Genomic DNA, 57,671 nt, shown 5'->3' with positions numbered 1-57,671 from the left:
GATTTCTGCGCGCAGGCGGTTGCTGCCGGGGCCTCTGCCCTGCTGGTCGAACGGGAATTGCCACTGGCCATTCCCCAGCTGGTTGTCACCGACAGTCTCAAGGGGCTGGGTCGCCTCGGCAAGCTGGTGCGCGAGCGCATCAACCCGAAAGTGCTGGCCATCACCGGCAGCTGTGGCAAGACCACTGTGAAAGAGATGGCGACCGCCATCCTGCGTCATGAAGGCGAGGTGCTGGCTACCGCCGGCAACTTCAACAACGAAGTGGGCGTGCCGCTGACCCTGCTGCGGCTCGAGCCGCAACACAAGTTTGCGGTGATGGAGCTGGGTGCCAACCATCCGGGCGAGATCGCCTGGACCACCTCACTGGCCCAGCCCGATGCCGCCCTCATCAACAACGTGGCGGCGGCTCATCTGGAAGGCTTCGGTTCTCTGGAAGGGGTCTTCCACGCCAAGAGCGAGATTTTTGAGGGGCTGGGCGAGGGCGGCACCGCCATCGTCAATGCCGACAATGAATTTTGGCCGAAGTGGCGTGAACTGGGCATCCAGTGTGCCTTCTCCCTCGCAGATCAGAACCAACCCTTCCATGCCCGCAACATAGTGCTCAACGGGCAGGGCTGCGCCGAATTCGTGATGGTGACGCCGCAGGGTGAAATAAGCCTGACCCTGGCCATTCCAGGTCGCCACAACGTGGCCAATGCCCTGGCGGCCGCCGCCGGTTGTCTGGCGCTCGGTGCCTCGCTCGCCTCCGTCAAGGCGGGGCTGGAGCAGATGGCGCCGGTCAAGGGCCGCTTCTGCGTCCAGCGCTGGGGTGGTCTCACCCTGGTGGATGACACCTACAACGCCAGCGTGGAATCCGTGTTGGCGGGCATCGATGCCCTGACCGCCATGGGCGGCTACAAGGTGCTGGTATTCGGTGACATGAAGGAGTTGGGTGAGGAGTCTGCCGAGCAACACGCCCGGGTTGGACGCCATGCCCGTGAGCGCGGTCTGGATGCCGTGCTGACAGTAGGGGAACAGAGTCGCCATACCGCAGATGCCGCGGCTGGTCGACATTTCGATAACAAGGCGTCGTTGTTTGAAGTGCTTGCGCAAATGATAAATACACATCAAGAAATTTCGATTCTGGTCAAGGGTGCCCGTGGCTCCCGCATGGAAGATATCGTCAAGATGGTCGTTGACCGTCAGGAGTCGGCCACATGCTAGTCTGGCTGGCGGAACTGCTCACCCCGCACTTCACCTTCTTCAACGTCTTCTCCTACCTGACGTTTCGCGCCATCCTGTCGATCATCACGGGTCTGGTGGTGGCGCTCTGGATGGGGCCGCGCCTCATCCGCCGTCTGCAGATCATGAAGTTCGGCCAGGTGATCCGCAACGATGGTCCCGAGTCCCACCTCAGCAAGAAAGGCACCCCGACCATGGGCGGCCTGATGATCATCGCCGCCATCTTCACCTCTGTGCTGCTCTGGTGCCGCCTCGACAACCCCTATGTGTGGCTGGTGCTGTTCGTGCTCGGTGCCTACGGTGCCATCGGCTTCGCCGATGACTACCTCAAGGTGGTGCGCAAGAATACCGACGGTCTGATCGCCCGCTGGAAGTACTTCTGGCAGTCGGCGGTCGCGCTGGGCGTGGCCGTGTTCCTCTACACCACGGCCACCCACGATGGTCAGACCCAGCTGGTGGTGCCCTTCCTCAAGGATGTGATGCCGCAGCTCGGCCTGATGTTCATAGTGCTGACCTATTTCGTTATTGTCGGCACCTCCAACGCGGTCAACCTGACCGATGGTCTGGATGGGCTGGCCATCATGCCGACCGTGATGGTGGCGGGGGGCTTTGCCCTGATCGCCTGGGCGACCGGCAACGTCAACTTCGCCAACTACCTGCACATTCCCTATGTGCCCTATACCTCGGAGCTGGTGATCGTCTGTACCGCCATCGTGGGTGCGGGTCTGGGCTTCCTCTGGTTCAACACCTATCCGGCCCAGGTTTTCATGGGGGATGTAGGTTCCCTGGCCCTCGGCGGTGCGCTTGGCACCATAGCCGTGCTGGTTCGTCAGGAGTTCCTGCTGGTGATCATGGGGGGCGTCTTCGTGATGGAGACCGTCTCGGTGATCCTGCAGGTGGGCTCCTACAAGCTGCGCGGCGTGCGGATCTTCCGCATGGCCCCGATCCATCACCATTATGAGAAGAAGGGTTGGCCGGAGCCGCGCGTCATCGTGCGCTTCTGGATCATCACCCTCATGCTGGTGCTGCTCGGCCTCGCCACCCTGAAGGTGAGGTAAGCCATGGTCATCATCATAGGACTCGGCAAAACCGGACTCTCCTGCGTCGATTACTTCCTCGGCCGTGGCGTCACGCCTCTGGTGATGGATACCCGCGCCAACCCGCCGGGCAAGGAGCAACTGCCCGCCGAGGTCGAACTGATCCAGGGGCTGGACGGCGATCTGCTCAAGCAGGCGCACATGATAGTGGCGAGCCCGGGCATTGCCCTGGCAACGCCCGAACTGCAAGCGGCCGCCGAGTTCGGGGTGAGCATAGTCGGCGATATCGAGCTGTTCGTGCGCGAGACCCAGGTGCCTGTCATCGCCATCACCGGCTCCAACGGCAAGAGCACTGTCACCACCCTGGTTGGCGAGATGATTGCCGAGGCGGGCCTCAAGGTCGGGGTCGGTGGCAACATAGGTACCCCGGCGCTGGAGCTGCTCAAGCAGCCGATGGATCTCTGCGTGCTGGAGCTCTCCAGCTTCCAGCTGGAGACCACCCACAGCCTGCGTGCCGCCGCCTCCGTGGTGTTAAACCTCAGTGAAGATCATATGGATCGCTATCAGGGCATGGCCGACTACCGCGCTGCCAAGATGGAGATCCATCAGCATTCCCAGCACATCCTGATCAACCGCGACGATGCCCAGACCCTGCCCGATGTGGGTCAGGTGTGGCAGAGCTTCGGCCTCGACTGCAACGGCTATGGCCGCTGCCTGCTGGAGGGCCGCCACTGGCTGACCCTGCATGGGGAGCCACTGCTCGCCGTGGACGAAATGAAGATTGTCGGTGCCCACAATCAGGCCAACGCGCTGGCGGCCATGGCACTGTGCGATGCGGTGGGCATTCCCCGCGAGCCGCAACTCGCCGTGCTGCGCCGCTTCGAAGGCCTGCCCCACCGCGCCCGCTTCGTGCGGGAGGTAAACGGGGTGCGCTGGATCAACGACTCTAAGGCCACCAACGTGGGGGCCACCCTGGCCGCCGTGGCCGGTGTGCGTGAATCTGTGAAGGGCCGTCTGCTGTTGCTGGCCGGTGGCCAGGGCAAGGGCCAGGACTTTGGCCCTGTGCAGGCGCTGCTCGGCAGCCAGATCGATCACATGTACTGCTTCGGTCAGGATGCCGAGGTGCTGCTGGCGCTGGGCGAGCAGACCGAGCGGGTCGACTCCCTCGAGGCTGCGGTTGCCAAGGCGGCGGCCGATGCCCGTCCTGGTGACTGGGTGCTGCTGGCGCCGGCCTGCGCCAGCCTGGATCAGTTCAAATCTTTCGAAGCGCGCGGTGATCGTTTCACCGAGCTGGTGCAGACCTTATGAACGCCCTTGGCGCCGTCGCAGGTGTGCTGCAACGCTGGTTGTTACCGGCGCGTCCGGCTGGCCTCTACGATCGGCAACTGGTGGTGCTGGCACTGGCCTTGATGGCTGTGGGTCTGGTGATCGTGGCCTCGGCCTCGATCCCGGAGGGGATCGCCATCAACAACGATCCCTTCATGTTCGTGAAGCGCCACGGCCTCTTCCTGGTGATGGCGCTCGGCATCTCCTGGTTCGTGCTGCAGGTGCCCATGGCCCGCTGGCAGCACTACAACGGCCCCATGCTGGTGCTCGCCATCATAATGCTGGTGCTGGTGCTGCTGGTGGGCCGCAGCGTCAACGGTTCCATCCGCTGGCTGCCGCTCGGCCCCTTCAACCTGCAGCCGGCCGAGTTCGGCAAGCTGGCCCTGTTCGTCTATCTGGCGGGTTACCTGGTGCGCCGTCAGAGCGAGGTACGCGAGCGCTTCATCGGCTTCATGAAGCCGATGGCCGTGCTGTTCGTGGTGGCCATACTGCTGCTGGCCCAGCCCGACCTGGGATCCGTGGTGGTGATGTTTGTGACCTCGCTGGGCATGCTGTTCCTGGCGGGGGCGCGGCTGGTGCAGTTCATCGGCCTCATCCTGGTGGGGGTGAGCGCGGTAGTGACCCTGATCATCGCCGAGCCTTACCGGATGCGGCGGGTGACCTCCTTCCTCGACCCCTGGGCCGATCCGTTCGGCAGCGGCTATCAGCTGACCCAGTCACTGATGGCGTTCGGTCGTGGCAGCTGGTTTGGCGAGGGGCTTGGCAACTCGATCCAGAAGATGGAGTACCTGCCGGAGGCGCACACCGACTTCGTGTTTGCGATCCTGGGCGAAGAGCTGGGCTACGTGGGCGTGCTGGGCGCGCTCTTCCTCATCTTCGCGCTGGCGTTCAAGGCACTCAAGCTGGGGCACCAGGCGCTGGTGGCCGAGCGCTTGTATGAAGGCTATCTGGCCATCGGCATCGGCATCTGGTTCAGCTTCCAGACCTTCGTCAACGTCGGTGCCGCCAGCGGCATGATGCCGACCAAGGGTCTGACCCTGCCGCTGGTCAGCTACGGTGGTTCCAGTCTCATCATCATGATGGTGGCGGTGAGCATGTTGATTCGTATCGATTTCGAGTTGCGCCAGGCCAGTGCCCAGGCGCGCGTGCGGGAGGTTTCGTGAGCAAGACTCTGTTGGTGATGGCGGGCGGTACCGGGGGCCATGTGTTCCCCGGCCTGGCCGTGGCCGATCGCCTCAAGGCCCAGGGCTGGACCATTCACTGGCTCGGCACCGCTGACCGGATGGAGGCCGAGCTGGTGCCTGCCCACGGTTATCCCATCTCCTTCATCGACATACAGGGGGTGCGCGGCAATGGCATCAAGCGTCTGCTGGCTGCCCCCTATCGCATCGTCAAATCCGTGCTGCAGGCGCGCCGTGTGCTCAAGACCATACGGCCCGACGTGGTGCTCGGCATGGGGGGCTTTGCCTCCGGCCCGGGCGGCGTGGCGGCCTGGCTGTCCGGCATTCCCTTGCTGTTGCACGAGCAGAATGCGGCGGCCGGCCTGACCAACAAGCTGCTGGCGCGCCTCGCCAAGCGGGTGCTGATGGCGTTCCCGGGGGCGTTTGCACCGAGTCGTCGCACCGCTGTGGTGGGCAATCCGGTACGTCCCGAAGTGGTTGCCCTGCCGGATCCGCAACTGCGCAGCAGCGCAGAGCCGCTGCACCTGCTGATCGTCGGTGGCAGCCTGGGGGCCCGGGTGCTCAACGAACAGGTTCCGCCAGCCGTTGCCGCTGCCGGTGTCCCCATTGCGGTGCGTCATCAGTGCGGCAAGGGCAACCGTGATGCCGTCGCGCAGGCGTATGCCGGGCAGGGCGTCGAGGCCGAGGTGAGCGAATTTATCAAGGACATGGCCGATGCCTACGCCTGGGCCGATCTGGTGGTGTGCCGCGCGGGGGCCCTGACGGTCTCCGAAGTGGCTGCCGCCGGGGTCGCCGCCATTTTTGTGCCACTGCCCCATGCGGTGGATGATCACCAGACCCGCAATGCCCTGACCCTGGTTGACGGCGGCGGTGCTGAATTCCTGCCCCAATCCGAGCTGACCACGGCCTCGCTGGCCGCACGCCTCAGCTGGCTTGCCGGCCGCAGGGAAACCCTATTGAACATGGCCCAAGCTGCCCGTCGCGTCGCTATTACCGATGCCGCCGAGCGGGTTGCCGATGAGTGTAAACGACTCGCCGCTGGGCAGACTGAGAGAGAACTATGACCAAGGTTGAACTGGCAAAACTGCGTACCGTGATCCCCGAAATGCGTCGCGTGCGTCGCATCCACTTTATCGGCATAGGTGGCGCCGGTATGGGCGGGATCGCCGAGGTGCTTGCCAACGAAGGGTATCAGGTAACCGGCTCGGATCTGGCCCGCAATGCGGTGACCGAGCGGCTGGCGTCGCTGGGGGCTCATATCTTCGTGGGCCACAGCGCCGAGCATGTGAGCGAGGCGAGCGTGGTGGTGGTCTCTACCGCCATCAAGCAGGACAACCCCGAGCTGCTGGCCGCCCGCGAGCTGCGTATCCCAGTGGTGCGCCGCGCCGAGATGCTGGCCGAGCTGATGCGTTTCCGTCACGGCATCGCCATCGCCGGCACCCACGGCAAGACCACCACCACCAGCCTGGTGGCGAGCATCTATGCCGAAGCCGATCGTGATCCGACCTTCGTCATCGGCGGCCTGCTCAACAGCGCCGGCACCAATGCCCGTCTGGGCAGCAGCCGCTATCTGATCGCCGAAGCGGACGAGAGCGACGCCTCCTTCCTGCATCTGCAGCCCATGGTTTCCATCGTGACCAACATCGAAGCGGATCACATGGACACCTACGGCGGTGACTTCTCCCGCCTGAAGGCCACCTTCATCGACTTTTTGCACAACCTGCCCTTCTACGGTCTGGCCGTGGTGTGTGTGGATGATCCCGTGATCCGTGGCATGCTGCCCGAGATCGCCCGTCCGACCATCACCTATGGTCTCTGCGATGATGCCGACGTACAGGTGCTGGACTTCGTGCAGACCAGCAACCGCAGCCGTTTCCGGGTCCGTCGCGCGGGCGCCGGTGAGCTGGAAGTGACCCTGAACCTGCCGGGTATCCACAATGCGCTCAATGCCGCCGCAGCGATTGCGGTCGCTACCGAAGACGGGATCGGCGATGATGCCATCATCCGTGCGCTGGCCAAGTTTGAAGGCGTGGGTCGCCGCTTCCAGCAATATGGCGAATTCGAGACCGGCCGTGGCAAGGCCATGCTGGTGGACGACTACGGTCACCACCCGAGCGAAGTCAAGGTGACCATCAACGCCGCTCGTGCCGGCTGGCCCGAGAAGCGCCTGGTCATGGTATTCCAGCCGCACCGCTACACCCGTACCCGCGATCTCTATGAAGATTTTGCGGACGTGCTCTCCAAGGTGGATGTGCTGGTGATGCTGGAGGTCTATGCCGCCGGTGAAGAGCCCATTCCGGGGGCCGATGGCCGCGCCCTGTGCCGCTCCATCCGCTCCCGTGGCAACCTGGAACCCATCTTTGTCGCTACCCCGGACGACGTACCCGCCGTGCTGGCAGGACTGGTCGGCGAGGGGGATCTGGTGCTGACCCAGGGCGCGGGCAACGTAGGCGCACTGGCACGCCGTCTCGGCGAGATGAAATTGAGCATAGAGAGCATGAAATCCGGCGCCTGAGGGCCCAATGAGTATTTTGACCGCCAAGCCGGGGCCTATATAATGGCGGACCGGTCTGCAAAGGGCCGGCATGGCGCGTTAAACGGGGAAAGATCGGGTGGAGGCAAGGGCACAAGGGCGCACCAAGGGTGGCTTCATTGCAGGGGTGGGATTTTTCATCCTGGTCATGTGGGGCTTCTACCAGACAGCGCTGGATGTTAAAGGTTGGCTGACGGATGCCAATCGGTTGCCCATGAGCGAGCTGTTGCTGCAGGGGCAACACCAGTATTTGCAGACCGACGAGTTGCGTAACGCCGTGCTGGATGGTGCCGAGCTGCGTAACTTCTTCGAGCTGGATGTAAACGAATTGCAGGCGCGATTGAACGCCTTGCCTTGGGTGGCCCAGGTCTCTGTACGCAAGAAGTGGCCCAACAAGATCAAGGTCTATCTCACCGAGCAGGCGGTAGCGGCACGCTGGAATGGCAACCGCTTCGTCAACACCAAGGGTGAGGTGTTCAGTGCGCCGGATAGGGTGAAGACCCCCCTGATGCAGCTATCCGGGCCTGAAGATCAGGCCGTCAAGGTACTGGAAGCCAGCCGTCAGTACGAGGCGCAGCTGGCGGCCAAGGGATACAAGCTGCTGGGAGTGAATCTGACTCCCCGCCATGCCTGGGAACTGACCCTGGATGGCAACATTCAGCTGTTTTTGGGGCGCTCGGATATAGCGCTTCGACTGCAGCGGTTTATCGATGCTTTTCCGATCATCGAACCCCGTGAGCAGGTTGCTTATGTGGATCTTCGATACGACACCGGAATGGCAGTTGGCTGGAAGAAGAACGAAGAGAAAGTGAATGACCAAAACCGCAGATAGAAATCTGATTGTCGGACTGGATATCGGCACAACCAAGGTGGCGGTTCTGGTTGGCGAAGTGCTGCCAGACGGTGAGCTCAATGTCATCGGCATGGGCAGTCACGCCTCTCGTGGCATGGATAAGGGCGGGGTCAACGATCTCGATTCCGTGGTCAAGTCCCTGCGTCGTGCGGTGGAAGAGGCCGAGATGATGGCCGACTGCCAGATCAGTTCCGTGTATCTGGGGCTGTCCGGCAAGCACATCGATTGCCGCAACGAAACCGGCATGGTGCCCATCTCCGATGAGGAGGTGACCCAGGAGGACGTGGACAACGTCATCCACACCGCCAAATCGGTGCGCTTGTCCGATGAGCTGCGGGTGCTGCATGTGCTGCCCCAGGAGTTCGCCATCGACTATCAGGAAGGGATCAAGAACCCGGTCGGTCTGTCCGGGGTCCGGATGGCCGCCAAGGTGCACCTGATCACCTGCCACAACGACATGGCCCGCAACATTGAGAAATGTGTGGAGAAAGTCGGTCTGCGGGTGGATCAGCTGATCTTCTCCGCGCTGGCTTCCAGCTATGCCGTGCTGACCGAAGACGAGAAAGAGCTGGGTGTCTGCGTGGTGGACATAGGTGGCGGTACCATGGACATGTCGCTGTTTACCGGCGGTGCCCTGCGCCACACCAAGGTGATCCCGTACGCCGGCAGCACTGTGACCAGCGACATCGCCTACGCCTTCGGCACACCGCCGCTGGACGCAGAAGCGATCAAGGTGCGCTACGGCTGCGCCCTCGGCCGTCTGGTCAGCAAGGAAGACAATATTGAAGTACCCAGTGTCGGCGGTCGTCCGGCGCGTAGCCTGCAACGGCAGACACTGGCCGAAGTGATTGAGCCCCGTTACACCGAGTTGCTCTCCATGGTGAATGATGAGCTGGTGCGGGTACAAAGCGAATTGAAAGCGCAGGGGGTCAAGCATCAGCTGGCTGCCGGTGTGGTCTTGACCGGCGGCGCTGCCCAGATCGAAGGCATTGTGGAGTGCGCAGAGCAGATATTCCAGAGCCAGGTCCGGGTAGGAGAGCCCATGAACATACGTGGTTTGAGTGATTACGTGCAGGCGCCTGTGTACTCGACTGCGGTCGGGTTGCTGCAGTATGGCCGCACCCATCAAGCCACTGGTAGCAACAAAGAATATGCCGCCAAGGCAAGCGTCGGTGGCCTGGTCAAACGGGTTAGCAACTGGCTGCGTGGCGAGTTCTAAGAATTTTGCTGAGTCAGGCAAATAAAGCGGAGAGACAACATGTTTGAATTTATGGATAGCCACACTGACGAAGCCGTCATTAAAGTGATTGGTGTGGGTGGCGGCGGCGGTAACGCGGTCGAGCACATGGTTCGTCAAAACATCGAAGGTGTCGAGTTCATTACCGTCAACACCGACGCCCAGGCTCTGCGTAACTCCAGCGCCAACACAACCCTGCAGATCGGCGGTGGCATCACCAAGGGTCTGGGTGCCGGAGCCAATCCGGAAGTGGGTCGTGATGCGGCCATGGAAGACAGGGAAGCGCTGCGTGAGCTGCTGACCGGTTCCGACATGGTGTTCATCGCCGCCGGCATGGGTGGCGGTACGGGTACAGGTGCTGCGCCTATCGTGGCCGAAGTGGCCCGCGAGATGGGCATACTGACAGTTGCTGTCGTAACCAAGCCGTTCTCCTTCGAAGGGAAGAAGCGGATGGGCTTCGCCGCCCACGGCATCGAAGAGCTGTCCAAGAACGTCGACTCCCTGATCACCATCCCCAACGACAAGTTGCTGAAGGTGCTGGGTCGTGGCATCTCTCTGCTGGACGCCTTCAAGGCGGCCAACGATGTGCTGCTGGGTGCGGTACAGGGCATTGCCGAGCTGATCACCCGTCCGGGCTTGATCAACGTCGACTTCGCGGACGTACGTACCGTGATGCGTGAAATGGGTACCGCCATGATGGGTACAGGTTCCGCCTCCGGTGATGACCGTGCCGAAGAAGCGGCCGAGAAAGCCATCTCCAGCCCGCTGCTGGAAGACGTGGATCTGGCCGGTGCCCGTGGCATCCTGGTCAACATCACCGCCGGCATGGACATGACCATCGAAGAGTTCGAAACCGTGGGTAACGCGGTCAAGGCCTTCGCCTCCGAGAACGCCACCGTGGTGGTGGGTACCGTAATCGACCCGGAAATGCACGACGAACTGCGTGTGACCGTGGTTGCCACCGGTATCGGTGCCGAGCGCAAGCCCGACATCACGCTGGTCAAGAACAACATGGTACAAGAGCGTCCGGCCCGTCAGCCCCTGATCAGCGAAGCCCTGCAGTCTCGCGTGATGGAAGAGGCTCCGGCCAAGGTGGTCAACGCCGAGCCGCAAGCTCGTCGCGAACCGGATTACCTCGATATTCCTGCGTTCCTGCGCAAGCAAGCTGACTAAGCCTCTAATGGCACTAGTTTGTTTGTTGCTTAAGGAATGTGCTAAGATGGCCTGCCAACGACCATCTGGTCCGGAATATGAGCTGTTAAGCGGATACGCCCATGATTAGACAAAGAACCTTGAAAACGAGTGTCCAGGCCACCGGTGTGGGCCTGCATTCGGGCCGGAAAGTCACAATGACGTTCCGTCCGGCGCCTGTTAACACAGGGATCGTTTACTTGCGTACCGATCTTGATCCTGTGGTAGCGCTGCCAGCCAATGCCGATCAGGTGCGTGATACCGTGCTTTGTACCGCTTTGGTCAACGAAGCCGGTGTCCGTGTCTCTACCATTGAGCACCTCTCTGCCGCGCTGGCCGGGATGGGGATCGACAACCTCTATGTCGAGGTTGACGCGCCCGAGATCCCGGTGATGGACGGCAGTGCGCACCCCTTTATCTACCTGCTGCAAGAAGTCGGCATCCGTGAGCAAAATGCGGCCAAGCAGTTTGTGCGGATCAAGCAGAGCATCCGGGTTGAAGACGGCGACAAGTGGGCGGAATTCCACCCCTATCGCAATGGCTTCAAAATGGATCTCGAGATCGACTTCCAGCATCCGGTATTTGAAGGACGCAATCAGCGTTGCGTGCTGGATTTCTCCGGTGCTTCTTTCGTGAAAGAGATCAGTCGTGCCCGTACTTTCGGTTTCATGCGTGACATCGAGTACCTGCGTTCCCAGAACCTGGCGCTGGGCGGAAGCCTGGAAAACGCCGTGGTGCTGGATGACTATCGGGTACTGAACGAAGATGGTCTGCGTTATGAAGACGAATTCGTCAAACACAAGATGTTGGATGCGATTGGTGACCTGTACATGTGTAACCGCAGCATCATTGGCGAATTCCGTGCCTACAAGACGGGTCATGCCCTGAACAACAAGCTGCTGCGTGCCTTGCTGGCCAAGCAGGAGGCCTGGGAACTGGTGACCTTCGAGGGTGAGGGCGACAAAGCGCCCATCGCTTACTACGATAACGGTCTGGTTCTGGCCTGATAGCTGTGCAACGGAACGTCGGTCCTCTCTCCGCACCGACGTTCCGTCATTTGTTTACTCCATCCTTTAATACCGATTATCTCCCGGTTTTATTCCCCGTGTTGGCTCCTGGCCTCACCTGACCGAGCAGACTGATTTCTATGAGCATTACCCTGATCCTCAACGGCAAGCAGCGACGCAAGTTGCACTTACCCAAACAACGTCTGGCCTGGGTCGGCGGTATCCTCTTCACTGTATTGGCCCTGGGTGGTGGTTGGCTCTGGCAGAGCTGGCACCAGAAAATGGAGGCGCTGGAAGTCGCGCTGGCCATGGCCGAACAGCAAAAATCCACGCAAGGGGCCGATGAAGCCCGCGAACAGCTTGCCATGCTGGCTGCCCAGGTGGGCACCATGCAGGGGCAGCTGGGTCGTCTCAATGCGCTCGGCGAGCGGCTGACCGAGAAGGCAGACCTCGATCCCGAGGAGTTCAATTTCAAGGAGTTGCCCCCCATGGGCGGCCCTTCCTATGATGCGGATCTGGAAGTCAGCCTCAACGAGCTGCAGGATTCCATGAAGCATCTCAGCCAGCAGCTCAGCAGTCGTGAAGAGCAGCTGTCGGTACTTGAATCTTTCATCATGAATCACCATATAACCGATGCCGGTTTTATTTCCGGTTCGCCGGTCAAGCAGGAGCGAGTTTGGGTCTCATCTGGCTTCGGTGGTCGGGTCGATCCGTTCAACGGTCGCGCCAAGATGCATAAAGGGGTGGATTTCCGTGGCAAGCCCGGCACTCCCATCCTGGCCACAGGCCCGGGCATCGTCAGCTGGGCGGGCCGTCATCCGGAATTTGGCAACATGGTGGAGATCAACCATGGCAATGGTTTGGTGACCCGCTATGCCCACAACTCCAAGTTGCTGGTCGAAGTGGGCACCCTGGTCGATGAGGGCCAGAAGATTGCCTTGATGGGACGCACCGGTCGCGCGACCGGGGTCCATTTGCATTACGAAGTGTTGAAAGACGGTCGTCAGGTCAACCCCGCACGCTTTCTTAACGCCAGACGGGGTTAGGTTTTTTTCTCCAGGTTCCAGTGACGGAACACTTATATAACCAGAAATAGTTGGTACCCATGATTAGCACACTGCTCACCAAAATTATCGGCAGCCGGAACGACAGAACGCTCAAGGCTTTGCGCAAAATTGTAAAACAGATCAATGCGATGGAGCCTCAGTTCGAGGCCCTGTCCGATCAGGAGTTGCAGGCCAAGACAGCTGAATATCGTCAGCGTCTGGAGCAGGGTGAGACGCTGGAGCAGTTGCTGCCGGAAGCATTCGCCACCGTGCGTGAAGCCTCCCGCCGGGTGTTTGGCATGCGTCACTTCGACGTGCAGCTGATCGGTGGCATGGTGCTGAACTCCAACCGCATCGCCGAGATGAAGACTGGTGAAGGTAAGACCCTCACCGCGACCCTGCCGGCCTACCTGAATGCCCTGAGCGGTCGCGGTGTGCACGTGGTGACAGTGAACGACTATCTGGCCAAGCGTGATGCCGAGGCGAACCGCCCCCTGTTCACCTTCCTCGGTATGACGGTCGACTGCAACGTGCCCGGCATGGATGCGTCCCAGAAGCGTGACGCCTACGCCGCCGACATCACCTACGGTACCAACAACGAATTCGGTTTCGATTACCTGCGCGACAACATGGCGTTTTCGCCGGAACAGCGCGTGCAGCGTCCGCTCAACTACGCGCTGGTGGATGAGGTGGATTCCGTGCTCATCGATGAAGCCCGTACCCCGCTCATCATCTCCGGTCCGGCCGAAGACAGCTCAGCCCTCTATATCCAGGTCAACAAGCTGATCCCCGAGCTGATCAAGCAGGACAAGGAAGACACAGAGGAGTACACGGGTGAAGGCCACTACACGGTCGACGAGAAGAACCGTCAGGCCCTGTTGACCGAAAACGGCCAGATCTTCGTGGAAGAGCTGCTCAAGCGAGAGGGGCTGCTGGCAGAAGAGGACTCCCTGTTCTCCGCCACCAACATCAGCCTGCTGCACCACGTCAACGCCGGTCTGCGCGCCCACACCCTGTTTGAGCGCAACGTCGACTACATAGTGCAAAAAGACGAGATCGTCATCGTCGACGAACACACGGGCCGCACCATGCCGGGCCGTCGCTGGTCCGATGGTCTGCACCAGGCCGTCGAGGCGAAGGAAGGGGTCAAGATCCAGAACGAAAACCAGACTCTGGCCTCCATCACCTTCCAGAACTACTTCCGTCTCTATGACAAACTGGCGGGCATGACGGGTACTGCGGATACCGAAGCCTTTGAATTCCAGCAGATTTATGGCCTGGATACAGTCGTTATCCCGACCAACAAGCCGATGGTGCGCAAAGACATGGGCGATCTGGTCTATCTGACCGCCAATGAGAAATACGCCGCCATCATCGAAGATATCCGTCAGTGCGTGGCCAAGGGCCAGCCGGTACTGGTCGGTACCGTCTCCATCGAGAACTCGGAGCTGCTCTCCGGCATCCTGACCAAGGAAGAGATCCCGCACAAGGTGCTGAACGCCAAGTTCCACGCCATGGAAGCTGAGATAGTCGCTCAGGCGGGTCAACTCGGCGCAGTCACCATTGCCACCAACATGGCCGGTCGTGGTACCGACATAGTGCTGGGTGGCAACTGGCAGGCGGAGATTGCCCAGCTGGAGAATCCGAGCGACGAGCAGATCAGCGAAATCAAGGCCGCCTGGCAGATCCGCCACGATGCCGTGCTGGCTGCCGGTGGCTTGCACATCATAGGTACCGAGCGCCACGAATCCCGTCGCATCGACAACCAGCTGCGCGGCCGTTCCGGTCGTCAGGGTGACCCGGGTTCCTCCCGCTTCTATCTCTCCATGGAAGATACCCTGATGCGGATCTTCGCCTCCGATCGCGTGACCGGCATGATGAAGAAGCTGGGCATGGAAGAGGGCGAAGCCATCGAGCACCCCTGGGTAACCAAGGCCATCGAAAACGCCCAGCGCAAGGTGGAGGGTCGCAACTTCGACATCCGCAAGAGCCTGCTCGAGTTTGATGACGTGGCCAATGACCAGCGCAAGGTGGTCTATGAGCAGCGCAACGAGCTGCTGGACACCAACGATATCTCCGACACCATTCACGTCATCCGTGACGACGTCTACGGCGCCGTGATCGACGAGTACATTCCGCCCCAGTCTCTGGAAGAGATGTGGGATGTGCCCGGTCTGGAAGCGCGCCTGAAGGCTGACTTCGCACTGGATCTGCCGCTGCAGCAGTGGCTGGCGGAAGATGACAAGTTGTATGAAGAGAAGCTGCGCGAGCGCATTCTGGAAGAGGCCACCAAGCTCTATGCCCACAAGCAGGAGATGGTCGGTATCGATGTGCTGCGCAACTTCGAGAAAGCCGTGATGCTGCAAACCCTGGATGGCTTGTGGAAGGAGCATCTGGCGGCCATGGATCACCTGCGTCAGGGCATCCATCTGCGCGGTTACGCCCAGAAGAACCCCAAGCAGGAGTACAAGCGCGAATCCTTCGATCTGTTCACCCAGATGCTGGAAACCCTCAAGCGCGACGTGGTCAGCATACTGAGCCGGGTACAGGTGCAGGGTCGTGACGTGGAGGCGCTGGAAGAACAGCAGCGTCAACAGGCTGAAGCCGCTCCCCACACTTATACCCATGCCGCCGCAGAGAGCCAGCTGGCCGATGAAGAGGCCGCTGCCGAAGAGGGTCACACCACCTTCGTGCGGGACGAGCAGAAGGTCGGGCGCAACGATCCCTGCCCCTGCGGCTCCGGCAAGAAATACAAGCACTGCCACGGTCAGTTGACCTGATCGATCCGATGCCATCACAAGGCGGGCCCAGTGCCCGCTTTGTTATTAGTGGCGATGAATACCGTGGCAGCAAGTGACAGAGGTAATAGAGATGGAACAGAAAAAACGGCTCTGGGTGGCGGTTGGCGTCATCGAGAATGAACGGGGCGACATCTTCATCGCCAAGCGCTCTTCAGACCGCCATCAGGGCGATCGCTGGGAGTTTCCGGGTGGCAAGGTGGAGGCGGGGGAAGACCTGCTCACCGCGCTGGACAGGGAGCTGTGGGAAGAGATTGGCATCCGGGTGCTGGATTGTGCCCCCTTCATGGAGCTGCACCACGACTACCCGGAGAAGCAGGTGTTGCTGGATATCTGGAAGGTGACCCGTTTCAGCGGCGAGCCGTTCGGCAAGGAGGGGCAGGAGTGTCTGTGGGTGCCGCTGGTGTCGCTGCATGAATACCGGTTCCCGGATGCCAACGGTCCTATCGTGGCGCGGCTGCAAGCCTCTCTGACCACCTGATGCGGTGTAGCTGAGTCGCGCGGATATGACGACGATTAAAAAAGGGCCTTGCAGGCCCTTTTTTGTGCGCGGCTCATTGCCACTGCTCACCCTCTTCCGGGTAAGGCAGCAGATCCGGATTGATGGGGCCCGGGATGCGTTTCTCCTCGTTGGCCCACTCGCCCAGATCGATCAGCTGGCAGCGTTTGCAACAGAAGGGCCGGAACGGGCTCTGGGGGCCCCACTCCAGCTCGGTTTTACAGGTCGGGCATTTTATCTTGGTGACCATTCTTGCTCCTTAGCAGCAGGCGAGCTGGAAGGGGACATCGCCAATCTGCTGCTCCGTGGTTGGCAGGAAGCGCAGGGCGAAACGGTTCTTGTGGCCGCTCAGCGTCGGATAGCACTGCTGGGCGCCTGGCAGGCGGATCCGGATCAGCTCGGCACTCTCGGCGGTATCCTGGAAGAAACCGTTGGTGGCGATCTGATCGCTGAAATTGCCGGACTCGCGCCACAGCCGCAGCAGCAGGGAGATGGCATTCATCAGCAGGTTGATGTCGCTGAGCCACAGCTGCATCTGCTGATGGCGAGCGACAGCCGGGGTACCGAGCCAGTGGTGCAGCTGCGGCACATCGAATGCGCACAGACCGCCAGGGATGGAGAAGCGCTGGCGGATGGAGCCGAGCAGCCGATCTTCTTTCAATCTGGCACCGGGACGCGGGGCACTGAGCAGGTTGCGAGAGAGTTGGGTGCTCTCCTGCTGCATCTGCTTGATCTGCTCCAGGTCGACATCTGGCAGGCTGGCCCAGTGGCTCAGACGCTGGCCTAGACGTTCCAGATCCTTGATGAGATCGGCACGCAGATCGCCACGTTCCAGCAGCTCCTGCAGATCGAACAGCCCCTTGAAGAAGGCGATGTGTGCCCAGGACTGGTCACTCTCCAGATTGTCGCGGATCTGGGAAAACAGGGACTCCAGACGAAGATAGGTCCGGCTTTTTTCATTGAGGGGGAAATCGTAAATCATGCCTAATCCTGGCCAGCCATAAACCGGCCTAGTGTACTCACACTTGGCTGGCTTGTTGAGAGGCAAATGCCATATATGTCTCGTGCAGCGCTAAAATACGCGGCTTTATGGTTTCGGGTGCGCCATTTTTGTTATCCAGCACGTCATCGGCTGCTGCGAGCCGTTCCGCACGACTCGCCTGGGCGGCCAGAACGGCCTGCGCCTGTGTCCGGCTCACGCCGTCCCGACGGCAGGTTCGCTCAATCTGGGTCGCCTCGTCCACGTCGATCACCAGCACCCGGTTGGCAAGGCCGGTGAGCTTGTTTTCCACCAGCAGCGGCACCACCAGCAGGCAATAGGGGGAACGGGCGGCGGCGCACTGGCGCAGCATCTCCTGGCGGATCAGGGGGTGGAGCAGGGCATTGAGCCAGGCCTTGGCGTCCGGGTCGCTGAATACCCGCTCCCGCAGGCCGCGTCGATCGAGCTGGCCATCAGCGGCGATGACATCCGGGCCAAAATGGGCCGCGATGGCGGCAAGGGCAGGGGCGCCGGGTTCCACGACTTCGCGAGCGATGACGTCCGCATCCACTACGTCTATGCCCAGCTCGGCAAATTGATTGGCTATGGTGGTTTTACCGCTGCCGATGCCACCCGTGATTGCAACTACATACATGGGTCAGAACGCCCTTTTTCAGAGGAAAGTCGTGAGATACCAGCGGGTGATGCTATCGCCCCACAGCAGTGCAATCCAGCCGGCGATGGCGAGATAGGGGCCAAAGGGAATGGGTTTGCTCTGATGGTGATTGCGCAGCAGGATCAGGCCTATGCCCATGAGGGCGCCGACCAGGGAGGAGAGCAGCAGCACTATGGGCAGCGCCTGCCAGCCCAGCCAGGCACCCAGCGCGGCCAGCAGCTTGAAGTCACCATAGCCCATGCCCTCCTTGCCGGTGAGCAGCTTGAAGGCCCAATAGAGGCTCCATAGCACCAGATAACCGGCCATTGCGCCGATCACCGCATCGCCAAGCGACACAAAACCGCCCAGCAAATTGAACAGCAGCCCGCCCCACAGCAGGGGCAGGGTGAGCTGGTCCGGCAGCAGCATCTTGTCGAGATCGATGAAGGTGAGTGCCACCAGTACCCAGGTCAGCAGCAGGGCCGCCAACGTGCCCCAGCCCGGTGCGAGTGTCATGGCAACGGCTACCGAGAGCAGCGCGGTCAGCAGCTCGACCAGTGGATAGCGGGCCGATATGGGAGCCTGGCAGCCTCGGCAGCGACCCCTGAGCCAGAGCCAGCTCAGCAGGGGGATATTTTCCAGTGCCGTGATGGGGTGATTGCAGTGGGGGCAGCAGGATCGCGGCACCATCAGGTTGTAGGGCGGCTCGTCGACCCCCTCGTCATCAGGGTTGAAGTAGCTGCGATATTCGGCCTGCCACTCCCGTTCCAGCATGATGGGCAGGCGATGGATCACCACGTTGAGAAAACTGCCGATCATCAGGGAAAAGAGAAATACCAGCGAGAGATAGAGCCAGGGCAAGCCGTGTGCCAGCTCGAGGAGAAGTGTCATAACCAACCGTCTGTCATGAAATGGGGGGAAGGGCATGAGTTGTGAGCGCATACCCTCGTGAATCAGCCTACTACGTCTCCCAGCTTGAAGATGGGCAAGTACATGGCCACGACCATGCCACCAACCAGTACCCCCAGCACTACCATGATGAGGGGCTCGAGCAAGCTGGTGAGGCCGTCGACCAAGTCATCAACCTCTTGTTCGAAGATGGTCGCGACCTTGGAGAGCATATCATCGATGGCGCCTGACTCCTCACCGATCATCACCATCTGGATCACCATGTCGGGGAAGAGATCCACTGTGCGCATGGCCACGTTGATCTGCATGCCGGCGACCACCTCGTTGCGAATGGCCATGACGGCGGTGCGATAGACATAGTTGCCTGAAGCGCCGGCGGCCGAGATCAGTGCATCAACCAGTGGGATGCCCGCCGAGAAGGTGGTGGAGAGGGTGCGGGCGAAGCGTGCCATGGCTGCCTTGTGCAGTATCATGCCGACCACGGGTATGGTGAGGATGAACTTGTCGGTATTGTCTTTGACCTTCTGGGACGCGCGCCATGCCCGTACATAGAGGAAAATGGCGAACGCTGTGCCGCCAAAGATGACATACCACCAATGCTGCATGAAGCGGGAGATGCCGATGACAAACTGGGTGAAGATGGGCAGCTCGGCGCCGAAGCTCTTGAAGATGTCCTCAAACTGCGGGATGACGAACAGCAGCAGTATGGAGGTGACGACGATGGCGACCAGGATGACCATGGCCGGATAGAACATCGCCTTCTTGATCTTGGACTTGAGCGCTTCCGACTTTTCCCGATAGGTGGCGATGCGGTCATAGATGGTCTCCAGCGCACCGGATTGCTCCCCCGCCTCAACCAGATCACAATAGAGCGCATCAAAGTGGCGGGGATGGCGGCGCAGCGCCTCGGACATGGGGGTGCCGGTTTCCACGTCGGCGGCGATCTGCCCCATGAGCTCACGCATCGAGGCTTTTTCGTGGCTGCGGGCTATGATCTGCAGGCTCTGTACCAGGGGGACGCCAGCGGAGAGCATGGTGGTGATTTGACGGGAGACGATGGCAATATCCATCGGCTTGATCTTGGCGCCGCCCTTGGAGAATAACCCCTGGCTCTTCTTGCTCACCTTGGTGACGTTGACGCCCTGCTTGCGCAGTTCAGCCTTGACCGTGTTGATACTGTCGGCCTGCAATTCACCGGAGACCTTCTGACCCTTGCGGTTTACTCCGCTCCAGCGGAAGGCGAAGACTTTCTTGGGGGCATTCTGTTTCTGCGTTAGCGTTGCCATCACTGCGTCCTGCAATTGGGCTCTGGTATCCCGCTCAATTCCTTGCTATGCGGGTTGCCTTGGCCTGATGGAAATCCTCAGGGGCGCCGGCTTGGCGACACCTGGATGAATCAGCTCGATCGATATGCACTGTCAGTTGGTGGTCACCCGATTGATTTCTGCCAGGCTGGTCACTCCCAGACGAGCCTTCTCAAGGCCTGATATACGCAGAGTGCGCATCCCCTCTTTTTGAGCAATGGCCGCAATTTGCAGAGAGTTGGCACCTTGCATGATCAATTTTGCAATGTTTTCAGACATTAGCATGATTTCGTAGATACCGACCCGCCCTTTGTAGCCACCCGAGCAATCCTTGCACCCCACGGGTTTGAACAGGCGTAGTCCAGCTGCCAGCTGCTGCTGGGTGAATCCCAGCTCCAGCAGTTCGGCTTCGGGTACCACCTCGGCGGCCTTGCAATGATCGCACAGCTTGCGGGCGAGTCGCTGGGCCATGATCAGGGTCACCGAGGAGGCGATGTTGAAGGCGGGCACTCCCATGTTCATCATGCGGGTCAGGGTTTCGGCGGCCGAGTTGGTGTGCAGGGTGGAGAGCACCAAGTGGCCTGTCTGAGCGGCCTTGATGGCGATCTCGGCGGTTTCCAGATCCCGGATCTCCCCCACCATGACCACGTCGGGATCCTGGCGAAGAAAGGAGCGCAGGGCACTGGCGAAGGTAAGCCCTGCCTTGGGGTTGACCTGTACCTGATTGACGCCTGGCAGGTTGATCTCCACCGGATCTTCGGCGGTGGAGATGTTCACCTCCGTGGTGTTGAGAATATTGAGACCGGTATAGAGGGAGACTGTCTTACCCGAGCCGGTAGGGCCTGTCACCAAGATCATGCCCTGCGGCTTGGAGAGGGCACGCAGATATTGGGCCTTCTGCCGGTCATCGAAGCCGAGTTGCTCTATGTTGAGCCGCGCCGCCGAGGAGTCCAGCAAGCGGATGACTATCTTCTCTCCCCACATGGTGGGCAGGGTGTTGACCCGCATGTCCATGGACTTGTTGCGGGACAGTTTCAGCTTGATGCGGCCATCCTGCGGCAGCCGCCGCTCTGCGATGTCGAGCCGTGCCATGACCTTGAGGCGGGCGGAGAAGCGGTTGGCCAGATTGACCGGTGGCGTCGCGATTTCGTGCAATATGCCGTCGATCCGAAAGCGGATGCGGTATTTGGTCTCATAGGGCTCGAAGTGCAGATCGGATGCGCCACGTTTGATGGCATCCATCATGATTTTATTGATGTATTTTACGATGGGGGCGTCGTCGTCGGTGGTGTTGACGCTCTCATCGAGTCGTGAGTTTTCGTCCGAGACTTCCAGCTCAGAGATCTCGGACTCGTCGATGTCCTCCATGCCGAGGGCATCCTGATCGCTCTCCAACAGCTTGCCGATGGCGGTCGTCAGCTTGTTCTCTTCGACCAGCAGCGCCTCGGTATGCAGCCCGAAGCTGAAGCCGAAATCCTCCAGCGCCGAGACGTTGGTCGGATCCGACATGGCGATATAGAGGGTATGGCCCTGGGTATAGATGGGCAGCACATGGTGTTTCTCAATCAGCTTCTGATTGAGGTATTTCTGCGGGATCTCGGCCAGGTCGAAGGCGGCAAGATCCAGCAGAGGTACCCCATACTCCAGCTCGCAGAAATCCGCCAGCGCCTTGCTGTCGAGGATCTCGTTCTCTATCAGAAAGGTCACAAAGGGCTTGCGCTGGGCCTTGGCTTGGCTCAGGTAGCGCTGTGAGTCGGACTCACTAAGCAGGGAAGAAGCGGCCAGGCTTAACGCCAGACCGCTATTGGGGCTAGATGTCATTATGGGCAGTAGTCGGTTTGGGCGGTACCAGCCGGATTTTCACACTTTTTGGTCCAGATTAGAGGTACTGCAGCAGGAGCTGACAATACTACTGAATCGTTAGTGGTTAATGGTGCCAAAACGGTATCGTCAACTGGTGATGCACTCACAATCACCGCGGAAGTACCATCAGACTCCGTGTATGTGACGGTTACGTTACCAATAGTTTCCGTTGCAGAAGAAGGCATACCAGGATCCCCTGCACCACAAGTTGTTAAGCTGCTGGACTGAACACAAACCTCCACGTTTGTTTTCCAAGCCCCCATAGCTGAAATCAGCTGGGTCATTTTAGATTTCTTGGTGTAGTTCTGATACGCCGGCAGTGCAATGGCCGCCAGGATGGCGACGATCGCGACCACGATCATCAATTCGATAAGGGTAAAGCCTGATTGTTTCTTCATGTCAAATATCCTTTTGTCCTTGGTTCCTGGGAAGTGCCGGTGGAAAACTATCCACACGTCAATATCTTATCCGAGCTGTCCGGCTTGGCAACAGAGGTTGTGGCCTTTGTTAACCACTTTTCTATCATTTACTGATAACTTGATATAAATCATAGACAAAGAGTCTATATCAACTCTTTTTAACTGGCGGGACTGGGTCCATCATCACACTCCTTTGCTGAGGGATCCTGCATAAAGAAAAGGCGCCCGTGGCGCCTTTTGCAAGTCCTTCATCTTGTTATATGTCACCGTCGTCATCCTGCGATTGTGACCCCCCCCCCGGCTAGACAAATCGCATCGAGAGATCCAGTGCCCGCACATGCTTGGTCAGCGCCCCGACCGAGATGAAATCGACGCCGGTGGCTGCATAATCAGCCAGCGTGTCCAGGGTGACATTGCCGGATACCTCCAGCTTGGCACGGCCCTGATTGAGGGCCACGGCGTCGTGCATCATGGGCACATCGAAGTTGTCCAGCATCACTATGTCGGCGCCGGCCAGCAGCGCCTGTTCCAGCTCGGCCAGTGATTCCACCTCCACCTCGACCGGTTTACCCGGATTGAGGCTACGCGCTTCGCTGATGGCCTCGCTTATGCCGCCGCAGGCGAGGATATGGTTCTCCTTGATGAGGTAGGCGTCGAACAGGCCGATTCTGTGGTTCTTGCCGCCGCCGCAGGTCACGGCATATTTCTGGGCGCTGCGCAGCCCAGGAAGGGTCTTGCGGGTATCGAGCAGGCGGCAGTCGGTGCCCGCCAGCTCGGCCACGTAGCGGGCGGTGAGGGTGGCGACGCCGGAGAGCGTCTGTACGAAGTTCAGTGCGTTGCGCTCGCCGGTCAGCAGCACGCGGGCCGGGCCATGCAGGCGGAACAGCTCCTGATTGGGGGAGAGCAGTTCGCCATCCTGTACCAACCACTCCACTTTTACCTCGCCACCGAGCTGGACGAACACCTCATCCACCCAGGGCTGCCCACAGAATACGCCAGCCTCGCGGGTGATGACCCGGGCGCTGGCCAGGCGATCCGCCGGGATCAGCTGGGCCGTGATATCGGCGCTGGCATCCGGTTGGTCCAGCGTGGTGAGGGCTTGACCTAAGTCTTCGAGTAGTGCGGCGCGCACGGCGCGGCGGATGTCCTGTTGTAACATGCCTGTTATTCCTGCAAGGGTCTGAGAAGCAACTGTCTGTCTTTCTGGCGCAATTCCAGCCGGCCCAGAGCATTCATGCCCACCAGGATCTCGTCCCCGTCGGCCGCCGGATTGATATAGATGGGCAAATCGTACAAGGTCAGCGGACCCATCACCAGTGTTTCAATCTGGCCGGTCTGCACCTGGATAGTGCCTGCTGCCGTGTTGACCAGGCTGTTGCCGTTGGGGCTCAGCCCGATGCGCTCGGCCACCTGACGTGGCACTGTGACCCGGGTTGCCCCCGTGTCCAGCAGCAGTTGCACCGGTTGGCCGTTGATGGCACCCTCCAGTCGATAGTGGCCGCTGGCATCGGCCTTGAGCAGCAGTTCGCCGCTGGCGGTGACTGTGGGTTGCGAGCGGGCGTGAAAATAGAGGGTCAGCAGCCCCATCAGAGAGAGCCAGGCCAGCAACCAGAAGCGGCGCGCCATCGGGTGCATATCCTTTCCAGAGTTGAGCAGAAGATGGTCCAGCCTATCACAGTTGCCAGGGTGGATTGAGACGATTGCGACGAGCCTGAGAGGCGGATCGCTTGGTTGCCCATCCGGCTTTATCAGATGCGTCATTCCATTGCAGATCGAGTAGATGATGACCCAGCCTAAAACAGTTTTTTCCATTGATTCAGACGGTTGGTGTGAGCAGGCCCGCAAGGTGCCGTCACCGCACCACAACGAGCGAGCCAGTTTGGACGATATCTCCCTGCTGGTGGTACACGGCATCAGCCTGCCGCCGGGGGAGTTTGGCGGGCCCTGGATCGACGATCTCTTCATGGGACGGCTGGACCCCGAGGCGCACCCTTACTTCGCCGACATTCATCAGTTGCGGGTCTCGGCCCACTGCCTGATCCGGCGGGACGGCGAGCTGGTGCAATACGTGCCGTTTGGCGCACGTGCCTGGCATGCCGGGATATCGAGCTGGGAGGGGAGGGAGGCCTGCAACGATTTTTCCATCGGCATCGAGCTGGAGGGAACCGATGAGCTGCCCTACAGCGATGCGCAATATGAGGTGCTGGTGGGGCTCAGCCGAACCATATCCAGCCATTATCCTGCCATTACGGCACAACGAATTGTCGGCCATTGTGATATAGCGCCAGGGCGCAAGACGGATCCGGGTGGCAGTTTCGAATGGCAGCGATATCGAAAAGCACTCAACTTTAAGTAAATATTCTAAAGATAAGTTAGTGTTTTTAAAATCAATGGCTTGCCTTTATGGTAGGCCATTTTTTCCTGCTGTTGATCAAATGTTGCCTGTGAGCCAGCTCAAAAATATTGGTCAGACCAATTTCTATGAGCTAAATCATAAATCCCTCTCTTTACCCCTTTAGTGGCAAGGCTGAACCTTGATTCAGATCATCTTTTGGGTGGACTTTTCCCAACTCCTCTGCTAATTTTCGCCCCATTCATGAAATTGGTAATACCAATTTAACAAAGTAGCCTCATGCCCTATCTCAAGATAACTCAACCCAAGCTGGCCGACGCCATCGTCGCCGAGCTGGAAAGCATGATTCTGGAAGGCAGTTTGCAGCCGGGCCAGAAGTTGCCGCCCGAGCGGGAACTCGCCATCCAGTTTCAGGTATCGCGCCCCTCCCTGCGCGAAGCCATCCAGCGCCTGGAAGCCAGAGGACTCTTGTATCGCCGTCAGGGCGGTGGCACTTACGTACAAAATGCCTTGAGCAAGGGGATCGCAGATCCCCTGTTCGAGCTGCTCAGCACCCACCCCGAAGCCCAGTATGACCTGCTGGAGTTTCGTCACGCGCTGGAAGGCATCTGTGCCTACTATGCTGCGTTGCGGGGGACGGAAGCCGATGCCGAGCGTATTCGTCAGGCGCAGTCCGCCATCGAGGAAGCCGGCCAGCAAGGTTCGCTGGTCACCGAATCCGCCGCCGTGACCCAGTTCTATCTGGCGGTGGCCGAGGCGTCCCACAACGTGGTGCTGCTGCACCTGTTGCGGGCCATGGGTCCCATGCTCGAGCAGAACATTTTACGCAATAACGAAATTTTGAATCGCCGTCCGGGAGTGGTAGCCAAGATCCGTCGTCATCGTGCGCATCTGATCGAGGCTATCCTGTCGGGGGCTCCGGAGCGGGCCAGGGCTGCTTGTCATGAGCACCTGGCCTTTATCGAGGACACCTTGTTGGATATGCAGAGGGAAGACAGCCGGATCCAGCGATCCATGCGTCGGATCCGTCAGCAGGAAAACTAATCCCACAAGGCTTTATTGTCGAATTCTTGCGCATCTTAACCGCCGTGCAATAACAATAGGAACCAGCCATGTCTGATATCCTGAAGAACGATGTGGACCCGATAGAAACGCTGGAGTGGCTTGCCTCTCTGGAATCCCTGCTGCGTGAAGAGGGTCCACAACGCGCTCAGTTCATTCTTGAACAGCTTGCCGAAAAAGCCCGCGTAAGCGGCGTGGACGTGGCTGCCAAGGCGAATCGCGACTACATCAATACCATCCCGTCCAGTGACGAACCGGCTTACCCGGGCGATCTGGAGATGGAACGTCGCATCCGCGCCATCATCCGCTGGAACGCCATGATGATAGTGCTGCGCGCCTCCAAGAAAGACCTGGACCTCGGCGGTCACATGTCTTCCTTCGCTTCTTCCGCGACCATCTACGAAGTCTGCTACAACCACTTCTTCCGCGCTCGCAGCGAGAAGGACGGTGGTGATCTGGTCTACTTCCAGGGTCACATCTCTCCGGGCATCTATGCCCGTGCGTTCGCTGAAGGTCGTCTGACCGCAGATCAGCTGGACAACTTCCGTCAGGAAGTGGACGGCAAGGGTATCCCTTCCTATCCGCACCCGAAACTGATGCCGGACTTCTGGCAGTTCCCGACCGTCTCCATGGGTCTGGGCCCCATCGCCGCCATCTATCAGGCTCGCTTCCTGAAGTACCTGACCGACCGTGGCATCAAGGATTGTTCCGAGCAGACCGTTTACGCCTTCCTGGGTGACGGCGAGATGGACGAGCCGGAAGCCAAGGGCGCCCTGACCGTTGCCGTGCGTGAAAAGCTCGACAACCTGGTGTTCGTGGTCAACTGCAACCTGCAGCGTCTGGACGGTCCGGTCGTGGGTAACGGCAAGGTCATCAACGAGCTGGAAGGTCTGTTTGCAGGCGCCGGCTGGGATGTCACCAAGGTTATCTGGGGTCGCAAGTGGGATGAGCTGCTGAAGAAAGACACTTCCGGCAAGCTGATCCAGCTGATGAACGAAACCGTGGACGGCGACTATCAGACCATGAAGTCCCGCGATGGCGGCTACGTGCGTGAGCACTTCTTCAACCGTTATCCGGAAACCGCCGCGCTGGTCAAAGACATGACCGACGAGGAGATCTTCGCCCTGAACCGCGGTGGTCACGACCCCCGTAAACTGTTCGCCGCCTTCTCCAAAGCCGCAGCGACCAAGGGCAAGCCGACTGTCATCCTGGCCAAGACCATCAAGGGTTACGGCATGGGCGAAGCGGCCGAAGGCAAGAACATTGCTCACCAGGTCAAGAAGATGGATCTGGGCTCGGTGCGTCACCTGCGCGATCGTTTCAACCTGCCGGTCACCGACGAGCAGCTGGAAGCACTGCCGTACCTGAAGATCGAAGAGGGTACCGAAGAGCACAAGTACCTGCACGCCCGTCGTGCCGCACTCAAAGGCTATGTACCGACCCGTCTGCGTGAGACCACCACTCAGCTGGAAATCCCGGCGCTGGAGACCTTTGGTCCCCTGCTGGGCGAGCAGGCTCGCGAGATCTCCACCACAATGGCGTTCGTGCGTTCCCTGAATGTGCTGCTGAAAGACAAGTCCATCGGCAAGCGCATAGTACCGATCCTGGCTGACGAAGCCCGTACCTTCGGTATGGAAGGCCTGTTCCGCCAGATCGGCATCTACAGCCCGCACGGCCAGCAGTACACCCCGCAAGACCGCGACATCGTCTCCTACTACAAGGAAGACAAGCAGGGTCAGGTTCTGCAAGACGGTATCAACGAGCTGGGCGCCATGTCCTCCTGGCTGGCTGCTGCGACCTCTTACAGCACCAACGACTGCCCGATGATCCCGTTCTACATCTACTACTCCATGTTCGGCTTCCAGCGAGTCGGCGACATGGCGTGGGCAGCCGGTGACCAGCAAGCCCGTGGCTTCCTGCTGGGCGCGACCTCGGGTCGTACCACCCTCAACGGCGAAGGTCTGCAGCACGAAGATGGTCACAGCCATATCCTGGCGAACACCATCCCGAACTGTGTCTCCTATGACCCGTCCTACGCCTATGAAGTGGCGGTGATCGTGCAGGATGGTCTGCGTCGCATGTACGGTGAGAAGCCGGAGAACGTCTTCTACTACATCACTACCCTGAACGAGAACTACGCCATGCCGGCCATGCCGCAAGGCGCCGAGGAAGGTATCCGCAAGGGTATCTACAAGCTGGAAACCGTGGCCGGCAACAAGGCCAAGGTACAGCTGCTGGGCTGTGGTTCCATCCTGGGTCATGTACGCACCGCCGCCCAGATCCTGGCGAGCGAATACGGCGTGGGTTCCGACGTGTTCAGCGTCACCTCCTTCAACGAACTGGCCCGTGATGGTCAGGACGTGGATCGCTGGAACATGCTGCACCCGACTGCTGAGGCTCGCGTGCCTTACATCGCCACAGTACTGGGTTCCGATGCCACCATAGCCGCGACCGACTACATGAAGTCCTTCGCCGATCAGGTGCGTGCCTTCGTACCGACCGAGAACTACCGCGTGCTGGGTACCGACGGTTACGGCCGTTCCGACAGCCGTGCCAACCTGCGTCGTCACTTCGAAGTGAACGAATTCTACGTGGTGGTTGCTGCCCTGACCGAACTGGCCAAGCGCGGCGAGATCGACAAGCAGGTTGTGGCCGATGCCATCACCAAGTACGGCATCGATGCCGACAAGGTCAACCCGCTGTACGCGTAAGAGGATCGAGTGCAGTGCCGGGACACATTGCCCGGCACTGCCTTGCAAAGGTTAACGCGACAGACGCGTAAGAGGATAAAGCACTATGTCCAAACAGATTATGGTTCCGGATATCGGCGCCGATGAAGTTGAAGTCACCGAGATCATGGTGGCCGTGGGTGACAAGGTCGAGCTCGACCAGTCCCTGATCGCCGTGGAAGGTGACAAAGCCTCCATGGAAGTCCCGGCTCCGGCTGCCGGTATCGTCAAAGAGATCCTGATCAAGGTGGGCGACAAGGTTGCCACCGGTTCCCAGATCATGATCTTCGAAGCGGAAGGCGCTGCCGCGCCGGCGCCGGTTCAGGCTGCCGCCCCGGTTGCCGCTGCTCCCGCTGCCCCTGTGGCCGCCGCTCGCAAAGACGTCCATGTCCCTGACATAGGTGACGACGAAGTGGATGTGACCGAGATCATGGTTGCCGTGGGCGACATGGTTGAAGCCGACCAGTCCATCATCGCCGTGGAAGGTGACAAGGCCTCCATGGAAGTACCGGCGCCGTTCGCGGGCCGCGTGGTCGAGATCAAGGTTGCCGCCGGCGCCAAGGTTGCGACCGGTTCCCTGGTGATGGTATTTGAAGTGGCCGGTGCCGCTTCTGCCGCCGTTGCCGCGCCGGTTCAGGCTGCCGCTCCCGTGGCTGCTGCACCTGCCGTTGCCGCCGCCAAAGAGGTCAATGTACCCGACATCGGCGGTGACGAAGTCGAAGTGACCGAAATCATGGTCGCCGTGGGTGACAAGGTCGACGCCGACCAGTCCCTGATCGCGGTGGAAGGCGACAAGGCCTCCATGGAAGTGCCTGCACCGTTCGCCGGCATCGTCAAAGAGATCAAGGTGAAGGCGGGTGACAAGGTCTCCACCGGTTCCCTGATCATGGTATTCGAAGTGGCTGGTGCTGCTCCGGCCGCTGCCGCTCCGGTTGCTCAGGCCGCCGCCCCGGTCGCTGCTGCACCTGTTGCTGCGGCTCCGGCTCCGGTTGCCCAGGCTGCTGCCTCCTCCGACTTCGTTGCCAACGACGCCTACGTACACGCCGCCCCGGCCGTACGTCGCCTGGCCCGTGAGTTCGGTATCAACCTGGCCAAGGTGAAAGCCTCAGGTCGCAAGGGTCGCATCGTCAAAGAAGACGTGCAGGCCTATGTGAAGGATGCGGTCAAGCGCGCCGAGTCCGCCCCGGCTGCAGGTCAAGGTACTGGCCACGGCATGAGTGTCCTGCCGTGGCCCAAGGTTGACTTCAGCAAGTTCGGCCCGGTCGAAGAGCTGGAACTGACCCGGATCCAGAAGATCTCCGGTCCTGCCCTGCATCGCAACTGGGCCATGATCCCGCACGTTACCCAGTTCGACGAAGCCGATACCACGGATCTGGAAGCGTTCCGCAAAGAGCAGAACCTGCTGGCCGAGAAGCAGAAGCTGGATGTGAAGATCACCCCGCTGGTGTTCATACTGAAAGCCGCCGCCAAGGCCCTGGAAGCACACCCACGCTTCTGCAGCGCCCTGTCCGAAGACGGCAGCAAGCTGATCATGAAGAAGTACATCCACATCGGTGTGGCGGTAGACACCCCGGGGGGCCTGGTGGTGCCTGTGGTGCGTGACGTCAACAAGAAGGGCATCTACGAGCTGTCTCGCGATCTGGCCGAGATCTCCAAGAAGGCCCGTGCCGGCAAGCTGACCGCTGCCGACATGCAGGGCGGTTGCTTCACCATCTCCAGCCTGGGTGGCATCGGCGGTACCAGCTTTACCCCGATCGTCAACGCGCCGGAAGTGGCCATCCTGGGCGTATCCAAGTCCGAGATGAAGCCGAAGTGGAATGGCAAGGAGTTCGTGCCGCGCCTGATGCTGCCGCTGGCCCTGAGCTATGACCACCGCGTCATCGATGGTGCCGATGGAGCCCGCTTCATCACCACCATGAGTGGCGTGCTGTCCGACATTCGTCGACTGGTCCTGTAAGTGAGAGGGCGGGCCCAGAGCCTGCCCTTTTTACTTCTCATTTCATTAACAGGATTGTAAACTTGCCCCGTTTTTTCACGGTTGCAGCCGCCTTGTTTGGCATTGAGTTGGCATAAGACTGCGCCGTCCGGGGATATATAAGAACGACAAAGAGGTCATGATGAGTAAAGAAATCAAAACTCAGGTCGTAGTACTGGGTGCTGGCCCTGCCGGTTATTCCGCTGCTTTCCGTGCCGCCGATCTGGGTCTGGATACCATTATCGTCGAGCGTTACTCCACCCTGGGTGGCGTCTGCCTGAACGTGGGTTGTATCCCGTCCAAGGCACTGCTGCACGTCGCCAAAGTCATTGAAGAAGCCAAGGCGCTGTCCGAACACGGCATCATCTTCGGTGCCCCGCAGACCGACATCGACAAGGTGCGCCTGTGGAAAGAGAAGGTCATCAACCAGCTGACCGGCGGTCTGGCCGGCATGGCCAAGATGCGCAAGGTTCAGGTTGTTAACGGCTTTGGTAAATTTACCGGCCCGAACACGCTCGAAGTGACCGGGGAAGACGGCAAGACGACCGTGACCTTCGACAACGCCATCATAGCGGCCGGCTCCCGTCCGGTGAAACTGCCCTTCATCCCCCATGATGACCCGCGCGTATGGGATTCAACCGATGCGCTGGAACTGACTTCCGTACCGGGCAAGCTGCTGGTGATCGGTGGTGGCATCATAGGTCTGGAGATGGGTACAGTGTACTCCTCCCTGGGTTCCGAGATCGACGTGGTGGAATTTGCCGACCAGCTGGTACCGGCTGCCGACAAAGACATAGTCAAGATCTACACCAAGCGCGTTGCCAAGAAATTCAACATCATGCTGGAGACCAAGGTCACCGCAGTTGAAGCCCGTGCAGACGGCCTGTACGTCTCCTACGAAGGCAAGCACGCCCCGGCCGAGCCGGTACGTTACGACAACGTGCTGGTGGCGGTAGGTCGTGTGCCGAATGGCAAGCTGATGGATGCCGAGAAGGCCGGCGTTGCCGTGACCGAGCGCGGTTTCATTGAGGTGGACAAGCAGCTGCGTACCAACGTGGCCCACATCCACGCCATCGGTGACATAGTCGGTCAGCCCATGCTGGCCCACAAGGGTGTCCACGAAGGCCACGTCGCGGCCGAAGTGATCGCCGGCAAGAAGCACTACTTCGACCCGAAAGTGATCCCGTCCATCGCCTACACCGAGCCGGAGATGGCCTGGGTTGGCCTGACCGAGAAGGAAGCCAAGCAACAAGGGCTGAACTTCGAAGTCGCCACCTTCCCGTGGGCGGCTTCCGGCCGTGCCATCGCCTCCGATTGCTCCGACGGCATGACCAAGCTGATCTTCGACAAGGAGAGCGGCCGCGTCATCGGTGGTGCCATCGTGGGTACCAACGGTGGTGAACTGCTGGGTGAAATCGGTCTGGCCATCGAAATGGGTGCCGACGCCGAAGATATCGCGCTGACCATACACGCTCACCCGACTCTGCACGAGTCCGTGGGTCTGGCTGCCGAAGTGTTCGAAGGCTCCATCACCGACCTGCCGAACGCCAAGGCCAAGAAGAAGAAATAATCCTCTTCTCGCAGCCAACATTGAAAAAGCCGCTCACTCGAGCGGCTTTTTGTATATAGCTGAGATTTGTTCGGAGCTGGTTGCTATGCTAATGACTTCCATATCACTTGCTGGAGTCCGCCATGCAAACACCGGCCACCCCTGACAACGAGCACCTGCGCCTCGATGCGCTGCGCCGCATCACCATTCTGGATACCTCTGCCGAAGAAAGATTCGACCGGATCACCCGCATGGCCCGCAACATGTTCGATGTGCCCATTTCGCTGGTGTCGCTGGTGGATAAGGATCGGCAGTGGTTCAAATCCTGCTGCGGTTTGCCCGTGCTGGAGACGCCGCGGGACATCTCCTTCTGCGGTCATGCCATTCTTGGCGATGGCCTCTTCGTGGTGGAGGATGCGGCCCGGGATCTGCGCTTTGCCGACAACCCGCTGGTATCCGGGGATCCCCACATACGTTTCTATGCGGGCAGCCCGCTGCAGATTGCGGAGGGGTACAAGCTGGGAACCCTGTGCATCATAGATCGCAAGCCACGCCTGCTGGATGAACGGCAGCGGGACTTGCTGACGGATCTGGCCGGCATGGTGGAGCGCGAACTGGCGGCGATCCAGCTGGCGACCATGGATGAGCTGACCGGCATCACCAACCGGCGCGGTTTCATGCTGCTGGCACACAAGTGTCTGCAACTCGCTCATCGTCAGGGGCGAGCGGCAACCCTGTTGTTTCTCGACCTCAACCGGTTCAAGGAGATCAACGACCGGCTGGGGCACGACGTCGGTGACGATGCCCTGCAACAGATGGCGTGCCTGATGTGTGGCGTCTTTCGGGATGCGGACATCTTTGCCCGACTGGGTGGGGATGAGTTTGCGGTATTGCTGCCGGGCACGGGACCGGCAGAGGTGCCACGGGTGCTGGCACGGCTCGATGAGGCCCTGGCCGGGTTCAACCGTTCGAGCGGAAAACCCTATCGACTGACCTGCTCGACCGGGGTGGGGCACTATGATGCGCTTTCGCCACCGGCGCTGGATCTGCTGCTGCAACAGGCGGACAAGCAGATGTACGATTGTAAAAAAGGGCGCTAGCAGCGCCCTTTCTTGGCTTGTCCCGGCGGACAGAAGGTGCCATACCCTCCGCGATCGCCATCACTGACCCGGATCCGGGTATCGTCCACGCTGACATCGGCCCCGTGCACTCGCACAGGCCCGCTGCTGCAGGCGCAGAGCAGACTTCCCAGCAACATAGTCACAACCAGCTTGCCCATAATGCCTCCTGTTATTTCCCTGATTATGGGGCATTTCCAGGCGGGGGCGGAGGCGAGTTTGCGAGTATGCGTCACGGCTTGCCGCTGATATGACAGGGAGCGCGACTGCGCTCCCTGAGTTGGAGGATAAAGGGCTGGAAAGGGTTACAGACGGAAATGGCCGACCAGCTTGTCGAGCTCGCCGGAGAGCTGTTGCAGGCCGCGACTGGCGTCGGTCAGCTGGTGGGCTATGTCGGCGGTTTCCATGGTGAGCTGGTTGATGTCCTCCACGTTGCGATTGAGCTCGCCTACCACGCTGGACTGCTCCTCGGTGGCGGTGGCGACCTGGATATTCATGTCGTTGATCTGGGTGATGTAGGCGGTGATCTGGCCGAGTGCTCCGTTGGCCTCATCGGCCTGGGTCACCACCGCCAGACTCTGGCTGCGGCCCTGGGTCATGGCGCTGACCGCACGGGCGCTCTGTTCCTGCAGCCGATGGATCATGCCCTGGATCTCGGCGGTGGAGGCGGCGGAGCGGTTGGCGAGGTTGCGCACCTCGTCGGCCACCACGGCGAAGCCGCGTCCCTGTTCACCGGCGCGTGCCGCCTCGATGGCGGCGTTGAGCGCCAGCAGGTTGGTCTGCTCCGAGATGCTGCGGATGGTCTCCAGAATGCTGCCGATGGAGTCGGTCTGGGTGGCCAGCGACTCTATCACCCCGGCTACCTGCGCGATCTCGTCGGAGAGGCCGACTATGCCGTGGCGGGCCTGAGCCACCACGCCGGCGCCCGTTTCGGCCTGATCGTTGGCCTGCCTGGCCACTTCGGCCGCCTGCGAGGCATTGCCGGCAATCTCGCTCACCGTTGCCCCCATCTCGTGGATGGCGGTGGCCACCTGCACGGTGCGATCGCGCTGGGCGGTGCAGTTTTGCTGGGTCAGCTGGGCCTTGTTGGCGACCTCGTCGGCGGTGGCTGCCAGCTGGTGGGAGTTGCGGGCAACCTGCTCGATGGCGCTGTGGATCTTGCCGACGAAGTGATTGAAACTCACTGTGATCTCCGCCAGTTCGTCGTTGCCGCTCAGCTGGGCACGGGAGTCCAGTGCCAGATGCTCGGCGGCATAGCCTATGTATTGCTGCAGGAAACCGACCCGGCGCTTGAGGTTCATCAGAATGAGTACCGAGACCAGCAGCGAGATGAGGATAGCGCCACTGATGATGGTGATCATCTGCATCCGCCCGCTGGCATAGCTCTGCTCACCCAGCTGGTGGCGCTGCTGGGCTTGCTGGATCAGGCCGTCGAGCAGGGCGTTAGCATCCTTGCGCATGGTGCCATAGGTGACTGTGTAGCGATCCCGATAGATGCCTCTTGCCGCTTCCATGTCCCCCTGCTCCAGCGCCTGCAGCATGGGAGCCAGCTCGTTGCTCGCCATGCCCTCGAACTGGCTCAGCAGTTGCTGGGCATTGGCCCTGGCCGCCGGATCCGTCTGGGCGGTCACCGCCTGCTGCATGGCCTGGCGCATCTCGGGTATGTCCTCCTCCCGACTCTCCTTGACCCGGGTGATCACCCCTTTCGCATCCTTGAGAGAGGTATCCTGCAACAGCATCATGTCGATGCCGACCCGCATGCGGGGAATGCGCGACACCACCTCCGCCATGGCGCGCATGGGGGTGGCCGTGTTCTGGTAGAGCTCGGTGGATTGCTGCTGGATGGAGCCCATGCTTCGCAGGCTGGCACCCCCCACGAGCAAGAGGGCGAGGCAGGGGACTGTGACAGCCAGGATCAGCTGCAATTTGAGCGTCAGTTTACCTTCTAGCAAGGGAGTGCTCCTTCATGGCTGGCCATGATGTGGTCCAGATGGTTTGTTGCCAGTATAGATATGAATTGGCCGACTCCCTGGCAAAGGGCAGAACGGCAGAACGGCAGAGCGGATAGCGAAAGGGAGCGCCATGGCGCTCCCTTGTTGATCACTGGCTGCCGATGCCGGTCAGAGCCGGAAGTTGCCGACCAGCTTGTCGAGCTCGCCGGAGAGCTGTTGCAGGCTGCGGCTGGACTCGGTCAGCTGGTGGGCTATGTCGGCCGTCTCCATGGTGAGCTGGTTGATGTCCTCCACGTTGCGGTTGATCTCGCCTACCACGCTGGATTGCTCCTCGGTGGCGGTGGCGACCTGGATGTTCATGTCGCTGATCTGGGTGATGTGGGCCGTGATATGGCCGAGGGCGGCATTGGCCTCGTCAGCCTGAGCCACCACTTCCAGACTCTGGCTGCGGCCCTGGGCCATGGCGCTGACGGCGCGGGCGCTCTGCTCCTGCAAGCGGTTGATCATGCCCTGGATCTCGGCGGTGGAGGCTGCGGATCGGCTCGCCAGGTTGCGTACCTCGTCGGCCACCACGGCGAAGCCGCGGCCCTGTTCACCGGCGCGGGCGGCCTCGATGGCGGCGTTCAGTGCCAGCAGATTGGTCTGTTCCGAGATGCTGCGAATGGTGTCGAGTATGCTGCCGATGGAGTCGGTCTGGCTGGCCAGCGACTCGATAACGCCCGCCACCTGCTCTATTTCGCCGGAGAGCCCGACTATGCCGTGGCGCGCCTGGGCTACCACCAGGGCGCCGGCATCGGCCTGATCGTTGGCCTGCCTGGCCACGTCGGCCGCCAGCGAGGCGTTGCCGGCTATCTCGCCGACTGTGGCCCCCATCTCGTGGATGGCGGTCGCCACCTGCACTGTGCGGTCGCGCTGGGCGGTACAGTTGTGCTGGGTCAGCTGCGCCTTGCTGGCCACCTCGTTGGCGGTGGCGGCCAGCTGGCGGGAGTTGCTGGCGACCTGCTCGATGGAGGCGTGGATCTTGGCGACGAAGTTGTTGAAACCGGTGGCGACCTGGGTCAGTTCATCGCGACCTTCCACCTTGAGACGCTGGGTCAGATCCCCGTCGCCACTGCCCAGTTCACGGAACAGGCGGGCCAGTTCGTTGAGCGGGCGGCTGACCGAGCCTGCCAGCAGCATGCCGAGCAGCCCCATGCCGGCGGCGATGGCCAGACTGACCAGCAGTATGTGCAGCCGCGCTTTGTCCAGCTCGGCATAGATCTCGGCTTCCGGCACCTGGGCCACCAGATACCAGTCGAGCAGGGGGATGTAGCTGGTGGCCAGCACCACGGCCTGGCCATCGACCTCGGCGTGGGTGGCGGCGAACGCCTGCTTGCTCAGCAGATTGGTGCTGCTGCCGCTGGCCAGCTGGGCCAGGTTGTCCCGGTCTATGCGGGCGGCATCCGGGTGCAGCTTCACCTTGCCGCTGCCATCCGTCATGAATACGAAGCCGCTGTCGCCGATGCGGAAGTTGGCGAGCATGCTGACCATGCTGTCGAGGGACTTGGCGAGCCCCGCCAGCCCACGGCCGTTGAGCTGCTGGAAGTTGACGAACAGCTTCACCTCGCCGTTGGTCTCGCGAAAGATGCTGAGCATCAGGTCTTGCGGGCTCTTGGTATAGCCGTAGAACCAGGCGTCCTGCTCCGGGGTCAGGTTGCGCAGGAAGCCGTCCTGGTTGTAGTAGGCGGCACTCTGCCGGTCGGCGAAGGAGGCGGTGACCAGTCCGTACTGGGTCGTCATGTCCTTGAGCTGATCTATGAGGATGGACTCCTGCTCCTTGGGCATGCCGCGGGCGACCCAGTCCAGCACGAAGCGATCATTGGCCAGCTGCCTGGCGGCGCTCGCGACCGAGGTGAGATCCTTCTCGATCTCCTTGCCGATGCGCTGGGTCAGGTTGGGCAGCTCCTGCTCGAACATGCGGGTTTCGATCAACTGCTGCGCCGAGCGCTGGCTGAAATAGCCTACCAGCAGGCAGGAGAGCACCACGGCCAGGGTGACTGTGGCCAGAATTTTCTGTTTGAGTGTCAGGCTTGCAAGCATAGGAGTGACTCAGGAGTGTGGACACGGGATTGAGCCCATATTAGCGGCAGCGCCGGGGTGCCCTTGAGAGGCTTGCCGGTTTTATTGGCAGATTGCGTTTGCGCTCACAGGGTGGTGCCGGATTGTTCAGCCTCATTGGCGGCTCGGCGAGTGCGCCATATCGCTGTCGTGGCGGTTGCGGTTCCTTTTTCGCACCTTATAGTAGGCTTCATTGCTCACTTGGCTCGCACTGGATTCAATGGAAAATCATATGCGCATCTTTCGTCGGGGATGGACCCACCTGTTTCTGGTTTTGCTGGCTTGCCTGCCGTTCATGGCGGCGGCCCAGTCCGATCGGCCCAGGATTGCTCTGGTACTGAGTGGCGGCGGCGCCAAGGGGGCGGCCCATATCGGCATCCTCAAGGTGCTGGAGGAGAAGCGCATTCCGATCGACATCATAGTGGGCACCAGCATGGGCTCCTACGTGGCGGGCATGTACGCCATGGGGCTCAGCGCCGAGGAGGTGGAGCGCACCACGCTCGCCATCGACTGGAACAAGGGCTATCAGGACAAGGTCGGTCGTGACGAGCTCTCCCTGCGCAAGAAGCAGCAGAGCGAGAAGTACCAGCTGCGCACCGATATTGGCATCAACGGTGACTCGGTCCAGTTCCCGGATGGTTTCTTCCAGGGGCAATCCATGGCCAGCCTGTTGCGCCACGCCACTTCCAACCTGCCGGCGCAGAAGAGCTTCGACGACCTGCCCATTCCCTATCGCGCCGTGGCGACCGACATGGAGACAGTGACCCCTTTCGTGCTGGATAGTGGCAGCCTCGCCAAGGCGATGCAGGCCTCCATGTCCATTCCCGGCGCTCTCAAGCCGGTGGAGTGGGAGGGGCATATCCTGGCCGACGGCGGCACAGTCAACAACATGCCGGTGGACGTGGCCAAGGCGATGGGGGCCGACGTGGTGATCGCGGTGGATATCAGCGCCAAGCTGCGTACCAGGGAATCCCTCAAGTCCGGCCTCGCCATGATAGATCAGCTCACCACCTACATGACCCAGGTCGGTACCGACAAGCAGAAGGCGCTGCTGGGGCCGAAAGACATACTGCTCACCCCTGAGTTCGGCGGCATGGGCATAGCCGATTTTGCCCTGATGCCGGAAGGGATCAAGCGGGGGGAAGCGGTGGCCAATCGCGCCTCCGCCCAGCTCGACGGGCTCTCCCTCTCGCCCGCCGCCTACACCGCCTATCGCAATCAGAAGCTGAGCCGGCGCGCCGAGCGCAGCGGTCAGCCCGCCTACTACATCGACAAGGTGGAGATCCTCAACAAGTCACGCCTCTCCGACGAGACGGTGCGCGCCATGCTGAAGGTGCGACCGGACAAGGTGCAGACCAACGAGAGCCTGGAGGCAGGCATTCGCCGTCTCTACGCGCTGGAGTCGTTCGATCGCATCACCTATGAGGTGGAGGAGCGGGAAGGCGAGAACGTGCTGGTGGTGGATGCCAGCGAGAAGAACTGGGGACCGGGCTACCTCAACTTCCAGTTCGGCTTCTCCGACGATTTCGAGAGCAGCTCCAACTACAACGTCGGCATGTCCTACACCCTCACCAACGTCAATGACTGGGGGGCCGAGTGGCTGACCGAGGCGTCGCTCGGCACTGCCAAGCACCTCAAGACCGACTTCTACACGCCGCTGGAGCCTTCCCAGACCTTCTACGGCGAGGCGAGTCTGGCCTATGACAAGACCCAGCGCCGCATCTTCACTCCCGAGGAGACGAGGACGGAAGATGGGGTGAGCTATATCGATTCCGAATACAGCTTCACCAGCGCCGACTTGGCGGTGGGCTGGAATCGCCAGCCCTGGAGCCGCCTCTCGCTGGGGCTGGAGGGAAAAGTGGGCGCCATCGACATTCGCAACGTGGCGGATGCCAAGGTGGATGCCTCCTCCTGGGGCCCTTATGTCCGCTTCGAGCACGACACCCTGGACAGTCGCTACTTCCCCTATCAGGGGGTCTACTGGGACGTCAAGAGCGGCTACTCCCACGTCAAGATAGAGCCGACCGGCGAGCCGACGGAGAACACCGAGGGGATCAACTACCACCTGACGATGATCAAGCCCTGGTCCTGGGACAGGCACAGCCTGAACCTGATGCTGGAAGGGGGCGGCTCCACCTCGCAGGAAGAGTACCCGCTGTTCGTGCAGGATCTGGGTGGCTTGTTCCGGCTGTCCGGCTTCCAGCACTACCAGCTCAGCGGTCGCTACAGCCTGTTTGGCGGCCTGCGCTACATCTACCGGGTGGCGGACAACGACTTTGGCGCACTGCGGGCCCCGCTCTACCTGGGGGGCTCCCTGGAGCAGGGCGGGGTATGGGACAAGGGGGAGGACATCAACATGGAGAGCTCCTTCACCGCCGGCTCCGTCTATGTGGGGGTGGAGAGCTTCCTCGGCCCCATCTTCCTCGGTTATGGCATGGCGGAGGGGGGCAACAACATGTTCTATCTGCAATTGGGCACCACATTCGAATAACGGCCAAATGATGCCTTTTTGTTAACTTATTTCTGGCGTGTCTTTTATCTGCCGACAAAACCTGAGCAAGTTTAAATGGTTATGTTGTTTTGATGAATATGTGTACAGGGTTTGGATTTTAATTAGTCGTTAAAACTTATATAGTGGGGGGCACCCTACGGGTGTCCCGCAAGGACGATCGCCGCGAGCGTGGGCGAACCCCAAAAAAAGACCAAAGAGGAATTAGTCGTGCTTGAAACATACCGTAAACACGTCGCAGAACGTGCCGCCGAGGGCGTGGTCGCCAAACCTCTGGATGCAGAGCAGGTCGCCGCCCTGGTTGAGCTTCTCAAGAACCCGCCCGCTGGCGAACAAGACTTTCTGAAAGAGCTGTTGTCCTCCCGTATTCCCCCTGGTGTTGATGAAGCGGCCTATGTCAAAGCCGGTTTCCTCACCGCCATCGCCAAGGGCGAAGCCCACTCTCCCATCCTGACTACCGCCGAAGCCGTTGAGCTGCTGGGCACAATGCAGGGTGGTTACAACATTCAGCCGCTGATCGATCTGCTGGACCACGACACCCTGGCCCCTCTTGCCGCCAAGGGCCTCTCCCACACCCTGCTGATGTTTGACTCCTTCCACGACGTGGAAGAGAAGGCCAAGACGGGCAATGCTCACGCCAAGCGGGTGATGCAATCCTGGGCCGATGCCGAGTGGTTCCTCTCCCGTCCCGAGCTGGCCGAGAAGATCACGGTCACAGTGTTCAAGGTGACCGGCGAAACCAACACGGATGATTTGTCACCGGCGCCGGATGCCTGGTCCCGTCCCGACATTCCGCTGCATGCCCTGGCCATGCTGAAAAACGCCCGTCCCGGCATTACCCCGGACAATGACGGCACCATAGGCCCCATCAAGACCATAGACGCCCTGAAAGAGAAAGGCTTCCCGCTGGCCTATGTGGGCGACGTGGTCGGTACCGGCTCTTCCCGCAAATCCGCCACCAACTCTGTGCTCTGGTTCATGGGCGACGACATTCCGTTCGTGCCGAACAAGCGCGCCGGCGGTGTCTGCCTCGGCGGCAAGATTGCCCCCATCTTCTTCAACACCATGGAAGATGCCGGCGCCCTGCCCATCGAGGTGGATGTCTCTGCGCTTGCGATGGGCGATGTGATCGACATCTACCCCTATGCCGGCAAGATCTGCAAGCACGGCACCGAGCAGGTGCTGGCCCAGTTTGAACTCAAGACAGAGGTGCTGATCGACGAGGTGCGTGCCGGTGGCCGTATTCCGCTGATCATAGGCCGTGGCCTGACCGACAAGGCGCGGGAAGTCATGGGTCTGCCGTTCTCCACCGTGTTCCGCCGTCCTGTGCCCGTTGCCGATACCGGCAAGGGTTACACCCTGGCCCAGAAGATGGTCGGCAAGGCGTGCGGCGTGAAGGGCATTCGTCCCGGCACCTACTGCGAGCCGCGCATGACCACGGTCGGCTCCCAGGACACCACGGGCCCCATGACCCGCGATGAGCTCAAAGACCTGGCCTGCCTCGGCTTCTCCGCCGATCTGACCATGCAGTCCTTCTGCCACACCGCCGCCTATCCCAAGCCCATAGACGTGCAGACTCACCATACCCTGCCGGACTTCATCATGAACCGCGGTGGCGTCTCCCTGCGTCCGGGTGACGGCGTCATCCACTCCTGGCTGAACCGCATGTTGCTGCCGGATACCGTGGGTACCGGTGGTGACTCCCACACCCGTTTCCCCATCGGCATCTCCTTCCCGGCGGGTTCCGGTCTGGTGGCCTTTGCCGCCGCCACCGGCGTCATGCCGCTGGACATGCCGGAGTCCGTGCTGGTGCGCTTCAAGGGCGAACTGCAACCTGGCATCACATTGCGTGATCTGGTTCATGCCATCCCCTACGCCGCCATCCAGAAAGGACTGCTGACCGTCGAAAAGGCAGGCAAGAAGAACATCTTCTCCGGCCGCATCCTCGAGATCGAAGGCTTGCCGACCCTGAAGGTGGAGCAGGCATTCGAGCTGGCCGATGCCAGCGCCGAGCGCTCCGCCGCCGGTTGCACCATCAAGCTGGATCAGGCGCCGATCATCGAGTATCTCAAGTCCAACATCGTCATGCTGAAATGGATGCTGTCCGAAGGCTACGGCGACCCGCGCACTATCACCCGTCGCATCAAGGGGATGGAAGAGTGGCTGGCCAACCCTGTGCTGATGGAAGCGGACAAGGATGCCGAGTACGCCGAAATCATCGAGATCGATCTGGCCACCATCAAGGAGCCCATCCTGTGCGCGCCGAACGATCCGGACGATGCCCGCCTGCTCAGCACTGTGGCGGGTGACAAGATCGACGAGGTGTTCCTCGGTTCCTGCATGACCAACATCGGCCACTTCCGCGCCGCCGGCAAGCTGCTGGAGAAGTTCCAGGGCGAGCTGCCGACCCGCATGTGGATAGCCCCGCCCACCAAGATGGACAAGGATCAGCTGACCGAAGAGGGCTACTACGGCATCTTCGGCCGGGTCGGTGCCCGCATCGAGATCCCGGGCTGCTCCCTGTGCATGGGCAACCAGGCGCGCGTGGCGGAAGGGGCCTCGGTGGTCTCCACCTCCACCCGCAACTTCCCGAACCGTCTGGGCAAGGGTGCCAACGTCTATCTGGCCTCTGCCGAGCTGGCTGCCGTGGCAGCCATCATAGGCAAGATCCCGACCGTGGCCGAGTACCTGCAGTACGCCAAGACGCTGGATGCCACTGCGGCTGACACCTATCGCTACCTCAACTTCAACGAGATCGCCTCCTACACCAAGAAGGCCGATGCGGTGATCCTGCAGCAAGCGGTATAAGGATTGGCGCCGGTATGGCGCAGACAGTCCACTAAAAAGCCCCGGCTCATGCCGGGGCTTTTGTTTGTGACGTCGTGCTGAGGGTCAGGCGGAGAAACCACCGTCTATGGTCAGGCTGGCGCCTGTGATATAGCCCGCTTCGGGCCCGGCCAGGTAGGCGACGAAGCTGGCGATCTCCTCATCCTTGCCGTAACGGGCCAGCGCCATCATCCCCTTGAGCTGTTCTGCCGATTCCCCGTCCGCCGGGTTCATATCGGTATCGACCGGGCCCGGCTGCACATTGTTCACCGTGATGCCCTTTGGGCCCAAATCCCGTGCCATGCCTTTGGTCAAACCGACCAGGGCCGATTTGCTCATGGCGTAGACGGACCCACCCGCCATGGGGATGCGGTCTGCGTTGGTGCTGCCGATGTTGATGATGCGCCCCCCCTTGCCCATATGATGGGCCGCCTCCTGGCAGGCCACGAACACGCTGCGGATGTTGACGGCCAGGGTGCGATCGAGATCGTCTAGGGTCAGCTCTTCAATGTTGCCCCATACCAGCACCCCGGCGTTGTTGACCAGGATGTCCAGTCGACCGAAGGTGGTGACTGTCTGTCGGATGGCGTGCTGCAAAGAGACGGCATCCGCACTGTCGGCACGGATGGCCAGCGCCTTGCCGCCTGCCGCCGTGATGGTCGCGACTATCTCTTCTGCCTTGCTGGCCGAGGAGACATAGGTGAAGGCCACGGCGGCACCGTCACGGGCGAGGCGTTTTACAATGGCGGCGCCAATGCCGCGCGAACCACCTTGTACGAAGGCAACTTGTCCACTGAGGGGGGTAAGGGTCAACATCCGATCTCTCCTGTCTGGTCATGAAGTCGTGTCTGAGCGAGTTGGGAACTCAAGGGCATCCAATCCATCACCGGCAAGATGCGGCGTTGAATGAGCCTGTAAACAGTGTGATTGATTCCTTGAAATTGATTAAGTGGCTATTATTCCAATCTCTATTTCCTTCAGGGACTGAATCCATGGCAGTACAAGACCCTTTCCTGAGTGTCAGGCACTTTGTCGCCGTGGCGCAGTCGGGCAGCTTTACCGTGGCGGCATTGGCGTTGGGGCTGACCGGTTCGGCGTTGAGCAAGAGCATAGTGCGCCTGGAGGCGCGACTGGGGGTCAAGCTGTTGCATAGAACAACCCGCCGGGTGAGTCTGACCCGGGAGGGGGAGGCGTATCTGGCCAGTTGTCTCCAGGCGATCCGGGTGCTGGAGGAGACGGAGCACAGCTTTGCATCGGGACAACAGAGCCCATCGGGTCGCGTTCGAATCGATCTTCCCGCTGCGTTCGGCCGCCGGCACGTGCTGCCGATCCTGCTGGATCTGGCTGGCAGCCATCCGCAGCTGGATCTGTCGGTGACCTTCAACGAGCGCAAGGTTGATCTCGTTCATGCCAACATCGATCTGGTGGTGCGCATAGGTGCGCTGGAGGATCAGGCCGATCTCGTTGCGCGTCGTCTGGGAGAGCAGAAGCTGGTCATCTGCGGGGCCCCTTCCTATCTGGCCCGGCGCGGGGTTCCCCTGACCCCGGATGAGTTGTCACGGCACGACTGCATCATCGACTGGCGAGCTGGGCATCGCCATGGCTGGCTGCTCAGGAATGGGGCGGGCCGGACGGAGGCTTACGACATCCCGGTACGCTACGAGATGGGAGATGGTGAGGCCGTACTGGCTGCGGCGCTGGCTGGCCTTGGCCTGGTTCAGGTGCCGACCTGGCTGGTCAACGAGCAGCTGGACTCGGGAGCGCTGGTCTGTGTGCTTCATGACCAGTCCGGTGGCGAGATGCCGATCAATGTCATCTGGGCCAGGAGCCAGCACATGCAGCCCAAGCTGCGCGTAGTGGTCGATGCCTTGTTGCTGGCGGCGCAAAAGAGTGGCAGTGGTTTCCGGGCCCGCTGAATCCGTGTCGTCACTGTCCGGCGACCACACGCGAGCCAGGGAAGCAGGTTGGGCCCGCGAGGTGTCGTGACCTATTTGCTCAGGGATTGCAGCCAGTTTGCCAGCTTCTCATGGGGGCTGCCGGGAATCGGTGGCGCGGGGGCGAGCAGGTGATAGCCGGTGCCATCCGGGATGAATCCGAGCGGGGCGACCAGCAGGCCGGCGGCGACATCGTCGCACACCAGCCGATAGGGGCCTATGGCTACGCCAAGGCCCGCCACGGCTGCCTGCAGGCTGAAGTAGAAGTGCTCGAAGGTCTGGGTCGGTGCCTCGTCGCTCGCACCCTGTCCGGCCTGCGCCTGCCAGCTTTGCCAAGCGGCGGGACGGGTCCTGGTGTGCAGGCGGGGGGCCGAGGGGCGCAGAGCCGGCAGCTCTCCTCCTGGCTCGAAAAACTGCGCCACCTTGCCCGGTTGGCAGACCGGCCCGGTCAGCTCTTCGAACAGCAGCTGGCTGTAAAGGTCGTCAGGCCAGTGAAAGTCGTTGCGCCGGATGGCGAGATCTATGCCGTTGCCAAAGCTGAGGGCGCCACCACCGGCCATCAGATGCACGTCCAGCTCGGGGTGCAGGGCTTGAAAGGCGGGCCAGCGCGGGATCAGCCAGCGCATCAGCAGGGTGGGCTCGCAGGAGATGACCAGCGACTGGGGCTTGCTCTGCTGGCGCAGCGCCTGCGCCGTCTGCCGGATCCTGCCCAGCCCTTCCCTGACGGCCTCATGGAGCCTGCTGCCCGCCTCGGTCAGAAAGACCCGGCGCTGGCGGCGTTCGAACAGCGGGATCCCCAGATCCTCCTCCAGCAGGCGCACCGCCCGGCTGATGGCGCCATGGGTGAGATGCAGCTCATCGGCGGCGCGGCTGAAGTTTTCGGTGCGGGCAGCCACCTCGAAACAGCGCAGGGCCGTCAGGGAGGGGAGGGAGAGGTCTTTCTGTGAGTTATTATCACCATTCATGTCAGAAGTTATCGTTCGTTATTGGTGCGGATGCCAAATAAAATAGCCGATATCTCTCAGCATCAGGACTCTTTTCATGACCGAACTGTTAGCCGTAGTGGCCATTACCTTCTTTGCCGTCATCAGCCCGGGGCCCGATTTTGCCATGGTGTCGCGCAACAGCCTGCTGCTATCCCGTCGCACCGGCGTGCTGACGGCGCTCGGCATAGCGGCCGGGGTCTGCGTCCATGTGACCTACACCCTGCTGGGGGTCGGCCTGTTGATCCAGCAGTCGCTCTGGTTGTTCAACCTCATCAAGCTGGCGGGGGCCGCCTACCTCATCTTCCTCGGTATCAAGATGCTGCGCGCCAGGCCTGTGACCCATGAGGAGGCGGTCAGCCAGCCACCCCTCTCCAGCCTGGGAGCACTGCGCACCGGGTTTCTGACCAATGTGCTCAACCCCAAGACCACCATCTTCATCGTCAGCCTGTTCATGCAGGTGGTACAGCCGCAGACGCCGCTGGCGGTCCAGCTTGGTTACGGCGCCTTCATAGTGCTGGCCCACGCCCTCTGGTTCAGCGCTGTGGCGATCTTCTTCTCCACCGACTCGGTACGGGCCCGCTTGCTGGCGGTGCGCCACTGGATCGACCGGGTGTTTGGCGGCCTGCTGGTGGGATTCGGCATGCTGCTGGCACTGACCCAGCAATCGCGCTGAGGGAGCGGGGGAGCCATCCCCCTTATCCACCCCCGACTGTAGGGGCTTGTTTTTCATGCCTTGTGGTCCGCTTTTCGGTAGAATTGGCGCTCATTTTGAAGTCAGATGAGGCGCGGTATGACGGTCAAGTTCCAGGCATTTCACAGCATCAAGGCGATCAACAATCGGGAGGTGCTGTTCAACTGGTCCAGGACCAACCCCCTCGGCGCCCTGGATCAGGTGTGGCGCCCGACCCATAGCGACGAGCTGCAGGCGCTGCTGCGCGAACACCCAGAGCGCAAGCTGCGGCTGATCGGCTCAGGCCTCTCCTTCGAACCCATCCACAGCGTCTATGCCGAGGGCAGTCAGGCGCTGCTGGTGGACCTGCACCACCTGCGCGGCCAGCTGGCGAAAACCGCCGATACCGTCACCTATCAGGCGGGCACGCCGCTCGACACCGTCTACGCCGATCTCATCGCCATGGAGCGGATGCTACCGGCATCCCCCGGCGTCATCGGCATCCAGACCCTTGGCGGTGCGCTCAGCACAGGCACCCACGGTCAGGGGCTGCACCAGTCCGCACTGTGCGATGCGGTGGAAGCCATGACTGTGATGCTGGCCAATGGCGACATCATCCGGGTGGATCGCACCGATCCGCGCTTCGGCGCCTTCGTGATGGGCATGGGCATGCTCGGTATATTGCTCGACGTCACCCTGCGCACTGTGCCCAACCGCATCATGCGCTGCACCAAGTTCACCACCGACTATCCCTTCCTGCTGGAACACAACGAGCGGCTCAACCGCGAGCACGGCTTCGTGAAGAGCTGGTGGTTCGCCTGGACCGGCGAGAGCCACATCTGGCTGGTGGATCCCGCTTCCGAGGAGGAGGTAGCCCGCTACCGCGCCGCCGGCAGCGAGCCGCTGCTGCTGGAGGGGGATATTGACGCCCGTATGAACGCCACCATAGATGCCACCCTGCAGAAGATGGCGAAAGACACCAAGGACGAGGCGCTGGCCGGGGAGCACTTCGAGACGGTGCGCCGCTTCAAGGATGCTTCCGATCTGGTGGGCAACGTCTACCAGATCCTCTGCAAGGGGATACCTGCACCCCAGATCAACTGCGAGGTGGCGGTGCCGCTGCATCGCATGAACGAGGCGCTGGCGATCCTGCAGGCCTGGCAGCAGGCCAACCCCGGTGTGCTGCACTATCCCTTTATCCTGCGCTGTACCGGTCCCTCCGAGGCCTGGCTCAGCGCCGCTTATGATCAGTCGGTCTGCTGGGTCGGTTTTCTGGTCTATCTGGCGGCGGACGGCACCTTCGTCAACGGCTCCATGGAGCAGATGCGGGAGCTGCAGCAACTGCTGGTGCCGCTCGGTGGCATTCCCCATTTCGGCAAGCACCTGGCGATGGATCTCTACGACTTCCCGGCCCTGCTGCCGCGCTGGAATGACTTCCTGGCCCTCAAGGGCGAGCTCGATCCCCATGGCCGCTTCGAGAACCGCTGGCTCAGCGATCTGTTCGCCAACCGGTAAGGATTGAACATGACCCATATGCAAGATACCCGCGTACTCATCACCCTGCCGACCAGAGGGGAGTCATCCATATGACAGACATGCAAGACACCCGAATTCCCGTGACCCTGCTGACCGGCTTCCTCGGCAGCGGCAAGACCACACTGCTCAACCACTGGGTCAAGCAGCCGGAGCTTGGCGAGTGCGCCGTGCTGATCAACGAGTTCGGCTCTGTGGGGCTGGATCACCATCTGGTGCAGCAGGTAGACGAGCAGGTGGTGCTGCTCGATTCCGGCTGCATCTGCTGCTCGGTGCAGGGCTCCCTGGTGGAGGCGTTACAAGGGCTGTTTATGAAGGCCATTCAGCGCAAGATCAAACCGTTCAAGCGGTTGATTATCGAAACCACAGGTCTGGCCGATCCGGCCCCCGTGCTGTTTACCCTGCGCGAAGAGGGCTTTATCGCCCAGCGTTACCGCTTCGACGGCACAGTCACAGTAGTGGATGCCGGCCATATCGAGCAGCAGCTGGCGGCTCAGTATGAAGCGGTGAAACAGGTGGCGCTGGCGGATCTGCTGGTGGTGAGCAAGGGGGATCTGGTGGATGGCGAGCAGCTGGAGCGGGTCGAGGCCCAGCTGGCGGCCCTCAATCCGGCGGCCCCCATCGAGCGGGTCAGCAACGGCGAGCTGTCGCCTGCGGTGCTGGATAAGCTCGGCGCCTACAACGAGGCAGCCGGGCGCGACGTACGCCAGCTGTTGGCCTGGCTACGCACCGAATCCCCCAAACAGGGGCTGGCCTCGCCGATGCAGCCCAAGATGAAGCCGTTCGCCGCCAAGGTGGGCACGACCACGCCGGCTCATTTCGAGCACGGCAACATCGAAAGTTTCTCCCTGCGTATCGGCGAGCCGCTCAAGCCGTCTCGCCTGCTGGCCGCCATCGATGCGGTGCAGGTCCAATACGGCGATGCACTGCTGCGGCTCAAGGGGATCTTGCAACTGGAGGGGGAGAGCCAGCCCGTGGTGATCCACGGCGTACACGGCCAGCTCTATCCGTTGCAGGCATTGGGAGATTGGCCGGAGGGCAAGGCCCAGTCCCGGCTGGTGTTTATCGTGAAAAGTCAGGACAAGGCGGGGATAGAGCGGCTGTTCCTGGATACGCTCAAGGCCCCCGAGCCCAGTCTGGAAGAGCAGCTCAGAGCCATGCTCGGCCAGCCGGATGCCTGATATCCTGATATGACCCGCTTTCGTGCGGGTCTTTTTTTATCTGAAGAGGAGGTGGCTGCTCATGCCCGATAGCACACACATGGTTACGCCTGCCCAGCGCAAGTGGCTGCCGCCGCTGACGGCGGTCGGTTTCTTCATGCAGACCCTGGATGGCACCATACTCAACACCGCCCTGCCCAGCATGGCCGAGACCCTGGGCGAGAGCCCGCTGCAGATGCAGTCAGTGATCATTGCCTACATGCTGACGGTGGCACTGCTCATTCCCGCCTCCGGCTGGCTGGCGGACAGATTCGGCACCCGCCGCATCTATCTGGCCGCCATACTGCTGTTCACCCTGGGATCGCTGGCCTGCGCCGCCTCCAATACCCTGCCCATGCTGGTGGCTGCCCGGGTGCTGCAGGGCATAGGCGGCGCCCTGCTGATGCCGGTGGGACGCCTCGCCGTGCTGCGGGTCTACAGCAAGCACGAGCTGTTGCGGGTGATGTCGTTCGTCACCATCCCCGGCCTGGTGGGGCCCTTGATCGGCCCGGCACTGGGCGGCTGGCTGGTGGAGGTGGCGAGCTGGCACTGGGTGTTTCTCATCAATCTGCCGGTGGGCATACTCGGCTTTATCGCCAGCTGGCACTTCATGCCCGACCTGCGGCAGGGCACGGCCAAGTTCGACTGGCAGGGTTTCGTGATGTTCAGTGCCGGCATGGTGCTGGTGTCGGTGGGCTTGCAGGGGCTGGGCGAGCACAGCATCTCCACCGGCTGGGCACTGTTTGCCCTGCTGTTCGGGCTGGCCGCCATGGCGAGTTACTGGCTCTATGCCGCCAATGCCGAGGAGCCGCTGTTCAGTCTGGCGCTGTTCAAGACCAGCACCTTCGCCATCGGCGTCTGGGGCAACCTGTTTGCCCGCCTCGGCAGCGGCGCCATGCCCTTCCTCACTCCGCTCTTCCTCCAGCTGGGGCTCGGTTTTTCGCCGAGCAAGGCGGGTATGACCATGATCCCCACTGTGCTCGGCGCCATGCTGACCAAGACGCTGGTGAACAAGCTCATTCCGAAGGTGGGTTATCGGCGGATCCTGATCGGCAATACCCTGGCGCTGGGGGCCATGATTGCCAGCTTCTACTTCATCGACAACCAGCTGCCCTACGGGGTGCTGCTGGGCTGGCTGATGGTGTTTGGCGCCATCAACTCGCTGCAGTTCTCCGCCATGAACACGCTCACGCTGCAAGACTTGAGCACCGAGCATGCCAGCAGCGGCAACGGCCTGCTGTCGGTGGTAATGCAGCTCTCCATGAGTCTTGGGGTGGCGATTGCCGCCAGCCTGCTGGGACTTTTCTCGGCCGGTTCGTCGGCGGCGGATGGGCAGTGGCTGGGGGGCTTCCACCTCACCTATCTCTGCATCGGTCTCATGTCCATGCTGGCGGCGCTGATCTTCGCCCAGCTGGCGCGGGACAAGGGGTGAGCGGGGTTGTGCCGTCGGCAGTCAGGCCGATGGCACAGGCAGGTAGCTGACCTGACAGGGCAGTTGCTCCAGCACCCGGGCCAGATGGGCCGTCTCCAGCAGAAAGGTCTGCTCCGGGTGGCCCGGCGTCCAGGTGAAGGCGTGATGCTCCATCAGTTGAGGGTCTACCAGCAGCGGTATATCGGCGCGGGGCAGGAAGGGGCAGACGGCGCCCGGCAGGCAGCCGATCTCGGCCTGCATCTCCTCGGCGGTGCAGATGGAGGGCTTGGCACCGAGTGCGGCCTTGACTGCCTTGTTGTCCAACCGCCCGTCCCTGTGGGTCAGCAGCAGGGCGAAGCGGCCATCCTTGAACTTGAGGAAGAGTGTCTTGCTGAATTCGGCCTGCCAGCCCAGGCGGGCCCTGACTCTTTCGTCGGTGGCGTAATCCAGAATGGGTTCATGCTCATAGCGCTGGTGGGGCAGCCCGGCCAGCAGCTGGCAGTTGAAGTCGTGAATGGTGTCGAGCGGCATGGGGGTCTCCTGTGGCGAGCCTTATCCTGCCTGTCATGGCGGGCCGGGCCCAATCACACTTTCTTATGGCGGATAAGCCGCCTTGCAAGATGCAACAAGGGCACCCTCGGGTGCCCTTGTTGATTCAGTGATGTTGCAGCTCGCACGCTTCCCAGTGAAAGGGGATGGGGCAGAGTCGCTGGGAGGCCTTGTCGTAACCCTGCCACAGCTGGCCCAGCGTGCGACCATCGAGCGGGTGGCGCAGGCTAGGTGCCAGTTCGGCCAGTGGCCAGAGCACGAAGGCGTTGGTGAGGATCTCGCCGCGGGGCAGAGCGACCGGCGTCTCGCAGACCAGATCGCCATAGAGCAGCAGATCCAGATCCAGGGTGCGCGGAGCGAACTTCTTGGCGTCCGGCTCGCGGCCGTGGGCGAACTCCATGGCACGCAGCCGTTGGCACAGGGTTGCCAGCGGCAGGTCTGTGTCTGCACCGACCACCAGGTTGTAGAAGGGGCGGCCATTGAAGCCAACCGCCTCGCTCTCGAATACCCGGGAGACAGCCAGCTCGCCAAACTCCGCCTGCAGGGCATCGAGGCCGGCGCGGATATGGTGCTCCCGCTCTATGTTCGAGCCCAGGCTGATATAGATACGGGTCATCAGTTGGCGCTCGTGGCCGGAGTGCGGTGGCGCAGGATCTCGACCCCGACGCCGGCGGCATTGGGCACGGCGCCCGGTTTGGTCAGGGTGACCTTGACCCATTGTACCCGCTCGTCGGCCAGCACCAGCATGGCGACCTGCTCGGCCATGGTTTCGACCAGCTCCACCACCTTGCTGGCGGCGTGATCACAAATCTTGCGCGAGAGGGTGGCGTAATCCAGTGCCAGATTGATATCGTCGGTTGCTGCGGCGGGACGGTTGTCAAAGCCCATTTCGAGGTCGAAACAGAGCTTCTGGCGAATGCCTTTCTCCCACTCATAGACACCAATAGTGGTCAAAACCTCGAGTCCGCGAATAAACACCTTGTCCATGACAGTACTTCTTCTTTACTCTTGATGGGCTGTGATAACAGCGCAGGGATGCAGGCCTGGCAACCAGTTTGCCGCGCGGTCGGTTTGGACGACACGCTTTTGGGCAACGCCAAGCCAGAGAATGTGGCCCGCATCATACCCCATTCATATCGTGGTAAAAACGACCAAGATGACGGCCCTGACGATTTTGATGATTATTCTGGCCTACCTGGGCGGCTCGCTGTCCAGTGCCGTGCTGGTTTCCCGCATCACGGGTCTGCCGGATCCTCGCGATCATGGCTCCCACAATCCGGGTGCGACCAATGTGTTGCGCCTCGGTGGCCGTGTGGCTGCCGTTGTGGTGTTGCTGCTCGACGTGCTCAAGGGCACGGCCCCCGTCTATCTCGCCTGGTATCTGCAAATCAAACCCGTCTACCTCGGCTTCATCGGGGTGGCCGCCTGTCTCGGCCACATGTACCCCATCTTCTTCCACTTCCGGGGCGGCAAGGGGGTGGCGACGGCACTCGGCACCATGATGCCCATCGGCTTCACCATGGGCGGGGCCGTCATCGGCACCTGGCTGGTCGTGCTGCTGGTGAGCGGCTACTCCTCGCTGGCCTCCATCATTACCGTGCTGCTGACGCCGCTCTTTACCTACCTGCTCAAACCCGAATACACGCTGCCGGTCTCGTTGCTCTCCTGCCTCATTCTGATCCGCCATCACGAGAACATTGCCCGCCTGCTGAAAGGGGAGGAGCCCAGAGTCTGGGGCCGCCCGGCGCAGCCCGGCCAGGAAGAAGTAGGGGAAATGGATGATGTTGCGCAAAAAAGAGACGAACGAGACAAAAAGTGAAATTTCCCGTTGACCACCTGCCTTAAAATCCGTTTAATAGCGCCCACGCCCAGATAGCTCAGTCGGTAGAGCAGGGGATTGAAAATCCCCGTGTCGGCGGTTCGATTCCGTCTCTGGGCACCAAAATTTGGTGCCATGAAATAAAAATGTGTTCATGCACAAAGGTTTAAAGTGTGCCGGCTTAGCTCAGTAGGTAGAGCAACTGACTTGTAATCAGTAGGTCACCAGTTCGATTCCGGTAGCCGGCACCATTTATATATTGCCCAGATAGCTCAGTCGGTAGAGCAGGGGATTGAAAATCCCCGTGTCGGCGGTTCGATTCCGTCTCTGGGCACCAAGTACAATTCCTCCTTAGTTCAGTCGGTAGAACGGCGGACTGTTAATCCGTATGTCGCTGGTTCAAGTCCAGCAGGAGGAGCCAACACAAAAGCCCAGCAGCAATGCTGGGCTTTTTCTTTGCCTGTTTGCCACGGCCATTGCCACCCAAGCGTTGCGCAATAAGTGTGCGCCTGAGGGGCAAGCTGTCGCATCCATCCCCCTTATTCCTTCCCTGTCAGTGACTTGCCTTCTGTTTCTCGCCTAGTATGGTGACGTGACGGGCGTTTTGCCGCGCCGCTATTCCTGCGTCTGACCCGCCGTATCCGCCAGGGCTTTGTGCACCATGACTCTCTATCTGGCGAGGGCGGGACATCTTTGTGATCGAGGTAATGTATGAATGCAACCGAGCTTTGGCAGCTTTCTCCCGAGCAGTTCAACGAGTGGCGCCGGGAGAATGACTATCCCTTGATTTGGGATCTGCTGGTGGCCTCGCTGCCCTATTTCGGCGACTGGATGACGGAGCAGAAAATAGAGAAAAGCGTCATTTTCCAGATCGGCATCGCCCGTTTCATCAGCTCGCGATCCGTGCTCAGCCTCTGCGTCTACATGAGCGACGACAAGACAAGGCTGTATGAAACCGCCTCGAACGCGCTGGAGTCCCTGCGCAAGAGCGGCCTCATCCGCTCGGAGACGCGTTTTGAACCCTACAGCATGTGGTTGGCGGGCAAGCATGGCAAAGATGAGGTGAAGCGGGTGCAGAGCCTGCTCTCCGTCTCCGAGAACAACAAGGGGGAGGCGCAGGTGCTGGGCAAGCATCGCCTGCTCAACATCGGCGGCGTCGAGCTGAAGAGCCCCATCATCTCCGGCAGATTGCTCGATTTCACCTGCCTCGACGAGCTCTCGCTGGATGGTGCCGTCAACAATTCCAAGGTCTATCTGTGGCACTGCTCGGCCAAGGGCGTGCGGGTCAATGGCGGCGTGATCGGGCTCGATCTGTTCGATTCCCTGCTGTGGGATCACAGGGCCTGGGCCAAGAAGCGGGAGCTGGCGCTGGAGGACGGGGTGTTTCAGGACTTCACCATAGAGTGCGAGGAGATCCGTTTTCACTCCTCCCGGGCCGTGCTGAAAAACTTCAACGTGCGCGCCAAGAACTTCGACGCCACCATGGAGCACACCAATCTGGACAAGGTGCAGGTGGCCTATAACGAGAACGGCCGGATCGATCACAGCGAGGCCAGCAAGCTCTACCGCAACGCCAAGCGCCTCTTCTCCAGCGTGGGGGATACCGTCGATGCCGGTGAGTGCTATTACCAGGAGAAGCTGCATGAGATGAAGTCCCTGGCCAGCCCGAGGGAGCTGTTCAAGGAGCGCTGGCTGCGCAGCGGCCCGCTGAGAAAGGGGTGGCTCTCCCTGCTCTGCTATTTGAAGTGCGGCTCCAAGTTTGTCAGCTTCATCACCTGGGGCTTTGGTGAGCGGCCCATAAGAAGCCTGCTGATGTCGATGGGGGTCATACTGCTGGCGACCCTGACCTATTTTCTGGCGCCCGCCTCGGTCACCTATCACCATCTGGGGCGTTCGCTCTACTTCAGCATCGTGACCTTCGTGACGCTCGGTTATGGGGATATTTCCCAGACCTCTTCCCCACTGCAGCTGCTATCGGCCATCGAAGCCTTCAGCGGCATGTTTCTGACCGGTCTGTTCCTCGCGGGGTTTGCGTCTAAAACCAAGCAGTATTGATGACGCTGCCGACCTGTCGGTGCTGCCAAGCTCCGACAGGCGGTGCTCCCTCAGCAGCACCTCAGAGGGCTGGATCTTGCCGAGCAAGCCGCCGCAATCGCCCCGTATCGGCCCCACCCCCCAGGTCAGTCTCTTGTCATCTTGCCGGCGTGATGCCCTGCATCTTCAGCCAGAACGCCTCCTGACAGGGGTTGTGGAACAGCTTGCGTGGCGGTGTGATGGGGATGGGGCTGGTGTCGACCCGATAGCTTATCCAGCATTCGGCGCACAGCTGCGGCGAGGAGACCTGGTCCTGCTCTCTCTGATGACAGATGACGACCCCATTGGCGAACCAATAGCGGGTTTGCTGGTGCTGGATCAGGGTGCCACTCTCGTCATGCTCGCTATAGTGTTCACTCTGCTGGCGTGTGATGGTCGCCGGCCCAGGTTGCCGATGGATGGCCTTGATATAGGTAATGAGCTGATTCATCGCCGTGCTTGCTTGTGATGGGGGCGGCGGCGTTTGGGCACCGGCCGCAGATGTCGCGAGCTTAGCGCTCGGCGCCGCTGGCGGCAATCCCGACCGGGTGGCAGGGTGACAGGCATGAAGGAGGACAGTGATGGGGATCCCCAGCAACAAGGCCGAGCTGCTGCTCGCCATCGACACGCATTTTGGCAAGCTGCTCAAGGCCTTGCAGGCGGTACCCGAGAGCCGGGTGCAGGAGCAGGTCATGGAGGGGCACAGCAAGGGCACCCGCATGAGCGTGGCCAATCTGGTGGCCTATCTCATCGGCTGGAATGAGCTGGTGATCAAGTGGATCGAGCGGGACGCGGCGGGCCTGCCGGTGGATTTTCCCGAGACTGGCTTTAAGTGGAACGAGCTGGGCAGGCTGGCCCAAACGTTCTATCGGGATCATGAGGGGTTGGCCTATCCGGCACTGCTGGCCCGGCTGATGGCGGCCAGGGACCGCATCGTCGAGCTGATTGCGGAGCGCGGCGATGACCAGCTGTATGGTCACCCCTGGTATGAGCAGTGGACTCTGGGGCGGATGATCCAGTTCAACACCGCCTCTCCCTACCACAATGCCAACGGGCGGCTGCGCAAGTGGTTGAAGGGGGCGGGTGTGAAGCCGTAGCTCCCGCCTTTGAGCGCCGATGGCGCGTCTGGCCTTGGGTCAGGCCGACCCGCATTGTTTCACTGACAAGTCCCAGTTGTTATACTGCCGCCCCGTCCTCTCGCCGGGCAGGCCGTGGGCCGGTGCGCTGGCGCGAGACAGGCTGACTGGACAGGATCGTCCGGCACCCCATTTTTTCCTCCCAGCTTCAGCCGGCAGAACGGCGGCCCGTCAATCCGTATGCCACGGGTTCGAGCCCAGCAGGAGGAGCCATTCAAGGAGCCCTTGTCGCGAGACAAGGGCTCCTGCTTTATGGGTGCCATAACAACAATACTCACCACACAGCGACAGACTTCAGGATTGGTATGGAAAATCAAGTAGTTAAAGATTCTCACCAGGGTATCACCTCCCTTCGCAGCTGGCTGGAGCCGGTACTGGTGCTGGCCATTCTGGGCAGCCTGTTCGGCTACCTCGGCAGCCAGATGGGGCTCTCCGCCCTGGTCAACACCCTGTTCAACACCGCCCATCAGCTGCTGCTCAATACAGTGCTCTTCATCATGGGGATTACCGTGCTTTCGGGGGCGCTGAGCCAGCTGCTCAGCGAGTTCGGGGTGATCCGCCTGCTGGAGGTGCTGCTGGCCCCCTTGATGAAGCCCATCTTCCGCCTGCCCGGCCGCACCGCCCTGGCGGCCCTGATGACCTTCTTCTCCGACAATCCGGCGGTGATCAGCCTCGCCAAGGACAGCCGTTTTCGCAAGGGCTTCACCCCCTGGCAGCTGGTCTCGCTCACCAACTTCGGCACCGCCTTTGGCATGGGGCTGATAGTGGTGACCTTCATGGCCACCCTGCAACTGCCGAGCGGCGAATCGACCGCCAGTGCGGCACTGATCGGCCTGCTCGGCGCCCTCATCGGCTCAGTGGTCTCGACCCGGCTGATGCAGCGCATGATCCGCCCGCTGGTGGGGGAAACCCTGATTGATGACGAGGTCGTGAGCGTGGGCGCCAAGCCGGGTCTGAGTCAGGAAACGGCCCCCACCTGGCTGCGGGTGCTCAATGCCCTGCTCGATGGTGGCAAGTCTGGGGTGGAGCTGGGGATGGCGGTGATCCCAGGGGTGCTCATCATCAGTACCTTCGTGATGCTGCTGACCTTTGGCCCGGGCGAGCAGGGTTACAGTGGCGAGGCCTTCCAGGGGGTGGCGCTGCTGCCCGTGCTGGCAGCCAAGGTGGGCTGGTTGTTCGAGCTGCTGTTCGGCTTTACCCATGCCGAGCTGGTGGCCTTCCCCGTGACCTCTCTGGGGGCGGTCGGGGCGGCCATGTCGCTGGTGCCGCCCTTCATCGGCAAGGGCTGGATCACTGGCAACGAGGTCGCGGTATTCACCGCCATGGGCATGTGCTGGAGCGGTTTTCTCAGCACCCATACCGCCATGCTGGATGCGCTCGGCTATCGCCATCTCACCTCCCGCGCCATAGTGGCTCACACCATAGGTGGCCTGTGCGCCGGGGTGGCGGCCCATCAGCTCTACCTGCTGCTGGGCTGAGTCGGGTTCTGATAACAAAAGAGGCTCTTCGGAGCCTCTTTGCATTGCTCGTTGCGATCACTCGGACAGCATAGAGACGGTCAGTCCGGCGTTGTGGTCACTCGACATGGCCAATGACGGTTTGCTCTATCACGGCGCCGGGCATCATCTGCTGTATGCCTTCAATCAGCTTGTTCCCGGCTGCTTGCAAAGCTTCCAGGGGCATTTCGGGCAAGCTCTCCAGAATGAACCACATCATGCTCGATTCCACATTGAGCCGAGTCCTGATTCCCTGTCTCCAGTTCCAGCGTCGACATGTCACCCCCTTGTCATCCCGCCATACCACTTCACCGGGTTCTGGAGATTCATGAGCCACTTCGCCGCCCTTCATTGTGTCGAATAGCTCGCTGCCATCGGCAACCACCAACCTCGGCGTCCCTTCATAGGTGGTCAGGTTTTCGCCCCCTACCGGTATGGCGTACTCAATGCTGATGGCGTTATAGAGGTCAACGACAGGATCTATACTCGGCAGGCTGCCATCACGGGCAACCCGTTTTCTCAGGGCTTCGGCGGAGCAGGGAGTGCGCTGTGGTTTGGCGCCAAACTTTCTAAAGAGGTCCGCCCAGGCGGAGAGGTGTGCATCGGCCCAGGGTGCATCTTCTCTGGCCATGGCAAG

General features: G+C 61.0%; 49 protein-coding genes and 4 tRNA genes (2 of these 53 only partly in view). 34 read left to right on the top strand and 19 right to left on the bottom strand.

Features of this window, described 5'->3' with window-relative positions; genetic code table 11:
- The 13 genes from IU367_RS19745 to mutT form a co-directional block, all read left to right on the top strand.
- Positions 1-1,203, top strand: partial view of a UDP-N-acetylmuramoyl-tripeptide--D-alanyl-D-alanine ligase gene (locus IU367_RS19745; RefSeq protein WP_274452890.1) — the 3' portion only. The gene continues 153 nt to the left of window position 1, outside the view; the window shows 1,203 of its 1,356 coding nt (coding positions 154-1,356); its start codon lies off the left edge, out of view; the stop codon is at positions 1,201-1,203.
- Entirely contained in the window at positions 1,197-2,279 is a 1,083-nt protein-coding gene (gene mraY, locus IU367_RS19740; RefSeq protein ID WP_042867986.1) for a phospho-N-acetylmuramoyl-pentapeptide-transferase, read from the top strand. The genes IU367_RS19745 and mraY overlap by 7 nt, the downstream gene beginning before the upstream one ends.
- 3 nt (positions 2,280-2,282) lie before the next feature.
- The gene (gene murD, locus IU367_RS19735) at positions 2,283-3,566 is read left to right on the top strand and encodes a UDP-N-acetylmuramoyl-L-alanine--D-glutamate ligase (protein WP_274452889.1); all 1,284 of its coding nucleotides are present in this window, start codon (positions 2,283-2,285) and stop codon (positions 3,564-3,566) included.
- Positions 3,563-4,747 carry a cell division protein FtsW gene (gene ftsW / locus IU367_RS19730; RefSeq protein ID WP_098981864.1) on the top strand — a complete coding sequence of 395 codons (1,185 nt, stop codon included), beginning with the start codon at positions 3,563-3,565 and terminating at the stop codon, positions 4,745-4,747. The genes murD and ftsW overlap by 4 nt, the downstream gene beginning before the upstream one ends.
- Positions 4,744-5,829: an undecaprenyldiphospho-muramoylpentapeptide beta-N-acetylglucosaminyltransferase gene (gene murG / locus IU367_RS19725; RefSeq protein WP_274452888.1), complete on the top strand. Its 1,086-nt coding sequence runs from the start codon at positions 4,744-4,746 to the stop codon at positions 5,827-5,829. The genes ftsW and murG overlap by 4 nt, the downstream gene beginning before the upstream one ends.
- The gene (gene murC, locus IU367_RS19720; RefSeq protein WP_042867995.1) at positions 5,826-7,280 is read left to right on the top strand and encodes a UDP-N-acetylmuramate--L-alanine ligase; all 1,455 of its coding nucleotides are present in this window, start codon (positions 5,826-5,828) and stop codon (positions 7,278-7,280) included. Before murG ends, murC begins: the two co-directional genes overlap by 4 nt.
- A 97-nt stretch (positions 7,281-7,377) precedes the next feature.
- Positions 7,378-8,130, top strand: a complete 753-nt coding sequence (locus tag IU367_RS19715) for a cell division protein FtsQ/DivIB (protein ID WP_043139940.1) — start codon at positions 7,378-7,380, stop codon at positions 8,128-8,130.
- Positions 8,111-9,370: a cell division protein FtsA gene (gene ftsA / locus IU367_RS19710; protein ID WP_042867998.1), complete on the top strand. Its 1,260-nt coding sequence runs from the start codon at positions 8,111-8,113 to the stop codon at positions 9,368-9,370. The genes IU367_RS19715 and ftsA overlap by 20 nt, the downstream gene beginning before the upstream one ends.
- A 39-nt stretch (positions 9,371-9,409) precedes the next feature.
- Positions 9,410-10,561, top strand: a complete 1,152-nt coding sequence (ftsZ, locus tag IU367_RS19705) for a cell division protein FtsZ (RefSeq protein WP_005305686.1) — start codon at positions 9,410-9,412, stop codon at positions 10,559-10,561.
- A gap of 101 nt (positions 10,562-10,662) precedes the next feature.
- Positions 10,663-11,586 carry a UDP-3-O-acyl-N-acetylglucosamine deacetylase gene (gene lpxC / locus IU367_RS19700; protein ID WP_043139938.1) on the top strand — a complete coding sequence of 308 codons (924 nt, stop codon included), beginning with the start codon at positions 10,663-10,665 and terminating at the stop codon, positions 11,584-11,586.
- A 140-nt stretch (positions 11,587-11,726) separates the two neighbouring features.
- On the top strand, positions 11,727-12,632 hold the full coding sequence (locus IU367_RS19695) for a M23 family metallopeptidase (RefSeq protein ID WP_042868002.1): 906 nt from the start codon (positions 11,727-11,729) through the stop codon (positions 12,630-12,632).
- Positions 12,633-12,691: 59 nt separating this feature from the next.
- Positions 12,692-15,412: a preprotein translocase subunit SecA gene (secA, locus tag IU367_RS19690; RefSeq protein WP_043139934.1), complete on the top strand. Its 2,721-nt coding sequence runs from the start codon at positions 12,692-12,694 to the stop codon at positions 15,410-15,412.
- Positions 15,413-15,503: 91 nt separating this feature from the next.
- Positions 15,504-15,911 carry an 8-oxo-dGTP diphosphatase MutT gene (mutT, locus tag IU367_RS19685; RefSeq protein WP_241279560.1) on the top strand — a complete coding sequence of 136 codons (408 nt, stop codon included), beginning with the start codon at positions 15,504-15,506 and terminating at the stop codon, positions 15,909-15,911.
- A gap of 73 nt (positions 15,912-15,984) precedes the next feature.
- On the opposite strand, the gene yacG is transcribed toward mutT, so the two are convergent.
- The 9 genes from yacG to IU367_RS19640 form a co-directional block, all read right to left on the bottom strand.
- Positions 15,985-16,179 (bottom strand): DNA gyrase inhibitor YacG, encoded by a 195-nt coding sequence (gene yacG / locus IU367_RS19680; RefSeq protein ID WP_042039030.1) that lies wholly within the window; start codon positions 16,177-16,179, stop codon positions 15,985-15,987.
- Positions 16,180-16,188: 9 nt separating this feature from the next.
- Positions 16,189-16,911 carry a cell division protein ZapD gene (gene zapD, locus IU367_RS19675; RefSeq protein ID WP_043139926.1) on the bottom strand — a complete coding sequence of 241 codons (723 nt, stop codon included), beginning with the start codon at positions 16,909-16,911 and terminating at the stop codon, positions 16,189-16,191.
- A 37-nt stretch (positions 16,912-16,948) separates the two neighbouring features.
- A complete protein-coding gene (gene coaE / locus IU367_RS19670) occupies positions 16,949-17,563 on the bottom strand; it encodes a dephospho-CoA kinase (protein WP_103472090.1) in 615 nt (204 codons plus the stop codon).
- 18 nt (positions 17,564-17,581) lie between these two features.
- Positions 17,582-18,454 (bottom strand): type IVa prepilin peptidase/methyltransferase TapD, encoded by an 873-nt coding sequence (gene tapD / locus IU367_RS19665; RefSeq protein WP_274452887.1) that lies wholly within the window; start codon positions 18,452-18,454, stop codon positions 17,582-17,584.
- Between the two features lie 62 nt (positions 18,455-18,516).
- Positions 18,517-19,758 (bottom strand): type II secretion system F family protein, encoded by a 1,242-nt coding sequence (locus tag IU367_RS19660; RefSeq protein WP_098981882.1) that lies wholly within the window; start codon positions 19,756-19,758, stop codon positions 18,517-18,519.
- Between the two features lie 132 nt (positions 19,759-19,890).
- Positions 19,891-21,606, bottom strand: a complete 1,716-nt coding sequence (tapB, locus tag IU367_RS19655; RefSeq protein WP_274454404.1) for a PilB family type IVa pilus assembly ATPase TapB — start codon at positions 21,604-21,606, stop codon at positions 19,891-19,893.
- Entirely contained in the window at positions 21,597-22,037 is a 441-nt protein-coding gene (locus IU367_RS19650) for a pilin (RefSeq protein WP_274452886.1), read from the bottom strand. The genes tapB and IU367_RS19650 overlap by 10 nt, the downstream gene beginning before the upstream one ends.
- 322 nt (positions 22,038-22,359) lie before the next feature.
- Positions 22,360-23,217: a carboxylating nicotinate-nucleotide diphosphorylase gene (nadC, locus tag IU367_RS19645; protein ID WP_274452884.1), complete on the bottom strand. Its 858-nt coding sequence runs from the start codon at positions 23,215-23,217 to the stop codon at positions 22,360-22,362.
- 5 nt (positions 23,218-23,222) lie between these two features.
- The gene (locus IU367_RS19640; RefSeq protein WP_181003660.1) at positions 23,223-23,693 is read right to left on the bottom strand and encodes a retropepsin-like aspartic protease family protein; all 471 of its coding nucleotides are present in this window, start codon (positions 23,691-23,693) and stop codon (positions 23,223-23,225) included.
- 148 nt (positions 23,694-23,841) lie between these two features.
- Here IU367_RS19640 and ampD point away from each other — a divergent pair, with 148 nt between their 5' ends.
- The 6 genes from ampD (at position 23,842) to IU367_RS19610 (ending at position 32,826) form a co-directional block, all read left to right on the top strand.
- Positions 23,842-24,414, top strand: a complete 573-nt coding sequence (ampD, locus tag IU367_RS19635; protein ID WP_043554347.1) for a 1,6-anhydro-N-acetylmuramyl-L-alanine amidase AmpD — start codon at positions 23,842-23,844, stop codon at positions 24,412-24,414.
- Positions 24,415-24,690: 276 nt separating this feature from the next.
- On the top strand, positions 24,691-25,455 hold the full coding sequence (gene pdhR / locus IU367_RS19630; RefSeq protein ID WP_042039018.1) for a pyruvate dehydrogenase complex transcriptional repressor PdhR: 765 nt from the start codon (positions 24,691-24,693) through the stop codon (positions 25,453-25,455).
- 68 nt (positions 25,456-25,523) lie between these two features.
- Positions 25,524-28,184 carry a pyruvate dehydrogenase (acetyl-transferring), homodimeric type gene (gene aceE, locus IU367_RS19625; protein WP_042868032.1) on the top strand — a complete coding sequence of 887 codons (2,661 nt, stop codon included), beginning with the start codon at positions 25,524-25,526 and terminating at the stop codon, positions 28,182-28,184.
- A gap of 85 nt (positions 28,185-28,269) precedes the next feature.
- Complete coding sequence (gene aceF / locus IU367_RS19620) at positions 28,270-30,159, top strand: pyruvate dehydrogenase complex dihydrolipoyllysine-residue acetyltransferase (protein ID WP_274452882.1); 1,890 nt, start codon at positions 28,270-28,272, stop codon at positions 30,157-30,159.
- 160 nt (positions 30,160-30,319) lie between these two features.
- Positions 30,320-31,747 carry a dihydrolipoyl dehydrogenase gene (gene lpdA / locus IU367_RS19615; RefSeq protein WP_043554353.1) on the top strand — a complete coding sequence of 476 codons (1,428 nt, stop codon included), beginning with the start codon at positions 30,320-30,322 and terminating at the stop codon, positions 31,745-31,747.
- Positions 31,748-31,869: 122 nt separating this feature from the next.
- The gene (locus IU367_RS19610; protein ID WP_274452881.1) at positions 31,870-32,826 is read left to right on the top strand and encodes a GGDEF domain-containing protein; all 957 of its coding nucleotides are present in this window, start codon (positions 31,870-31,872) and stop codon (positions 32,824-32,826) included.
- Here the strand turns inward: IU367_RS19610 and IU367_RS19605 are convergent.
- From IU367_RS19605 to IU367_RS19595, 3 genes are all read right to left on the bottom strand, one after another.
- Complete coding sequence (locus tag IU367_RS19605) at positions 32,823-33,005, bottom strand: hypothetical protein (RefSeq protein ID WP_043137314.1); 183 nt, start codon at positions 33,003-33,005, stop codon at positions 32,823-32,825. The genes IU367_RS19610 and IU367_RS19605 overlap by 4 nt on opposite strands.
- 144 nt (positions 33,006-33,149) lie before the next feature.
- On the bottom strand, positions 33,150-34,796 hold the full coding sequence (locus IU367_RS19600; RefSeq protein WP_274452880.1) for a methyl-accepting chemotaxis protein: 1,647 nt from the start codon (positions 34,794-34,796) through the stop codon (positions 33,150-33,152).
- A gap of 168 nt (positions 34,797-34,964) precedes the next feature.
- The gene (locus IU367_RS19595; RefSeq protein WP_274452879.1) at positions 34,965-36,875 is read right to left on the bottom strand and encodes a methyl-accepting chemotaxis protein; all 1,911 of its coding nucleotides are present in this window, start codon (positions 36,873-36,875) and stop codon (positions 34,965-34,967) included.
- Positions 36,876-37,125: 250 nt separating this feature from the next.
- On the opposite strand from IU367_RS19595, the gene IU367_RS19590 reads away from it, so the two are divergent.
- Together IU367_RS19590 and acnB are read left to right on the top strand one after the other, a co-directional pair.
- Positions 37,126-39,384 (top strand): patatin-like phospholipase family protein, encoded by a 2,259-nt coding sequence (locus IU367_RS19590; protein WP_274452878.1) that lies wholly within the window; start codon positions 37,126-37,128, stop codon positions 39,382-39,384.
- Positions 39,385-39,612: 228 nt separating this feature from the next.
- A complete protein-coding gene (gene acnB / locus IU367_RS19585) occupies positions 39,613-42,210 on the top strand; it encodes a bifunctional aconitate hydratase 2/2-methylisocitrate dehydratase (RefSeq protein ID WP_274452877.1) in 2,598 nt (865 codons plus the stop codon).
- An 84-nt stretch (positions 42,211-42,294) separates the two neighbouring features.
- Here acnB and IU367_RS19580 read toward each other — a convergent pair whose 3' ends face one another.
- The gene (locus IU367_RS19580) at positions 42,295-43,044 is read right to left on the bottom strand and encodes a 3-oxoacyl-ACP reductase family protein (protein ID WP_274452876.1); all 750 of its coding nucleotides are present in this window, start codon (positions 43,042-43,044) and stop codon (positions 42,295-42,297) included.
- A 176-nt stretch (positions 43,045-43,220) separates the two neighbouring features.
- On the opposite strand from IU367_RS19580, the gene IU367_RS19575 reads away from it, so the two are divergent.
- Complete coding sequence (locus tag IU367_RS19575) at positions 43,221-44,144, top strand: LysR family transcriptional regulator (protein ID WP_274452875.1); 924 nt, start codon at positions 43,221-43,223, stop codon at positions 44,142-44,144.
- A gap of 71 nt (positions 44,145-44,215) precedes the next feature.
- Here IU367_RS19575 and IU367_RS19570 read toward each other — a convergent pair whose 3' ends face one another.
- Complete coding sequence (locus IU367_RS19570) at positions 44,216-45,127, bottom strand: LysR family transcriptional regulator (protein ID WP_274452874.1); 912 nt, start codon at positions 45,125-45,127, stop codon at positions 44,216-44,218.
- Between the two features lie 76 nt (positions 45,128-45,203).
- Between IU367_RS19570 and IU367_RS19565 the strand changes: the two genes are divergently transcribed.
- The 4 genes from IU367_RS19565 (at position 45,204) to mdtD (ending at position 49,982) form a co-directional block, all read left to right on the top strand.
- Positions 45,204-45,821: a LysE family translocator gene (locus IU367_RS19565; RefSeq protein ID WP_274452873.1), complete on the top strand. Its 618-nt coding sequence runs from the start codon at positions 45,204-45,206 to the stop codon at positions 45,819-45,821.
- A 117-nt stretch (positions 45,822-45,938) separates the two neighbouring features.
- Positions 45,939-47,333, top strand: coding sequence for a D-arabinono-1,4-lactone oxidase (locus tag IU367_RS19560; RefSeq protein ID WP_274452872.1), 1,395 nt, complete (start codon positions 45,939-45,941; stop codon positions 47,331-47,333).
- 71 nt (positions 47,334-47,404) lie between these two features.
- Entirely contained in the window at positions 47,405-48,532 is a 1,128-nt protein-coding gene (locus tag IU367_RS19555) for a CobW family GTP-binding protein (protein WP_274452871.1), read from the top strand.
- Between the two features lie 61 nt (positions 48,533-48,593).
- Positions 48,594-49,982 carry a multidrug transporter subunit MdtD gene (mdtD, locus tag IU367_RS19550; RefSeq protein WP_274452870.1) on the top strand — a complete coding sequence of 463 codons (1,389 nt, stop codon included), beginning with the start codon at positions 48,594-48,596 and terminating at the stop codon, positions 49,980-49,982.
- Between the two features lie 21 nt (positions 49,983-50,003).
- On the opposite strand, the gene IU367_RS19545 is transcribed toward mdtD, so the two are convergent.
- The 3 genes from IU367_RS19545 to folB form a co-directional block, all read right to left on the bottom strand.
- Positions 50,004-50,492 carry a YbaK/EbsC family protein gene (locus IU367_RS19545; protein ID WP_274452868.1) on the bottom strand — a complete coding sequence of 163 codons (489 nt, stop codon included), beginning with the start codon at positions 50,490-50,492 and terminating at the stop codon, positions 50,004-50,006.
- A 124-nt stretch (positions 50,493-50,616) separates the two neighbouring features.
- On the bottom strand, positions 50,617-51,126 hold the full coding sequence (gene folK / locus IU367_RS19540) for a 2-amino-4-hydroxy-6-hydroxymethyldihydropteridine diphosphokinase (protein WP_274452867.1): 510 nt from the start codon (positions 51,124-51,126) through the stop codon (positions 50,617-50,619).
- Positions 51,126-51,497, bottom strand: coding sequence for a dihydroneopterin aldolase (gene folB, locus IU367_RS19535; RefSeq protein ID WP_274452866.1), 372 nt, complete (start codon positions 51,495-51,497; stop codon positions 51,126-51,128). Before folB ends, folK begins: the two co-directional genes overlap by 1 nt.
- 169 nt (positions 51,498-51,666) lie before the next feature.
- Between folB and plsY the strand changes: the two genes are divergently transcribed.
- The 6 genes from plsY (at position 51,667) to IU367_RS19505 (ending at position 54,384) form a co-directional block, all read left to right on the top strand.
- Positions 51,667-52,329, top strand: a complete 663-nt coding sequence (gene plsY / locus IU367_RS19530) for a glycerol-3-phosphate 1-O-acyltransferase PlsY (RefSeq protein ID WP_157774602.1) — start codon at positions 51,667-51,669, stop codon at positions 52,327-52,329.
- A 47-nt stretch (positions 52,330-52,376) separates the two neighbouring features.
- Positions 52,377-52,452: transfer RNA gene (locus IU367_RS19525), tRNA-Phe, on the top strand.
- A gap of 52 nt (positions 52,453-52,504) precedes the next feature.
- Positions 52,505-52,580, top strand: a tRNA-Thr gene (locus IU367_RS19520).
- 10 nt (positions 52,581-52,590) lie between these two features.
- A tRNA-Phe gene (locus IU367_RS19515) sits at positions 52,591-52,666 on the top strand.
- 8 nt (positions 52,667-52,674) lie between these two features.
- Positions 52,675-52,750 (top strand) — tRNA-Asn (locus IU367_RS19510).
- 290 nt (positions 52,751-53,040) lie between these two features.
- On the top strand, positions 53,041-54,384 hold the full coding sequence (locus IU367_RS19505) for a potassium channel family protein (RefSeq protein WP_274452864.1): 1,344 nt from the start codon (positions 53,041-53,043) through the stop codon (positions 54,382-54,384).
- A 136-nt stretch (positions 54,385-54,520) separates the two neighbouring features.
- Here IU367_RS19505 and IU367_RS19500 read toward each other — a convergent pair whose 3' ends face one another.
- A complete protein-coding gene (locus IU367_RS19500) occupies positions 54,521-54,853 on the bottom strand; it encodes a hypothetical protein (protein WP_098981930.1) in 333 nt (110 codons plus the stop codon).
- 130 nt (positions 54,854-54,983) lie between these two features.
- Between IU367_RS19500 and IU367_RS19495 the strand changes: the two genes are divergently transcribed.
- Positions 54,984-55,499: a ClbS/DfsB family four-helix bundle protein gene (locus tag IU367_RS19495; protein WP_274452863.1), complete on the top strand. Its 516-nt coding sequence runs from the start codon at positions 54,984-54,986 to the stop codon at positions 55,497-55,499.
- A 344-nt stretch (positions 55,500-55,843) separates the two neighbouring features.
- A complete protein-coding gene (locus IU367_RS19490) occupies positions 55,844-57,016 on the top strand; it encodes a CD0519/CD1768 family membrane protein (protein ID WP_274452862.1) in 1,173 nt (390 codons plus the stop codon).
- A gap of 97 nt (positions 57,017-57,113) precedes the next feature.
- Here the strand turns inward: IU367_RS19490 and IU367_RS19485 are convergent, their stop codons facing one another.
- Positions 57,114-57,671, bottom strand: the 3' portion of a protein-coding gene (locus tag IU367_RS19485) for a B3/B4 domain-containing protein (protein ID WP_274452860.1). The gene runs 135 nt beyond the window's last position; 558 of the gene's 693 nt are visible here — the last part of the coding sequence; its start codon lies off the right edge, out of view; the stop codon is at positions 57,114-57,116.

This window comes from Aeromonas bestiarum, from assembly GCF_028751155.1.
Lineage (GTDB): Bacteria > Pseudomonadota > Gammaproteobacteria > Enterobacterales > Aeromonadaceae > Aeromonas > Aeromonas bestiarum.
Note: the sequence above shows the minus strand (reverse complement) of the source record. Positions and strands in the feature narration are given on the sequence as shown.

Bases quoted from the DNA above. Each gene is read 5' to 3' on its own strand.
- IU367_RS19505 (WP_274452864.1), top strand. From the start codon at position 53,041: ATGAATGCAACCGAGCTTTGGCAGCTTTCTCCCGAGCAGTTCAACGAG.
- IU367_RS19590 (WP_274452878.1), top strand. From the start codon at position 37,126: ATGCGCATCTTTCGTCGGGGATGGACCCACCTGTTTCTGGTTTTGCTG.
- IU367_RS19560 (WP_274452872.1), top strand. From the start codon at position 45,939: ATGACGGTCAAGTTCCAGGCATTTCACAGCATCAAGGCGATCAACAAT.
- mraY (WP_042867986.1), top strand. From the start codon at position 1,197: ATGCTAGTCTGGCTGGCGGAACTGCTCACCCCGCACTTCACCTTCTTC.
- IU367_RS19580 (WP_274452876.1), bottom strand. From the start codon at position 43,044: ATGTTGACCCTTACCCCCCTCAGTGGACAAGTTGCCTTCGTACAAGGT.
- aceE (WP_042868032.1), top strand. From the start codon at position 25,524: ATGTCTGATATCCTGAAGAACGATGTGGACCCGATAGAAACGCTGGAG.
- lpxC (WP_043139938.1), top strand. From the start codon at position 10,663: ATGATTAGACAAAGAACCTTGAAAACGAGTGTCCAGGCCACCGGTGTG.
- IU367_RS19650 (WP_274452886.1), bottom strand. From the start codon at position 22,037: ATGAAGAAACAATCAGGCTTTACCCTTATCGAATTGATGATCGTGGTC.
- IU367_RS19660 (WP_098981882.1), bottom strand. From the start codon at position 19,758: ATGGCAACGCTAACGCAGAAACAGAATGCCCCCAAGAAAGTCTTCGCC.
- IU367_RS19695 (WP_042868002.1), top strand. From the start codon at position 11,727: ATGAGCATTACCCTGATCCTCAACGGCAAGCAGCGACGCAAGTTGCAC.
- ampD (WP_043554347.1), top strand. From the start codon at position 23,842: ATGACCCAGCCTAAAACAGTTTTTTCCATTGATTCAGACGGTTGGTGT.
- IU367_RS19640 (WP_181003660.1), bottom strand. From the start codon at position 23,693: ATGCACCCGATGGCGCGCCGCTTCTGGTTGCTGGCCTGGCTCTCTCTG.
- IU367_RS19500 (WP_098981930.1), bottom strand. From the start codon at position 54,853: ATGAATCAGCTCATTACCTATATCAAGGCCATCCATCGGCAACCTGGG.
- tapD (WP_274452887.1), bottom strand. From the start codon at position 18,454: ATGACACTTCTCCTCGAGCTGGCACACGGCTTGCCCTGGCTCTATCTC.
- folK (WP_274452867.1), bottom strand. From the start codon at position 51,126: ATGACCCGTATCTATATCAGCCTGGGCTCGAACATAGAGCGGGAGCAC.
- coaE (WP_103472090.1), bottom strand. From the start codon at position 17,563: ATGTATGTAGTTGCAATCACGGGTGGCATCGGCAGCGGTAAAACCACC.
- folB (WP_274452866.1), bottom strand. From the start codon at position 51,497: ATGGACAAGGTGTTTATTCGCGGACTCGAGGTTTTGACCACTATTGGT.
- IU367_RS19575 (WP_274452875.1), top strand. From the start codon at position 43,221: ATGGCAGTACAAGACCCTTTCCTGAGTGTCAGGCACTTTGTCGCCGTG.
- pdhR (WP_042039018.1), top strand. From the start codon at position 24,691: ATGCCCTATCTCAAGATAACTCAACCCAAGCTGGCCGACGCCATCGTC.
- IU367_RS19490 (WP_274452862.1), top strand. From the start codon at position 55,844: ATGGAAAATCAAGTAGTTAAAGATTCTCACCAGGGTATCACCTCCCTT.
- IU367_RS19595 (WP_274452879.1), bottom strand. From the start codon at position 36,875: ATGCTTGCAAGCCTGACACTCAAACAGAAAATTCTGGCCACAGTCACC.
- IU367_RS19495 (WP_274452863.1), top strand. From the start codon at position 54,984: ATGGGGATCCCCAGCAACAAGGCCGAGCTGCTGCTCGCCATCGACACG.
- IU367_RS19610 (WP_274452881.1), top strand. From the start codon at position 31,870: ATGCAAACACCGGCCACCCCTGACAACGAGCACCTGCGCCTCGATGCG.
- IU367_RS19605 (WP_043137314.1), bottom strand. From the start codon at position 33,005: ATGGGCAAGCTGGTTGTGACTATGTTGCTGGGAAGTCTGCTCTGCGCC.
- murC (WP_042867995.1), top strand. From the start codon at position 5,826: ATGACCAAGGTTGAACTGGCAAAACTGCGTACCGTGATCCCCGAAATG.
- yacG (WP_042039030.1), bottom strand. From the start codon at position 16,179: ATGGTCACCAAGATAAAATGCCCGACCTGTAAAACCGAGCTGGAGTGG.
- IU367_RS19555 (WP_274452871.1), top strand. From the start codon at position 47,405: ATGACAGACATGCAAGACACCCGAATTCCCGTGACCCTGCTGACCGGC.
- secA (WP_043139934.1), top strand. From the start codon at position 12,692: ATGATTAGCACACTGCTCACCAAAATTATCGGCAGCCGGAACGACAGA.
- nadC (WP_274452884.1), bottom strand. From the start codon at position 23,217: ATGTTACAACAGGACATCCGCCGCGCCGTGCGCGCCGCACTACTCGAA.
- ftsA (WP_042867998.1), top strand. From the start codon at position 8,111: ATGACCAAAACCGCAGATAGAAATCTGATTGTCGGACTGGATATCGGC.
- plsY (WP_157774602.1), top strand. From the start codon at position 51,667: ATGACGGCCCTGACGATTTTGATGATTATTCTGGCCTACCTGGGCGGC.
- murD (WP_274452889.1), top strand. From the start codon at position 2,283: ATGGTCATCATCATAGGACTCGGCAAAACCGGACTCTCCTGCGTCGAT.
- aceF (WP_274452882.1), top strand. From the start codon at position 28,270: ATGTCCAAACAGATTATGGTTCCGGATATCGGCGCCGATGAAGTTGAA.
- IU367_RS19565 (WP_274452873.1), top strand. From the start codon at position 45,204: ATGACCGAACTGTTAGCCGTAGTGGCCATTACCTTCTTTGCCGTCATC.
- zapD (WP_043139926.1), bottom strand. From the start codon at position 16,911: ATGATTTACGATTTCCCCCTCAATGAAAAAAGCCGGACCTATCTTCGT.
- lpdA (WP_043554353.1), top strand. From the start codon at position 30,320: ATGAGTAAAGAAATCAAAACTCAGGTCGTAGTACTGGGTGCTGGCCCT.
- IU367_RS19570 (WP_274452874.1), bottom strand. From the start codon at position 45,127: ATGAATGGTGATAATAACTCACAGAAAGACCTCTCCCTCCCCTCCCTG.
- mutT (WP_241279560.1), top strand. From the start codon at position 15,504: ATGGAACAGAAAAAACGGCTCTGGGTGGCGGTTGGCGTCATCGAGAAT.
- mdtD (WP_274452870.1), top strand. From the start codon at position 48,594: ATGCCCGATAGCACACACATGGTTACGCCTGCCCAGCGCAAGTGGCTG.
- ftsW (WP_098981864.1), top strand. From the start codon at position 3,563: ATGAACGCCCTTGGCGCCGTCGCAGGTGTGCTGCAACGCTGGTTGTTA.
- IU367_RS19545 (WP_274452868.1), bottom strand. From the start codon at position 50,492: ATGCCGCTCGACACCATTCACGACTTCAACTGCCAGCTGCTGGCCGGG.
- ftsZ (WP_005305686.1), top strand. From the start codon at position 9,410: ATGTTTGAATTTATGGATAGCCACACTGACGAAGCCGTCATTAAAGTG.